This window comes from Pseudogemmobacter sonorensis, from assembly GCF_042762395.1.
Classification (GTDB): domain Bacteria; phylum Pseudomonadota; class Alphaproteobacteria; order Rhodobacterales; family Rhodobacteraceae; genus Pseudogemmobacter; species Pseudogemmobacter sonorensis.
This window is the reverse complement of record NZ_JBEFZE010000023.1, coordinates 1-57,545: the sequence shown is the minus strand read 5'-3', so window position 1 is coordinate 57,545 and position 57,545 is coordinate 1. Positions and strand designations below refer to the sequence as shown.

Here is a 57,545-nt window from a genome sequence, read left to right as displayed (position 1 = left end):
CCTGCATTTCGCCGTCGCGCAGCAGCGGGCCGAAGGCGGCGGTCACGATCGGATCCTCGAATTCGGTCAGATTGGCGAAGCTGAGGGTGCCGTCCTCGTTGGTGGTCTTGATCATCTCGGGGTTCGGGTGGGCGATCACATCGCCGTTCTTGTGGATCACCAGGGCCTTGCCGGTGTCGCCGATGTTCAGCCGGGCCAGGAAGTTCGAGATTTCGGAAATCTCGATATCCACCCCCACCACGCCGCGCACCTGGCCGCCCTCGCCCATCACCGGGGCGGCCAGGGTGATGCCGGGATGCTGGGACGAGAAGAAGATATAGGGGTCGGTCCAGATCGTGGTCTGTTCCGACTTGGCGCGGGTATACCAGAGCCGGTCGCGCGCCTCGTAGGGATCGTCGGGGTCGGCCTGATGGGCGAGGCGGGTGAAATCCTTGGCGCGCCAGATCAGGTCGACCTGGCGCCGCCCCTCGGCATCAAAGGTGATGAGCTTCGAGCGGAACGGCCCCGGCCCCTGGGAATAGCGCATGACGAAGACGAAGGTCCCGTCCTCGGCGCCGTAGTAGACGCCCGAGACCTGGGGCGCGATCTGCAATTGCTGGAACAGAAGCTGTTCCAGAAGCTGCGGATTGTCCGAGGCCACGACCCGGTTCTGCGCCAGCCGCGCCGCCAGTTCCGCCGCGCCCTCGGCCGGGTTCAGGAAGCCGCGCGAATGTTCGATCGTATTGGTGCCGACATCGCGCAAAAGCTCGTGCGCATGCTGGATCAGCGCGCGCTCCGAGGTGAGGTAGGAGGAAAAGACCACGGCCAGAACCGCCAGGAACTGCAATCCCGCCAGTCCGATCGCCAGAAGCGCGCCAAGGGATTTCGTCATCGCAGCACCTTCGTTCCACCGCCCTGCGCGCGGATGGAAGGCAAGCGGATGCCGTCCTGTCCGTCGCGCTTCGTCCCGTCCCCTGCGCCTGGGGGCCCCGCCGCCGCCGCTCTATCAGGGGAAGGCCCTGCTGCGACAGCGAAATCATGGCGTAAACGGCGTAAAAACCGTCCGAAATCAAGGGCGACGGCGCCTGAATCCCGGCCGGATAGGCAAAATTGCCTAGGCAACCACACGAATTTACAGATCGCGTGCCGATGTGGAAGACAGATTCAGTCGCGTATTCGGTTAAGCCACCGTCGGTTCGGGCGATTTCGGTCCCGGTTCGGGGTGGCGGTTTGTTCGTAACGAGTGTCGGGCGTCGTCGCCCGGTCGGATGGCGCGGACTCGGTGGGGCTTCATCGCCGCTTCGGGTCCGCGTTGTCGGACGGGCTGGCGCTGGTAACCCGGGCTGCCCGGGGTTGGACAGTTTCCAAGGAGGATGAGGGGGACACCCCGAATCGGCCCTTGGCAGGCGGTCGACCCCAGATCCGTCGCTTTCCGAGGGTAACCTCAGTCTTTCTCCGGGCAGTTTCCCCGCCGCCCGGTCAGGGCTTTGTCGGGCGCTTTCGCCATCTTCCGCCTCGCTGCCCGCCTGAGCGGGATCCGCCCCATGCGTTCGGGATCTGGCGGGCCCTCGAAACCCGGGGAAGGGTGAAGGCGGGGGGTTGAAGGCGGGGGGGCGCCCTCTGCTATGCTGGCCCGGCCCGGCCCGGCGTTTCCCCTCGGGTCCCGGCCCGAAAGGGACCCGCCATGACCGATGACACCGATCCGCCGCCGCCCGCCGCCTTCCCCGCCGCGCCCCATGGCCTGCGGCTGCAGGGCCTGGCGGCAAAGGCGCGCGGCTATGCCGAGGCGGCAAGTTCGCCCAACACCCGCCGCGCCTATGGATCGGACTGGCGCCATTTCACCGCCTGGTGCCGGCGCGAGGGGCTGGAGCCCCTGCCCCCCGCGCCCCAGGTGGTCGGGCTTTATATCACCGCCTGCGCTTCGGGCGCCCCTTCGGCGGGCGGGCGCAAGGCCTCGGTCGCGACGATCGAGCGGCGGCTTTCCGCGCTGGTGTGGAATTACACCCAGCGGGGCCAGACGCTCGACCGCCGCGACGCCCATGTCGCGACCGTGCTGGCGGGGATCCGCAACAGCCATGCCGCGCCGCCGCGCCAGAAAGAGGCGATCCTGCCCGAGGATCTGCTCGCCATGCTGTCCACGCTGGACCCGGCCGGGCTGCGCGGGCTGCGCGACCGGGCGATGCTGCTTCTGGGCTTCGCGGGCGGGCTGCGGCGCTCGGAGATCACCGGGCTGGACCTGGGGCACGACCAGACCGAGGACGGGCGCGGCTGGATCGAGATCCTGGACGCGGGCCTGTTGATCCGGCTGCGCGGCAAGACCGGCTGGCGCGAGGTCGAGGTCGGGCGCGGCTCGGCGCCCGCCACCTGCCCGGTCGCCGCGCTGGAGACCTGGCTGCGCCTGTCGCGGATCAAGGCGGGTCCGCTTTTCCGCCGCGTCACCGAAAGCGGGTGCGCGGTGGGGCCGATGCGGCTCAACGACCGCGAGGTGGCGCGGCTGGTCAAGCGCGCCGCGCTGGAGGCCGGGCTGCGCGCCGATCTGACCCAGGCCGCGCGGGCCGCGCTTTTCGCGGGCCATTCCCTGCGCGCGGGCCTCGCCTCCTCGGCCGAGGTCGAGGAGCGCCATGTCCAGAAGCAGCTCGGCCATGCCTCGGCCGAGATGACGCGCCGCTACCAGCGCCGCCGCGACCGCTTCCGCGTCAATCTGACCAAGGCCGCGGGGCTTTGACGCAGCGGGTGATTCTCTCCGCTCGTCGGCCCCTTCGGCCCGGTTCTCGGCCCGTTCCGGGGCCGAATTGTGCCTTTTCGGCCCTCTGCCACCAGATCTTGAAGATTTTTCTTGCCCGAATCCCTTTTGGCCCGCAGATATATACGCCAAGAACAGAATAAGACGGCTTTCAGCGTAACAACGCCTTGGGCCGCGAGGGCAGAGACATGACAAGAGAACGGATCGACCGGCTGGTGGGCGATCACGCCGCCCGGCTGTCCGAGCGGTTGCAGAGCCATCGCGAGCAGCTTTTCCCGCCCGATGCCCGGCGTCAACTGCGCCGCTTCACCAGTGGCGAGGTGGCCGATCTTCTGGGCGTCAAGGATGCCTATCTGCGCAAGCTGAGCCTTGAGGGCCGCGGCCCCCAGCCCGAGACCCGGGCCGGCGGTCGGCGCTATTACTCGCCCGAGGACATCCAGGCCCTGCGCCAGATGCTGGAAAAGGGCGCGAAATCCCCGGGCACCTATCTGCCGGGGCGCCGCGGGGGCGATCACCTTCAGGTCATCACCGTGATCAATTTCAAGGGCGGTTCGGGCAAGACCACCACCTCGGCGCATCTGGCGCAGAAGCTCGCGCTCGACGGCTATCGGGTGCTGGGGGTGGATCTGGATCCGCAGGCCAGTTTCTCGGCCCTGCACGGCTTCCAGCCCGAATTCGACCTGCTCGACGGCGGCACGCTCTATGACGCGATCCGCTACGAGGACCCCCTGCCCCTGCGCCAGGTGATCCAGAAAAGCTATTTCACCAATCTCGACATCATTCCCGGCAATCTCGACCTGATGGAATTCGAACATGACACGCCCCGCGTTCTCAGCGCGCGCACGGGTGAGATGTTCTTTACCAGAATATCGGAGAAACTGGCCGAGATCGAAGCCGATTACGACGTGGTGGTGATCGACTGCCCGCCGCAACTGGGCTTTTTGACCATGGCGGCGCTGAGTGCGGCGACCGCCGTTCTGGTGACGGTGCATCCGCAGATGCTCGACGTCATGTCGATGTGCCAGTTTCTTCTGATGACGTCGAACCTTCTCGGCGTCGTGGCCGATGCGGGGGGCGATATGAGTTACGACTGGATGCGCTATCTGGTGACGCGATACGAACCCGGCGACGGGCCGCAGAACCAGATGGTCAGCTTCATGCGCTCGATGTTCGGCGATCATGTGCTGAACCATACCGCGTTGAAATCGACCGCGATTTCGGATGCCGGTATCACCAAGCAGACGCTTTACGAGGTGGAGCGTTCGGCCTTCAACCGCCAGACCTATGAGCGGGCGCTGGAAAGCCTGAACGCGGTGAATGCGGAAATCGAGGATCTGATCCAGGCCGCCTGGGGCCGGACGGCAAGGGGCGAGGGGCGCTGAGATGGCTCGCAAGGATCTGCTCAAGGGGCTTTTGAATCCCACTGAGGTGCCCGCCTCGCCCTCCCCCGCCGCGCCGCGCATGACCAAGGGCGCGATCGGTGCCGTGGGCCAGTCGATCGCCGATCTGAAAAGCCGCTCGGTGATCGAGGTCGACCCGGCGCTGATCGACGAGGGCGGGCTTGAGGACCGGCTGGACGAGGATGCGGCGGGGATCGCCGAGCTGGCGGCCTCGATCCACGCCTATGGCCAGCAGGTGCCGGTGCTCTTGCGCCATGCCCCGGCGGCCGAGGGTCGGTTCCAGGTGGTCTATGGCCGCCGCCGCGTCGCCGCGCTTCGGCTGCTTGGCCAGCCGGTCCGCGCCATGCTGCGCGACCTGTCCGACCGCGACCTGATGATCGCCCAGGGCCAGGAGAACGCGCAGCGCAAGGATCTGAGCTTCATCGAAAAGGCCAATTTCGCCCGGCAGATGCGCGATCTGGGCTTTGAGCGCGCGGTGATCTGCGATGCGCTGGCGGTGGACAAGACCGTGGTCAGCCGGATGCTGACCGTGGCCGATGCGATTCCGCTGCCGGTGCTGCACGCCATCGGCGCCGCGCCCTCGGTCGGGCGCAACCGCTGGCTGGAACTGGCCGAACGGATCCGCGAGCGCGACCCCGAGGCGGTGGCCGCCGCCGTGACCGGGGCTGATTCGGACCAACGGTTCGAGATGATCTTCCGCCGCCTGGCCCCCGCGAGACCCCGCCTGCCCGCACCGCCTTGCCTGACCGGCGCGGGCGAGATCGCGCTCGGCCGGGTGGAGCGGCGGGCGGACGAGACCATTCTGGCGCTGTCGCACAGCGCGGCGCCCGGCTTCGACGACTGGCTTCTGGCCCGGATCGAGAGGCTGCATCGCGAATTCCTCGCCCGTGGAGAGGAGTGATTCGAACCGGCAACGACAACAGGAGGCACGAAACAGGACGCGAAACGAAAAAGCCCCCCGAAATGATGAACATTCCGAAGGGCCGTTGGTCGATCTAGCACCTCGAATCTAACGGCATCCGTTGACACCTGTCAACTCGTCGATTCGGCGGGATGTGTTTTTGCATCCTCGTGAAACATCATGCAGCACATTTCATCGACGCCCTTCGGGCGGCGGCCGGTCGATGCCGGTCTTCTCGCAGCGCAGGCGCTGGCCGGCGCGGGAAAGGATTGCCCGGCGGCGGACAAATGGGCGGTCCTGCGCGACCTGGGCCTGGCGCGGGCGGCGTTCCGGGTCAGCGACCGCGATCTGGCGGTGCTGGCCGCGCTGGTGTCGTTTCACCGCGCGGCCGAAATCGCGGGCGATGCGCCGGTGATCGTCTTCCCGTCGAATGCGGCGCTGGCCGGGCGGGCGCATGGCATGGCCGAGAGCACGCTGCGGCGCCACCTGGCGGCGCTGGTCGCGGCCGGGCTGATCCTGCGCCACGACAGCCCCAACGGCAAGCGCTATGCCGTGCGCGGCTATGGCGCGCTGGACCGGGCCTTCGGTTTCGACCTTTCGCCGCTGGCGCGCCGCGCCGAGGAGATCGCTGCGGCGGCCGAGGCGGCACGGATCGCGGCCGAGCGGCTGCGCTGCCTGCGCGAAACGGTGGTGTTGCGCCTGCGTGATTGCGCCAAGCTGGTGGCCTATGCCGCTGAAAGCCTGCCCGGAAACTGGGACGCCCTATCCGATGCCGTGGCGCTGTCGAAGCGTGCGCTGCGCCGCAAGCTCGATCCAGCGCAGCTTGACGCGCTGGATGCCGAGGTTTCGGCGCTGCTCGTGCGGATAGATCGGGGGATGAAGGTGCATGAAACGGAAAATATGGACGGCAATGTCGTGCAATCCGGGCGGCACATTCATGATTCAACCAAAATGCTTATTGAATCTGAACCTTGCAATGAAACTGCAAGGGCGGAACCCGATCCGGCGATGAACGATGCTCCCGCTGCCGAACCCTTGCTGCCCCTGTATCTGGTGCTGCGGGCTTGTCCCGAGATCCGGCTTTATGCCAGTGCCGAGATCCGCAACTGGCGTGGCCTGATCGCGGCCGCACATTTCGTGCGGGGCATGATCGGCATCAGCTCTGAAGCCTGGGAGGAAGCGCAAAGGCTGATGACACCTGCCATTGCCGCAATCACCCTGGCCTGCATCCTGCAAAGCCATGAGCGGATCGCCAAGCCCGGCGGCTATCTGCGCGCGCTGGCCCGCAAGGCGGGTCAGGGGGCATTCTCACCCGGGCCGATGGTAATGGCGCTGTTGCGGGCCGAGAATGCCCATCCGGCCTGAGCCTATTTGTTGCAGTCGATCCAGCGCGACAGCAACTGCCGGTCGCGGAAGCATTCGTCGGGCACCGCCCGGCGCTTGATCCGGGCAAGCCGCTCGGCAAAGGCCACCTGTTTCGAACTGGGGCGGCCATCGTCGACCGGCGCGAGCCTGGCCTGGGTGTCGATCCAGTGGGACAGGCTGCGGCGATCCTGCTGCACCTCCCACGGCAGAAGGACACGATTCTTCAGCGCCAGTGCGCGGGCATAGGAAAGTTGACGCTCGGTCACGGGCAGGGCGAAGCTGGTCTGTTCCATCGGGCGATTCCCTTTGCAGTCCTTGCTCGAAGATATAGAACATAAAGAGAACATTTTCAAGTGGCCCCCGCGATGCCGCTGCACGCCCTTGACCTTGCCCCCGCCTGGCGCGATGCGGGGGCCAGCGGGTGCCGGATCGGAGACAGGATGCTGCGTCAGTTCTTTTCCTATTATCGCCCCTGGAAAATGCTCTTCTGGGTGGATTTCGGCTGCGCGGTGCTGTCGGGCCTTCTGGAGCTGGCCTTTCCGCTGGCGGTGCGGGGCTTCATCGACTTCCTGTTGCCCGCCGGGAACTGGAGCCTGACCCTGCTGGCCGCCGCGGCCCTGATGGTCATCTATCTGGTGAACACCGGGCTGATGGCGATCGTCACCTATTGGGGGCATATGCTGGGCATCAATATCGAGACCGAGATGCGCCGCCGCGCCTTCGACCATGTACAGAAACTGTCCTGGAGCTTCTTCGACCGTGAGCGCACCGGCCGCCTGGTCAGCCGGGTGACCCGCGACCTGGAAGAGATCGGCGAGGTCGCCCATCACGGCCCCGAGGATCTGTTCATCGCGGTGATGACCTTCATCGGCGCCTTCGCCCTGATGCTCTGGCTGCATCAGCCGATGGCGGTGATGACGGCGATCATCGTGCCGATGGCGGTGCTGATCGTCTCGGTCTACGGCGGGCGGATGACGGCCACCTGGCGGGCGATCTATTCCCGCGTCGCGAATTTCAACGTCCGGCTGGAAGAGAATGTCGGCGGCATCCGCGTCGTCCAGAGCTTCGGCAACGAGGCGCATGAGCGCGCCCGCTTCGCCACCGACAACGCCGCCTATCGCCAGACCAAGCTTGACGCCTATCGGATCATGGCGGCGAGCCAGGCGCTGAACTACATCGGCATGCGCGGGGTCCAGGTGCTGATCATGGTGGTGGGCGCGGGCTATGTGCTGGCGGGCGATCTGACTGCCGGGGGCTTCGTGGGCTTCCTGCTGCTGTCGGGCGTGTTCTTCCGCCCGCTGGAAAAGATCGCCGCCGTGCTTGAGACCTATCCCAAGGGCATCGCCGGCTTCCGCCGCTATCAGGAGCTTCTGGAGACCGAGCCCGATATCGCGGATGCGCCGGGGGCCGTGGTGGCGCCCCGCTTCTCGGGTGCGATCCGCTTCGATCATGTCGGCTTCGGCTATGATCCGGCGCGCCCGGTGTTGACAGATGTCAACTTCGAGACCCGCCCGGGCGAGACGCTGGCCTTCGTCGGCCCTTCGGGCGCGGGCAAGACCACGTTGCTGGCGCTGTTGCCGCGGTTCTATCAGCCGCTTTCGGGACGGATCACCATCGACGGCATGGATGTGCGGGGCTTCACGCTGGAAAGCCTGCGCCGCCAGATCGGCATCGTCAGCCAGGATGTCTATCTCTTCGGCGGCACTTTGCGCGAGAACATCGCCTATGGTCGGCTGGACGCGACCGAGGCCGAGATCCTTGCCGCCGCCGAGGCCGCGCAGCTTGGCGCGATGATCGCGCGCATGCCCGATGGGCTGGATACCGTTGTCGGCGAACGCGGCGTCATGCTGTCGGGCGGGCAGAAGCAGCGCGTCGCCATCGCGCGGGTGTTCCTGAAGAATCCGCCGATCCTGATCCTGGACGAGGCGACATCGGCGCTCGACACCGAAACCGAGCGCGAGATCCAGGCCGCGCTGGAGCGTCTCGCCTCGGGGCGCACCACGCTGGTCATCGCCCACCGGCTGGCCACAATCCGCGATGCTGACCGCATCGTGGTCATGGAAAACGGCCGTATCACCGAAACCGGCACCCATGCGGAACTCGCGGCCTCGGGCGGGCGCTATGCCAGGCTTTCGGCCGCCTGACGCCAAAAAACGTATTGCAGAAACATATTACGCCCTACCTGCGCGACGCTCCGGCAAAAAAACTGAACTGATGAGTTGATTTTTGCCGGAAAGCCGGGCAGGCAGGGCGGAACAAAGCGCGCCCGAAACCCATCGGGCGGACAACAACTGCGACCCGCACCTTCGGAGTAAACGATGTTCAAGCGGCTTTTCATCGCCATCATCCTTCTTGGCCTCGTGGTGGGGGGAATCGTCTGGTTCAAGTATTTCCGCGACGAGATGATCGCGCAGATCCTGGGCGGCATGACCCCCGCGCCGGTTCCGGTCAACACCGAGACCGTGGACCCGATCACCTGGGAGCCGGGGATCGACGCCATCGGCACCTCGCTTTCGGCGCGCGGCGTCGATCTCGCCATCGAATCCGGCGGGCTGGTGCGCGACATCCTCTTCGCCGCCAATGACGAGGTGACCCAGGGCCAGCATCTGGTCCAGATCGACGACGACAGCGAAAAAGCCTCGCTCGCCGCCGCCGAGGCCGCGCTCAGCGTGGCCCAGGCCGAGGCGCGCCGCGCGACCACGCTGACCGAACGCGGGGTAGGGGCGGCGACCACGCTGGAAACCGCCGAGGCCCAGGTCGAAAGCGCCCGTGCCCAGGTGGCCCAGGTGCAGACCGCGCTGGATGCCAAGGAGCTGGTGGCGCCCTTCGAAGGCGTGATCGGTATCCCGCAGATCGAGGTCGGCCAGTGGGTCTCCCCCGGGACGATCTATGCCACGCTGCAGGACCTGAGCACGATGCGCGTCGATTTCGCCGTGCCCGAACAGCAGATGGCCAGCCTGGTCCTGGGCGGTGTCGTCACCGTCGCCTCGGAAGTGGACGATTTCTCGGCCAGCGGCCGGATCATCGCCATCGAGCCGCGCGTCGATGCCAATTCGCGCATGGTCTCGGTCCGGGCCGTGGTCGAGAACCCCTCGGGCCGCCTGCTGCCCGGCCAGTTCCTGCGCGTGCGCATCGCGCTGCCGGTGGAAGAGAATGTGATCGCGGTGCCGCAAACCGCCGTCACCTCCTCGCTTTACGGCGATACGATCTATGTCCTGCGCGGCGAGGACGATGCGCTGACGGTCGAGCAGGTCTTCGTCACCCTCGGCCGGCGCTCGGGCGGGCGGATCGAGGTGGTCGAGGGCATCGAGGGCGGCGACCGGATCGTCACCTCGGGCCAGAACCGCCTGACCTCGGGCGCCAGGGTGGTCATCGACAATTCGGTGGCGCTTGACGCCGCCCTTGGCGAATAAGGGTTCCCTGCGATGAACTTCTCGGAAATCTTCATCCGCCGCCCGGTGCTGTCCACGGTCACCGCCGCGCTGATCCTGTTCCTGGGGCTTGCCGCGCTTTTGAACCTGCCGGTGCGGCAATACCCGGAAGTCGACGAAACCGTGGTGACCATCACCACGGTCTATCCCGGCGCCGCGCCGGATCTGATCCAGGGCTTCATCACCTCTCCCATCGCGGCGGCGGTCTCGACCACCGAGGATGTGGATTACGTCACCACGCAGTCGCGGCCCTCGGCCTCGGTGGTGACGGTGCAGATGAAGCTGGGCGCCGATCCCGACATCGCGCTGACCGAGGTCATGTCCAAGGTCCAGCAGGTGCGCGGCCAATTGCCCAGCGATGCCGAGGATCCGGTCATCGTCAAGGGCACCGGGATGACCTTCGCGCTGATGTATCTGGCGGTGCAGAACCCCAACATGACGCCCGAGCAGCTTACCGAATATCTGGAGCGCGTGGTCAAGCCCCGCGTCACCAATATCGACGGCGTGGCGAATATGGAGATCATGGGCGCCGCGGAATATGCGATGCGGATCTGGCTGGATCCGCTGCAGATGTCCGCGCGCGGCGTGACCGCGACCGAGGTTCTGGCCGCGATCCGGTCCTCGAACTTCCTTTCCGCGCCGGGCAAGACCGAAAACGACTATTTCGTCTATTCGCTGACGCTGGAATCCACCGTGCAATCGGCCGAGGCCTTCGGCGCGCTGCCGCTGGTGCAGGGCACGAACGGCACGGTGCGGCTGCGCGACGTGGCGCGGATCGAGCTTGCCTCCGGCTCGACCGATGCGATCGTGACCTTCGCGGGCCAGCCCGGCACCTTCATCGGCATCGTGCCCGCCCCGGGCGAGAACCAGCTCGACGTCGCCTCCAACGTGCTGGAGGCTCTGCCGGGCCTGGGTGAGACGCTGCCGCGCGGCATGACGATCACCCTGGTCTACGATTCGACCGAGACGATCTCGGCCTCGATCTCGGAGGTGTTCAAGACCATCGCCGAGGCCGTGGCCATCGTGGTCGTGGTCATCCTGCTGTTCCTCGGCTCGTTCCGCTCGGTGCTGATGCCCATCGTCACCATTCCGCTGTCGCTGATCGGCGTCTGCACGGTCATGCTGGCGCTTGGCTATTCGATCAACCTTCTGACGCTTCTGGCCATGGTGCTGGCCATCGGGCTGGTGGTGGACGACGCCATCGTCGTGGTGGAAAACATCCACCGCCATATCGACGAGGGTCTGTCGCCTGCCCGCGCCGCCATCGTCGGCATGAAGGAAATCACCGGGCCGGTGATCGCGATGACCATCACCCTGGCCGCCGTTCTGGCGCCGCTGGCCTTCACCGGCGGGTTGACCGGGGCGCTGTTCGCCGAATTCGCGCTGACGCTGGCGGGATCGGTGATCATCTCGGGGATCGTGGCGCTGACCATCACCCCCACCATGTCGGCGGGGCTGCTGAGCCATGACGCGCCGGGCCGGTTCCAGCGCATCGTCGACAAGGTGCTGAACGGGGTCTCCAACTGGTATGAGCGGCGGGTGTCCTCCTCGCTCGACTACCGGCCGGTCACCATGCTCATGGTGGTGTCGCTGCTTGGCGCGACCGGATTCATGTTCATGAATACCTCGTCCGAGCTTGCCCCGGATGAGGATCAGGGCGCGCTTTTCGCCATCCTGAACGCGCCGCGTTACGCCAGCCTGGACTATACCGACGCCTTCACCGCCGAGATCGGCCGCCGCACCGCCCATCTCGATGAGGTCGAGACCTCGTTCTCGGTCGCCGGCATGGGCGGGGCCAGCAGCACCGGCTTCTATATCTGGGCGCTGAAGGACTGGGGCGATCGTACCCGCAGCCAGGCCGAGATCCAGGCCGAGATCCAGTCCACGCTGGACAATTCGCCCGGCCTTCAGGGCTATGTCTTCGCGCCGCCCTCGCTGCCCGGCGCGGGCGGGGGGCTGCCGATCTCGATGGTGCTGCAATCTATCCACACCCCAGACCGGGTGTTCGAGATCGCCGAAGAGATTCGGATGAAGGCGCTGCAATCGGGCATGTTCATCGTGGTCCAGAACAGCCTGGCCTTCGACGCGCCGCAGGTCCGCATCACCATCGACCGCGACCGCGCGGCCGAGCTTGGCGTGGCGGTTTCGGATATCGGCTCGACGCTGGGGATCCTGGTCGGCGGCGGCGCGGTGGCACAGTTCGACCGCGATTCGAACAGCTACGACGTGATCACCCAGGTCCCCGACGAATGGCGCAACAACCCCGAGCGGCTGGGGGAGTTCTTCGTCCGCGCCGCCTCGGGCCAGATGGTGCCGCTGTCTTCGGTGGTCACGCTGAACCCCGAGGTCACCGCCGCCTCGATCGAGCAGTTCAACCAGCTCAACGCCGCCACGCTGTCGGCGATGCCGATGCCCGGGCTTTCGACCGGCGTCGCGCTGGCCGAGCTGGAGCGTATCGCGGCCGAGATCCTGCCCGACGGCTTCTTCGTCGATTTCTCGGGCCAGTCGCGGCTTGAGAAATCCGAGGGCAATACGATCCTTCTGGCCTTTGGCGCCGCGCTGGTGGTGATCTATCTGGTGCTGGCGGCGCAGTTCGAAAGCTTCCGCGATCCGTTCATCATCATGATGTCGGTGCCGCTTTCGATCTTCGGCGCGATGCTGCCGCTGTATCTGGGGGCCAGCACGCTGAACATCTACACCCAGGTGGGCCTGATCACGCTGATCGGGCTGATCACCAAACACGGCATCCTGATGGTGGAGTTCGCCAACCAGCAGCGCGAGGAACACAATCTGTCGCGCCGCAATGCCATCGTGGCGGCGGCCAAGGTGCGGCTGCGGCCGATCCTGATGACCACCGCCGCCATGGCGCTGGCGGTGGTGCCGCTGATCATCGCGCAGGGCGCGGGGGCGGCGGCGCGGCAGGCCATGGGGCTGGTGATCTTCATGGGGCTGATCATCGGCACGATGTTCACCTTGTTCGTGGTGCCGATGTTCTACACGCTGATCTCGCGCTCGGACGCCTCCTACATCCTGCACAAGCGCGAGGTGGAGAAGAAGTTCGGCCCGGCGAGTTCCTCGCATGTCTAGGGCGCAAGCCGCCTGAGGCCTCTTGCGAGAGGTTGCGATCGAATGGGGCGGTCCGGGTTCCGGGCCGCCCTTTCTCAACCGGAGGGGGGGGCGGCGGCGAGTCCGGGCGGGATCTCGACCAGGACCCGGTTCCGGCCCTCGGCCTTGGCGCGGTAGAGCATGGCGTCGGCGCGGGCCAGCAGTTCCGCGGCCTCAAGCCCCGGCACCGCCACAAGCGCCGCGCCGCCGCCGCTGAGCGTGACCCGCCCCGAGGTGGGCGAGGCGGCATGGGGCAGGTCCGCCGCCTCGACCGCGCGGCGCGCCTCTTCCATCACCGGGGCCAGATCGCGCCAATCCTCGGTCAGCAGGACGAATTCCTCGCCGCCGTAGCGCGCCACCAGATCGCCCGCGCGCCGGGCATGGCCGCCCAGGATCGCCGCCACCCGGCGCAGCGTCTGGTCGCCCGCGCCGTGGCCGTAATGATCGTTGAACAGCTTGAAATGGTCGATGTCGAACAGCCCGACCGCCAGCGCCTCGGACCGCCGGGTCGCGCGGCGCAGCGCGCGGTCCAGCGCGGTGTCGAAGGTGCGGCGGTTGGCCAGCCCGGTCAGCCCGTCATTGGCCGCCAGATCCGCCAGCAGTCGGCGCTGCATCTCAAGCCGCAGATGGGCGAAGACCCGGGCGCGGACGATGGCGGGATGGATCGGCTTTTGCACATAATCGGCGGCGCCGAGCGCGAGCCCCCGTTCTTCGTCGACCTCTTCCGACAGGCTGGTGATGAAGATCACCGGCGTATAGGCCAGCCTTTCGATCATCTTCATGCGCGAGAGCACTTCATAGCCGCTCATCCCCGCCATCGAGACGTCGAGCAGGACCAGGTGGATGTCCTCGCGCTCCATCAGTTGCAGGGCCGAGGGACCGTCGCGCGCCATCAGGATCCGGCAATCCAGCCCGAGGAGATCGGCAAGAAGGCCGCGGGTCAGCCTGTCGTCGTCGACGATCAGGATCGTCGGCGTGGCGGTGGCGGCGGTGCTCATGCCCGGGGACCCTTGTCGTCGGTTTCCGGCGTGTCCGGCTCTGGCGCGACGAGGCTCAGCAGCAGTTCCCGGACCGCCTCGGTGTCGAGATCGTCGAACCTGTCGATGGCGTCCCGGGCCAGGCCCTGGCAGGCGCCGTCCAACCCCTCGGCCAACCGCTGCAACAATGCGCGCGCCGCCAGGTCGCCATTGGCGATCAGCGGAAGCGCGCGCCGGACCAGATCTTCCACCGCCTCGGGGGGCAGGGCGGTCGCGCCCGCCGTCCCGGCTAGCGGCGTGTCGAGCGCGAGGGCGAGGGCGAGCGTGTGGGCCCGGGCAAGGCAGCTCTCCATCTGCGCGGGCAGGTCGGCGCCCGCCTCGATGGCTCCGGCCAGATCGCCCGCGCGGGCGCGGGTCTCGACCTCGGCGGTGCGGGCCAGCAGCGCGGCCTCGTCCAGATAGCCGACCACGCCCCGGATGCGATGGACGAAATCGGCCAGCCCGGCGGCATCGTCCGCCGCGACCTGCGCCTGCCAACCCGCGACCATATCGGCGTGATCGGCCAGAAAGCCGGTCACGAAGCGGCCCAGCCGGTCCCTGGAGCCGCCGAAGCGGCGCAAGAGCCCGGCCGGGATCGCCGGGTCTTCCTCAGGCGCGGTGCCTTCCTCGGCGCCAGGCGCCGGGGCGGTGCCGCCAAGGAAGGCGGCCAGCATGCGATACATCGCCTGTTCGTCGATCGGCTTGGTCAGATGGCCCGACATGCCCGCCGCGCGGCTGGCCGCCTCATCCTCGACCCGGGCCTGGGCGGTCAGGGCGATCACCGGCAGATCCCGCCATTGCGGCTGGCGGCGGATTTCCCGGATCGCCTCAAGCCCGCTCATCTGCGGCATGTGGACATCCATCAGCACGGCGTCGAACGGCTCTTCCCGCAACCGGGCGATGGCGTCGCGCCCGTTCACGGCCGTCGCCACCCGGATGCCGACGATGTCGAGGAAATCGCGTGCGACCTCGCGGTTGAGGGCATTGTCGTCGACCACCAGCACCCGCCGCCCGGCAAGCACGTGGGCGAAATCGGCCTCGCCGCCCGAGGGGGCCGGGCTGGCGCGCCCTGCCTCGGGCGCGGGCGGGGCCAGGGACAAGGTGTCGAGGATGGTGTTGAAGATTACCGATTGGGTGACCGGCTTGAGCAGCACGCCCTGAAGGTTCATCCCCTCGGCCTCGGACAGGACGAGCTGGTGGCCATGCGCCGTCACCATGAGCACCGCGGGCATGTGTTTCAGCCGGTGGTCGGCGCGGATATGGCGGGCGAGTTCCAGCCCGTCCATCCCCGGCATCCGCCAGTCGAGGAAGACGATGTCATAGGGGCTGCCCGCGCTTTCGCATTGTCGCAGCAGTTCCAGCGCCTCGTCGCCGCTTGCCGCCGTACCGGCCTTGAGGCCAAAGCCCCCGACCATGTCGCGCAGGGCCGTCCGGGCGGTGGCATTGTCGTCCACGATCAGCGCCCGCGCGGATTTCAGCCCCGAGGCCAGGGCGGCATGGGCCGGGCAGGGGGCGGCGCCCCCCTGGTCCGCCCCCGCGTCCCCGAGCCGGGTGCCGAAGACGGCGGTGAAGGTGAAGGTGCTGCCCGCGCCGGGGGCGCTTTCCACCCCGATCGTGCCGCCCATCCGTTCCACCAGGCGGCGCGAGATCGCCAGCCCCAGCCCGGTGCCGCCATAGAGCCGCGCGGTTTCGGCATCGGCCTGGGCGAAGGGCTGGAACAGGCCCGCGATCTGTCCCGCGCTCATCCCGATGCCGCTGTCGCGGACCGAGAATTGTAGCCGGATCCGGTCGCGCTTCGGCCCGGACCCCGGCGCCGGACGGATCGAGACCAGGATGTCTCCCCGCGCGGTGAACTTGATCGCATTGCCGACCAGGTTGGTCAGCACCTGACCCAGCCGCAGCGAATCGCCCATCACGGTCCGGGGCAGGCCGGGGGCCATGTCGAAGGCCAGCTCAAGCCCCTTTTCCTCGGCCCGCAGCGCGGTGACGGCGGCCACGGTTTCCAGCACCTGCTCCAGCCGGAAGGGGGCCTGTTCCAGCTCCAGCCCGCCGGCCTCGATCTTGGAGAAATCGAGGATGTCGTTGATGATCCCCAGAAGGACATTCGCGGAATCGTTGATCTTTTCCAGATAGTTGCGTTGGCGCGGATCCAGTTCGGTCTTCAGCGCCAGCCGCGACATGCCGATGACGGAATTCATCGGCGTGCGGATCTCATGGCTCATGGTGGCCAGGAAATCGCCCTTGGCGCGTTCGGCGGTCTCGGCGGCGCGCTTGGCTGCGCGCAGGGCCTCGGCCGCCTCATAGGCGGGGGTCACGTCGAGGAAGATCCCGTCCCAGCCCCGGCCCCTTTCGGTCGCGCGCGGCGCCGAGCGGATCTGAAGCCAGATGATCCTTCCATCGGGCTTGATCAGCCGGAAATCACATTCGAAATTGGTATTCGTATCGCTGGAGCGGCGCGAGGTTTCGAAATAATGGTCGAGATCGTCGGGGTGGATGGCGTTGATCATCAGCGCGGGCTCGGCCATCAGCGCCTCGGCGGAAATGCCGATCAACTCCTCGATTCCGCCGCTGATATAGGAAAAGCGCATGGTGTCGCGGGTGATTTCGCCACCGTCGCGGCCCAGATCGGCGGTCAGATATTCCAGCCGGTAGAGGACGCCGTTGGGCAGGCTGTCGGCGATGGCCTCCATACGGGCGCGGGCATCCTCGCGTTCGGTGGTGTCCTGCATCAGCCCGGCGACGCCGGTGATGGCGCCGGTGGCATCGCGGATCGCCTCGCCGCGCAGCCAGATCGGGAAGTTGCGGCCGTCCCGTCCATGGAAGCGGCCGGAGAAGGCATGGGACTGGCCGGTCGCGAGGCAATCCTGCAAGGCCTCGATCGCGCGGCGGAAGGTTTCCGCGTCGAGGAGTTCGGCCAGTTCGGCCGGGCTGGGCGAGGGGTCGTCCTCTCTCAGCCCGGCAAGCTCGCGCATGGTGCGCGAAAGGGTGAAGGTGCGGCTCTGCGGCTCGAACACCCAACTGCCGATCCGGGCCAGCCGCTCGGCCTGTTCCAGCCGGGTCAGGCTTTCGCGGGTCATCCGCTCGGCCTGGCGGCTGTCGGCGATGCGGCAACGCATGGCCTGTTCGGCGACGTCGAGGCTGCGGCGCAGGGTTTCGAATTCGGTGATCGCGGATCGGGGCAGGTCGGCCTGCCTGCGCCCGCCTGCGCAGGTTTCCGTTGTATTGCCACGGGTTGCGGCATCGGCGGGGCGATCTTCGGCAATTGAGGGCGCCTCGCCTTCCGCGATGCGTCCGGCCCGGGCCACCAGGCCCCGGATCGGGCGCAAGACCTGGCGCGCGATCAGAAGCGACAGGCCGAGGCCGAAGAGAACGGTCGCCGCAGAGGCGAGGATCATCACCCGCAGCGGCTGTTGCCAGCCCGCGTCGAAGATCGCGACCGGCTCGCCGACAACGACGGTCCAGCCCGGGGTGTCGGGGATTTGCTGAAAGGCCGTGACCATGCGCTCGCCCTCCAGCGTGGCGGCGAGGAAGCTGCCGCCGGGCTGGCCGATCCCCTGCAGCCGGTCCCAGTCGGCCACCCTTTGCCCGATCCGGTTCGCGCCGTCGCGCGAGCGGGCCAGAAGCCGCCCGTTGCCATCGGTGATCGCCAGCAGCATCTCGCTTCGGTCCGGCCCGCGCCGGTCGAAGGCGCGCACCAGTTCCGAGGCCGGGATACGCAGCACCACCACCGATTCATCCACTGGGCCCCCGTTGGCCTTGGCGCTTCTGGCGGCAATGGCGATCCTGTCGCCCGGGCCCGCATCGGCCCCGTCGCCTTCGGCGAGAAGGTTCGAGATCTGCGGGGATTCGCCCCGGGCCACCCGGCGGATCAGGGCGGCGAGTTCCGGCCCGAGCCGCTGGTCGAGCCCGGGATCCTGCGGATCATGGCTGGAGATGTCGAGCGTGCTCGCCCCGCCCGAGGCCGTCAAACCGGCCAGGTGGCGTTCCGTCGCCGCCAGTTCGCTGGCGGTGGATTGCGCCAGAACCATCGCGGTTTCGCGCAGGGCCTGCGTCGCCATCTCGCGGTAGGATTGCCCGGCATGGATCAGCGTGATTGCGGTCACCCCCAGCGTCGGCAGGATGACCAGCAGCAGCGCGACGGTCAGCGCCGTCCGCAGCGAATAGCTGCCCGAGAGCATTCCGGGTTTGGGCGACATCTAGCCTGACCGCATCAAGGGCGCGCGGGCGCCGGTTCGATGGCCTTGCTAGCAGGACAGTCTTTCGGACAGGTGAATAGCCAAAATTTTCAGGAAAAGCCGACTATTATCTCGCCATCGCCGCCAGGGCAAGCAGCGCCGGAAGGAGGTGTGTCCTTGCGGGCGCCAGGGCGGAAAGGCCTTCGGAAAACCACGAGGCGGCCTTGCTTGAGCGGAAAAAGATCATACTGGCGAAGTCCCTGGCTTCGGCGGGTGCTGCGGATCCGGTTGTCCGAGGGGCCCGTCCGGCTGTTCACATCCGGGTTACCTTTATCGAAGCGCCCCAAGAGGGCAAGAGCCCGCGCGGGCCTTGCCGCGCCGCTCCCGGGGAAGTTACCGCAGCGCAGTTGTTGACGGGCCAGCAACCAGGCCCCCGCAACCAGGCCCCCGCTTCCGGGGTGATCTGCGTCCCGAGGTGGCGCCGCCGCCCGTGGTTTGGGTCCATTGTGCTTCCGATGGTTGTCGGAGGCCGATCGCGGGATGCTGATCGTGGAGATCGAGCCGCTGAAGGCGCCATTGGTTCGAGCCCGACGGCGAGGCGCAAAGATCAGGCGGCTACATTTACCGAGGGCGGGGGGATCAAGACGATCTGCCGCGGCCAGAAGCGGTCGCAGCTCGACGCGCATTGCGCCACTGGTTCGAGCGATGCGCCGAAGGGTGCGGAAGGTGATCCGCGCCGGGATTACCGCGTTCACCTATACCCGGCCCGTGCAGCCGCGCCCGAAGCTGGGTGCCTGGGCGGGGGAGCTGAACCGGCTGCTTGAGGTCAACGCCGCGCGGGCCAGCCGGGAGCGGCAGTCCTTGGCACAGATCGACGAGGAACCGAGCGGGCTCGGCTATGGGGGCGGATATGACGCGGTGCGCCGCAATGCCTCGAACCGGGCGCGCAATCAGGGGCCCGGCGCTTCTGCCGCCTTCGCGCCCCTGCGCTTTGCGCGCGGCGAAGCCTGCCAGTTCGACTGGAGCCACGAGGTTGTCGTGATCGATGGGGCGCGCACCATCAAGGCGGCCCATGTTCGCCTGTGCCGCAGCCGGACGTTCTTCGTCCGGGCCGATCCTCGTGCGACGCAGGAGCCTCGGCCATCGGGCTCGGAGCGATGGCGCCGCGCGGGCTTCGATGTTCGACGCCCACGACAGGGCCTTCGCCTTCTTCAAGGGCACCCATCACGGCCCTTGGCCATCGGGCTCGAACCGATGGCGCCGCGATGGCTCGACGTCGAGACCGGAAACGACAGCCGGCGTATCGAAACACGAGCCTGAACGCGCTGCGAAACGCAGGCCCCCGTCGGCTGCGCCAGTTGCAAAGCTACGCCGCCACCGGCCTGCTCACCCGGGCGCCAGAGGCCGAACTTTGGGCCCCCGATCAGGGGGCGCCATTCAATGACGATTGACACCTTACCTGCCTGAGTAGGCCGCAGGATCAGGCGGGTGGCACAGAGCCCCCCCTCGGGCAGGGACCGCAGGCCGAGCGCGGTCCTGAGCGAGGTGAGCGCGAGCGCGACCTGCTGCGCCACCGGACAATGCGGCTGCGCCAGCAGGATGAAGGCGGGGAAGGGCGCGCCCGTCCCCCGCGCGGGGGCGGCGGCGGGGGGACCGGCGCTTGGGCGGGCTGGTGTCCTGTCACGCCTTTTCCCCGGCTGGCATCCGCACGCGGCCCGCGCGTCGCGGGGCTGGCCCCAAGGCTGGTACGGCCGGGCATGAAAAACGATAGGGCAGGACGTGTTTTTTGCCCGCCGCCCGGAGAAGCCTTTCGCGCCCAGGGGCCCCCGGGGGAAGGAAATCACCGCCGGGGCGATTCGGGGCCCCCGGCGAAGCAAAGGGCCGGAGGCGATGCCCCCGGCCCTTCGGTCCCGGTCCTGGCCGCGCCTATTCGACCAAGGGCAGGATCTGTTCGATGCTCTTCTTGGCATCGCCATAGAACATGCGGGTGTTTTCCTTGTAGAACAGCGGGTTCTCGATCCCGGAATAGCCGGTGCCCTGGCCGCGCTTCGACACGAACACCTGCTTGGCCTTCCAGACCTCCAGCACCGGCATGCCGGCGATGGGGGAATTGGGATCCTCTTGCGCCGCCGGGTTCACGATGTCGTTCGAGCCGATGACGATCACCACGTCGGTTTCGGGGAAATCGCCGTTGATCTCGTCCATCTCCAGCACGATGTCGTAAGGCACCCGCGCCTCGGCCAGCAGCACGTTCATATGGCCGGGCAGGCGGCCCGCGACCGGGTGGATGGCGAAGCGCACCTCCTTGCCCCTGGCGCGCAGGCGCCGGGTCAGCTCGCTGACCGATTGCTGGGCCTGGGCCACGGCCATGCCGTAGCCGGGCACGATGACGATGCTGTCGGCCTCGTTCAGGGCCGCGGCCACGCCTTCGGCGTCGATGGCCACCTGCTCGCCGGTGATCTCCATCGCCGGGCCGCCGGTGGCGCCGAAGCCGCCGAAGATGACCGAGACGAAGGAGCGGTTCATCGCCTTGCACATGATATAGCTGAGGATCGCGCCGGACGAGCCGACCAGCGCCCCCACCACGATCAGGAGGTCATTGCCCAGGCTGAAGCCGATCGCCGCCGCCGCCCAGCCGGAATAGCTGTTCAGCATCGACACCACGACCGGCATGTCGGCACCGCCGATGCCCATGATCAGGTGATAGCCGATGAACAGCGCCAGCAGGGTCATCGCCAGCAGCGCCAGCGTCGAGCCGGAATTCAGGTAGACGATCAGCAACAGCACCGACAGGCCCGCCGCCCCCGCGTTCAGCAGATGGCCGCCGGGCAGCTTTTTCGCCTTGCCGTCGACCTTGCCCGCGAGTTTGCCGAAGGCGATCACCGAGCCGGTGAAGGTCACCGCGCCGATGAAGACGCCCAGGAAGGTCTCGACCCGCAGGATCGAGATCTCGACCGGGGTCTTGTGCGCGACCAGCGCGGCAAAGCCGGTCAGCGCCGCGCGCGCGGGCGCGTCCATCCCGGCGATGCGGGTGATCTCGACATGGGTGCCAAGGCCGATGAACACCGCCGCAAGCCCGACAAGGCTGTGCATCGCGGCGACAAGCTGCGGCATCTCGGTCATCTGGACGCGCTGCGCGACGAACAGGCCGCCCGCGCCGCCGATGGCGATCAGGATCGCCGACAACAGCCACAGGCCCGAGCCGGGCCCGGCCAGCGTCGCCGCCACCGCAAGCGCCATGCCCACGATGCCATACCAGACCGCGCGCTTGGCGCTTTCCTGGCCCGAAAGCCCCCCCAGCGAGAGGATGAAGAGGACAGCCGCCACCACATAGGCGGCAATGGTGAAACCGTATTCCATTCGCCCCGTCCCTTCTTACGACTTGCGGAACATGGCCAGCATGCGCCGGGTGACCATGAAACCGCCGAAGATGTTGATCCCGGCCATGAAGACCGAAAGTGCCGCCAGGAGGATCACCAGCCACGAGCCCGAGCCGATCTGCATCAGCGCGCCCAGGATGATGATCGAGGAAATCGCATTGGTGATCGCCATCAGCGGCGTGTGCAGCGAATGCGACACGTTCCAGATCACCTGGAAGCCGACGAAGCACGACAGCACGAAGACGATGAAATGCGACATGAACGAGGGCGGCGCCACCAGCCCGACCAGAAGCACCAGCGCCCCCGCGCCCCCCAGAAGCGCGACCTGGTTGACGGTCTGCTTGCGGAATGCGGCGGCCTCGGCCGCGCGGCGCTCTTCGGGGGTGGGCTCCTTGACCTTCTCCTTCGGCTTCGCGGCGGCGATGGCCTGGACCTTGGGCGGCGGCGGCGGATAGGTGATCTCGCCCGCCCTGGTCACGGTCGCGCCCCGGATCACGTCGTCCTCCATGTCGTGAAGGATCACGCCGTCCTTGGCGGGGGTCAGATCGGCCAGCATGTGGCGGATGTTGCTGGCGTAGAGGTTCGAGGCCTGGGTCGCCATGCGCGAGGGGAAGTCGGTATAGCCGACGATGGTCACGCCATTGTCGGTGACGATCCTTTGGTCCGGCACGGTCAGGTCGCAATTGCCGCCGCGCTCGGCCGCGAGGTCGACGATGACCGAGCCGCGCTTCATCGCCGCGACCATGTCCTCGGTCCACAGCTTGGGGGCCGGGCGGCCGGGGATCAGCGCGGTGGTGATGACGATATCCACCTCGGGCGCGAGTTCGCGGAACTTCTTGAGCTGCGCCTCGCGGAATTCCGGGCTGGAGGGGGCGGCATAGCCCCCCGTCGCGGCGCCGTCGGTCTGGGTCTCGTTGAAGTCGAGATAGACGAATTCGGCGCCCATGCTCTCGATCTGCTCGGCCACTTCGGGGCGCACGTCGAAGGCATAGGTGATCGCGCCCAGGGACACGCTGGCGCCGATGGCGGCCAGGCCCGCCACGCCCGCGCCGACGACAAGCACCTTGGCCGGGGGCACCTTGCCCGCCGCCGTGACCTGCCCGGTCAGGAAGCGGGGGAAGTTGTTCGCCGCCTCGATCACCGCGCGGTAGCCCGCAAGGTTCGCCATCGACGACAGCGCATCCATCTTCTGCGCGCGCGAGATGCGGGGCACCATGTCCATGGCGATCACGTCGATGCCGCGCGCGCGGGCCTGTTCCAGCAGATCGGCATTCTGGGCCGGCCAGAAGAACGAAACCAGCGTCTGGCCCGGGCGCATCGCCTCGATCTCGGCGGGTTCGGGCGGGCGGACCTTGACGATGACATCCGAGGCCGCGACCACCGCCGCCGCATCGGCCAGCACCTCGACCCCGGCGGCGGCATAGGCGGCGTCGGTAAAGCCCGCCGCCGCGCCCGCGCCCGCGGCGATCACGCTGCCATGCCCCAGTTTCGCCAGTTGCAGGGCGGAGTCCGGCGTCAGGCCGACGCGCGCCTCTCCTGCATGGGTTTCCGCATATGAACCGATCTTCATCCCGTCCCTCCGCTTCAAGTCAGGGGGTTGCCGTTGCCGTTGCCTGCCGTTTCAGCGAAAGCGCAGGTTGTTCCTGTTCAGATCCGCAACCGAAGTCGCGCCCATAAGGCGCATGTCACGAATGATCTCGGCCTTCAACTGGCCAAGCGCGCGTTCGATGCCCGCCTGTCCGGCCGCGGCCAGCGCAAACAGGTAGAACCGTCCCAGCCCGACCGCCTTGGCGCCCAGCGACAGCGCCTTGAGCACATGGGTCCCGCGCTGCACGCCCCCGTCCATCAGCACGTCGAGCCGGTCGCCGACAGCCTGCACCACCTCGTCGAGCTGGTCGAAGCCGGTGCGAGAGCCGTCGAGCTGGCGCCCGCCATGGTTCGACAGCACGATGCCCGAGCAGCCGATCTCGGCGGCGCGGCGGGCGTCCTCGGTGCTCATCACGCCCTTGAGGCAGAATTCCCCGCCCCAGTCCTGCGCCATCCGGGCCACATCGTCCCAGTTCATCGACGGGTCGAGCATTTCGGTGAAATAGCGCCCGATGGTCAGGCTGTCGCCCTTCATGTCGATATGGGCGTCAAGCTGCGGCAGGCTGAATTTCTCATGGGTGACGTAGTTGATCCCCCACATCGGCTTCATGGCGAATTGCGCGATCCCGCCGGGGGTCAGCCGGAAGGGGATGGAAAAGCCGGTGCGCAGGTCGCGCTCGCGGTTGCCGCCGGTGATGCTGTCAACGGTCAGCATCATCACCTTGATCCCGGCCTCGCGCGCGGTTTCCATCATGGCGCGGTTCAGGCCGCGATCCTTGTGGAAATAGAACTGATAGACCTGGGGCGTGGCATGTTTGCGCGCCAGCTCGGCCATCGAGACGGTGCCCAGGGACGAGCAGCCGAACATCGTGCCATAGGCCTCGGCGGCGGCGGCGGTGGCGCGCTCGCCCTGGTGGTGGAACAGCCGCTGCAGGGCCGTGGGCGAGAGATAGACCGGCAGCGCCAGCTTCTGCCCCATCACGGTGACCGAAAGATCCACCTCCGAGACGCCGCGCAGCACGTTGGGCACCAGATCGACCGTCTCGAAGGCGGCGGTGTTGCGCCTGAGCGTCACCTCGTCGTCGGCGGCGCCGTCGATATAGTTGAAGATCGGCCCCGGCAGGCGGCGCCGGGCCAGCCTGCGAAAATCGTGGAAGTTGTGGCAGTCCGTCAGTCGCATGGCCGGTCCTCCTCCTGTCATGCGGGAGGGCGCGGGTCCCCCGCCGCGCCGTATCCCGAAGCTTTCGCGTCGTCGCGCGTGCTTTTGCGTTTCTCTTCCACGCGCGCCGCCTCAGGTCAACAAGGCAACTGCGGGGAGAGGGCGATGACCGCGGCACGCCATGAAAAAGGGCGCCCGGGGGGCGCCCTTTCGTGGTCGCAGGTCCGGTCCGGCTCAGAACCGGGTGGTCAGGCCCAGCCAGGCGCGGCGGCCCTCGATGGTGTTGTTGTAGTCGGTCGCCACCTCGGTCGTCTTGTCGAGCAGGTTGTAGATCGCGACATTCATCGAGACCTTGTCGCTGATCGCATAGTTCGCGCCGACGTCCACGGTGGTATAGGCACCGTATTTGCGCCCGCGGACCACTCCGGCCGCGTCATAGACCGGCGTCCCGTTGGTGCCCGTGCGCAGCCCGGCGTTGATCTCGGTGCCGTGGTAGTTCACCGCCAGCCACGAGGACAGCTCCTCGACCGGGGTGTCCCAGTCGAAGCGCAGGCTGGCCATGTGCTGGGGCGTGCGCGCCAGCGGCAGGCCCGCGTAATCGCCGCTCTTCTGCTCGGAATCGGTATAGGTGTAGTTCGCCGCCAGTTGCAGACTGTCGCTCAACTGCCAGTCGAGCGTCAGCTCCAGCCCCGAGATCGTCGCGCGCGAGACGTTGCGGTTATACCAGATGTAGTAGGGGAAGGTCGATCCCGCATTCGGGCCCGCGCCGGGATATTCCGGGCCGGTCCAGAATTCGTTGGTGCGGTAGTTCTCGATCTTGTCCTTGAACTTGGTGTGGAACAGCGTCGCGCCGAACTGCATCGTGCCGGTGTCGTAAAGCGCGGCAAGCTCGAAGCTGGTCGAGGTTTCGGGCTTCAGGTCCGGGTCGGCGATGATCACGCCGCAGGACGGAGGCGAGTTCGACGAGCAGGCGCTGCCGCCGGTGGTATAGGCATAGCCCGGGGTGATGGCGCGGATGTCGGGCGCGCGGAAGCCGGTCGAGACGCCGCCCTTGATGGTCAGCGAATCCGTCGCGTCCCAGACCCCGTAAAGCCGCGGGGTGAAGTGGCCGTCGTATTCCTCGTGATCGTTGTAGCGCAGGCCCAGGGTCAGCGCGAAATCGTCGCGCAGACGCCATTCGTCCTCGACGAACAGCGCCCATTGGTCGTTCGAGAATTCGTAATCCACCTCGTCGCGCAGGCCAGGGTTCTGGTCGACCAGCTTGGTGCGGTGGAACTGGCCGCCGAAGGTCACGTTGTGCTGGCTGTCGGCGCCGTATTGGGTGTTCAGCTTGAAGTCCAGGACGGTGTTGGTGACCTCGGGGCGACGGGTGTTGGCGGCGTAATCGCCTGCCACCGCGCGGAAGGTGGTGCGCTGGCCCACTTCCTCGGAGAGCGAGATCTCGGTGTCGCCGAAGCTCCAGCGGCCGACATGGGTCAGCGACCAGTGGTCGCGGTCATTGTCCGAGGACGGGCTGGTGTTGGCATTCTCGCGGTCGATCCGGGTGGTGCCGAATTCCAGCATCACGTCCTGGGCATCGGTGGGCGTCCAGGTGAAGCGGGCGGTCAGGTCGCGCTCGGACGCGGCCAGCGGCCCGCCCGTCGCGGTCGAGGCGTCGCGCTCCATCGCGCGGCCCCAGATCTGGAAGCCCAGGCGGTCCGAGACCACCGGACCGGCCAGGTAGAACGAAAGTTGCTGCTTGTCGCCAAAACCGCTGTCGGAATTGACCGTGGTGTCGATCGTCACCTCGCCGCCCCAGGTGTCGGGCACGCGCTTGGTGATGATGTTGATCACGCCGCCCATGGCGTCCGAGCCGTAAAGCGACGACATCGGGCCGCGCACCACCTCGATCCGGTCGATCGCCGCGACCGGCGGGATGAAGCTTTGCTCGAAGCCCGAGTTGCCGTTGGTTCGCGCATCGCGGGTGGACTGGCGCTTGCCGTCGACCAGGATCAGCGTATAGGCGCCCGACAGGCCGCGGATGAAGATGTCGGATTCATTCGCGGTGCCGGTGACCGCCACGCCCTGCACGCTTTTCAGCGCATCGTTGAGCGAGGTGAAATCGCCCTTGGCCAGTTCCTCGCCGCTGATGACGCTGACGCTGGCGGGGGCATCCTTCAGAAGCTGTTCGAAACCGGCGGCGGTGATGACGATCTGGCCGAGGTAAACGCCATCGGCCTGCTGCGCGGCGGCCGGGGCCGCAAGGCCCAGCGACAGGGCCAGCGCCGAGACCGTTCCGGCGATCCTGACAGAGCCTGTCCGCGACGGGTGAACCGTTCCCTGACGGGTCCGGGCGATGTTTCTGGGCGACATCTGCCTCTCCTTTTACAATCTGGGTGCCCCGGGGCGGGGCGTTGTAAACGGGGGCTGGCGGAGGGGCTGGCTGCGTCTGCTTGTCGAAATGACTCGCGCTGAGTGGCGGATTTCCGATTTGGGAACCGAGGTCAACATTTTCGTCGGTGAAATCGGCCGCGATCCGAAGATTTCCGGCCACCTGTGGCATCGCTGCTTCCATGTCACATGGTGATGCAACCTCGCCGCCGACCTATCCTTCCGGCCGATCCTGCCTTCCGGGGTGGCCGGGCCGCGCTTGGCCCGCCGGTCTTTCGCATGCTAGGAAAAGGCCTCAGGTGCCGGGAGAATTTGTGTGAGCAGCGGATATGCGCAGGCCGAGCTGATCGCCGTCATGGCGGCGGTGACCGGCGCCGAGCCAAGGGTGATGACCGTCGCGGCGGGCCGGGCGCTGCCCTCGGGGCCGTTCACCTCGTCGCATCGCTCGCTCCAGCAGGGGCTTCGCGCCTGGATCGAGACCCAGACCGGCCATCCGGTCGGCTTTCTGGAGCAGCTTTACACCTTTGCCGACCGCGACCGCGATCCGGCGGGCGGCGGCGGCACCGAGGACCTGCGCCGCATCTCGATCAGCTATCTGGGACTGGTGCACGAACAGGCCGCCCCCGGCGCGGAACAGCCGGAATGGCATGGCTGGTATGAATATTTCCCCTGGGAGGACCGGCGGGAAGACCGGCGCGAGGACGGCGCGGCGCTGGAGCCCCTGGTCGCCGCCCTGCGGGACTGGGCCGGGCGCGATCCGGCGCGGCGGTCGCGGCTGGATCACGCTTTCGGCCTTGGGGGCGACTGGCAGGAGGACCTGGTCCTGCAACGCTATGAGCTGATGTATGAGGCGGGCCTGGTGGCAGAGGCGCGGCGCGACGGCTCGGGCGCGGGCTTCGGCCGTGCGATGCGCGGGGATCACCGCCGGATCCTGGCCACCGGCATCGCGCGGCTGCGCGCCAAGATCAGATACCGCCCCGTGGCTTTTGAGCTGATGCCGGAAAGCTTCACGCTTCTGCATCTGCAGCGCACCGTCGAGGCGCTGGCCGGCCTCAACCTGCACAAGTCGAATTTCCGCCGCCAGATCGACCAGCAGGAGCTGATCGAGGACACCGGCGCGATGACCGCCGAGACGCGCGGCCGCCCGGCCAAGCTGTTCCGCTACCGTCCCGCCCTGCGCGAGGCGAGGGCGCTTGCGGGCACGCGGCTGCCGTTCAGCAGGAATTGACATAGTCTCAGAATGAGCATAAATGGCGTCAATATACTCGGATCGAGTATATTAGCGGGCCGCTTCCGGCCCTCATGCGCCCCGATCCCGGCAGGGCCCGGCGGGCGGTGACCACGAAAAGGGGGGTCGGACGACAATGCAGCAGATGACGATCGACGCGGCGCTGGAACAGGGCGGGACCGGCCGTTTCCAGCGGCGGCTTCTGGGGATCTTCGGTCTGGTCTGGACGGCGGATGCGATGCAGGTGCTGGCGGTGGGGTTCACCGTGGCTTCGATCGCGGCCACCTTCGGGCTGACGGTGCCGCAGGCGCTTCAGACCGGGACGCTGTTCTTCCTGGGCATGCTGGTGGGGGCGGCGGTGTTCGGGCGGCTGGCCGACCGCTACGGGCGGCGCAACATCTTGCTGGCCACGGTGGCGATGGATGCGGTCTTCGGCCTTGCCTCGGCCTTCGCGCCCGATTTCACCACGCTTCTGGTGCTGCGCTTCCTGACCGGGCTGGCGGTCGGCGGCACGCTGCCGGTGGATTACGCCATGATGGCGGAATTCCTGCCGCCCAAGCGCCGCGGCCGCTGGCTTGTGATGCTTGAGGGCTTCTGGGCCGTGGGCACCGTGCTGGTGGCGCTGACCGCCTGGATCGCCACCGCGAACGGCGTGACCGAGGTCTGGCGCGTGATCTTCTTCGTCACCGCGCTGCCCGCGATCATCGGCATCTTCCTGCGGCTGTGGATCCCGGAAAGCCCGATGCACCTGCTTCGCCAGGGCCGCGAGGCCGAGGCCCGCGCCGTGGTCGAGAAGGTGCTGCGGACCAACGGCCGCCCCGGCCTTGGCACCGCCACCCTTGCCCTGCCCGCGCAGGCCGAGGCGGGGGGCATCTTCTCGGGCCCGCTCTTGCGCCGGACGGTCCTGATGCTGGCGGTCTGGTTCCTGGTCTCGATGGTCTATTACGGCATCTTCACCTGGATGCCCGCCCGTCTGGCGACCGAGGGCTTCGGCTTCGTGCGCGGCTACGGCTTTCTCGTGCTGCTCGCCTTCGCGCAGATCCCCGGCTATGCCCTTGCCGCCTGGGGGGTCGAGGCCTGGGGACGGCGCGCGACGCTGGTGGCTTTCCTCGTGCTGTCGGCGGCGGCCTGCATGCTGTTTGTCCTGGCCGGATCGCCCGCGATGATCGCCACCGCGCTTCTGACCATGAGCTTCGCGCTGCTTGGCACCTGGGGCGCGCTTTACGCCTTCACGCCCGAGCTTTACCCGACCGCGCTGCGCGGCACCGGCATGGGCACGGCGGGGGCCCTGGCGCGGCTTGGCGGGCTGCTGGCGCCCTCGGTCCTGGTCTATCTCTTCATCCAGAGCACGACCGCCGCCATCGCGCTTTTCGCCGGGCTCTTGCTGGTCGCGGCGGTGCTGGCCTGGCTGATCGACGTGGAAACCCGTTCGGCGGCCCTGAGCTGAGAGGGCCCCGCCAGAACGGAAACGGCCGAACCGAAGCGGCCCCCGGGGATCCATCCCGGGGGCCGTTTCCGTTCATTCGCCCGCCTTCAGCGGGGCCTTAGCCGGGCCGCTTTCTGACGTTCCCGGCATGGCCGCCACCGCCGAACCTGCCTTTCCCCGAATGAGGCGCGCAGCGGCGCCACCACCGTATCGATCCCGAGCGCCTGATATTCCCACAGCCGGGCCGCCACCGTCGCGGGCGAGCCGACCAGCGCCGCGCGGACCCGGGTGATCTTTTCGGTGATCGGCGCGGGTGGCTCGCCCCAGGTCAGGTGTTTCCCGACATGTTCGCCCGCGAAGTCGATCGCGGCATGCGAAGATCCGCCGAAGTAAAGCGGCGGGCGCGGGCTTTGCGCCGGGAGCAGCACCTGCGCCATAGGCCTTGATATGGCGCCCGTCCAGATCGGCGGCGCCGGTTTCCAGCAGCCCGTTGAAGACCTGGAAGAATTCCTCGGCATGGTCGTAGCGTTCGTCATGCGCCAGGAAAATGCCGTCCCCGGCCAGTTCCTGCGCGCTGCCGCCCGCGCGACACCCGGTCCAGCGTGGCGGCCAGCCGGGCGCAATAGGCGGGCGAGGCCGTGCCGGGCCGCACCGCGACCAGGAATTTCAGCCGCTCGGTATAGGCGGCCAGGTTGGCGGCCAGGATGAAGCTTTCCTCGCAGGCCGCGCCGGTGGGGATCAGCACGCCGCTATAGCCAAGCTGGTCGGCGGCGCGGGCGATCTGGCGGAAGTAATCCGGCTCCGCCGGGCGGCTGAGCAGATCGGTGCCCAGACAGGCCCCGTCCCCGGACGAGGGGATGAACCAGAGGAAATCCAGCGGTTTGTCTGTGGTGGTCACGACCTGGCTTTCAAGCTCGGGCGCGCGCTGCCCATAGACGACTTGTCCGGGCGTGACTGTAGCGAAGCCTGCGGTGCGGCGACTCCAGAACCCGGGGCGAATGGGGAATAAAATTCCTCCGCGCGGCCGTCCCGGGGAAGGATCATCCCTGGGACTGGCCGCCCTGATCGGCGCCGGATCGGGAAGACCCGACCCTCGCGCCCGAAACGCTGGACAGGGGGCGCCCGTGCGACTTAGCCTTCACCCATGTCCGCCTCCGCCCCTCACCGCCCGGTTTCCGCGCTGCTCTTCAGCCTTGCGCTGGCGGCGCTGGCCGCTGGCGCGGCCCCCGCGCGGCAGGAGCCGGGCCTGAGCAATGCCGCATATGAGGGCGCGCAATGGATCATGTTCACCTCGGCGGCGCGGGCGGTGGCCGGGATGGGTGCGCGGCTTGTCGCGGGCGAGGATGAGTTGGGGGCGCTGATCCGTGCCCATCAGGAGCTTGACCTGAGGATCGAGGCCGAGGCGGCGGCCTTCCGCGCGGCGCTGGCACGGGGGGAAGACGGCGCGGCCGAGGGCGCGACCCTGCGCCTGAGCCGTGCCGATTTCGCGGCGCTTGAGGCGGAACTGACCGCCCGTTTTCCCGATTACGCCGAATTTTCCTTCCCGCGCCCGATGTCTCTGGCCGAGACCCAGGCCCATCTTGCCCCGCATGAGGCGCTGGTGCTGATCCTGCCCGGCCCGTCGGGCAGTTACGTCTGGGCGGTGACGCCCGATGGCCATGACTGGATCCGCGCGCCCGTGACGCGCGAGGAGCTGGCGGCGGATGTGCGGGCGCTGCGGGCCGATCTGGATCCCTCTGGCGGCGCGCGCGGCGCCGTGGCGCTGGAGGCCGAGGTCGATGGCGAGGCCGGCTGGCAACCCCGCCGCCCCGGGTTCGACCGCGCCCGGGCGCATCGGCTTTACGAGGCGCTGCTGGCGCCGCTCGCCCCCCGGCTTGAAGGGGCCGAGGTCGTCCATCTGGTGACCGAGGGGCCGCTGGCCTCGCTGCCGCTGTCGCTTCTGGTGACGGCGCCGCCCTTGGGCGAGGACAGCGATCCGGCGGCGCTTCAGGCCACCGAATGGCTGCTGCGGCGGCACGCTCTGGTCACGCTGCCCGCCGTCACCAGCCTGCGGGCGCTGCGCGCGGCCCGGCCGGTGCAGAGCGGGGCGAAGACCGGGGCGGGGGTCGGTTTCGTCGGCATCGGCGACCCGGTCCTGCTGGGCCCCGGCGCCCGGCAGGACCGCGTGGCGGATGAAGCCGCGATGGCGGGCGGATATTACGCCCACCCCGACGCGATCCGCGCGCTGGCGCCCTTGCCCGGCACCGCGCGCGAATTGCGCGCCATCGCGGCGGCCTTCCCCGAGGGCGAGGCGCGGCTTTTCCTGCGCGAGGCCGCCCGCGAATCCGCTCTGCGCGACGCCGGGCTGGAAGAGGCGCGGGTGATTTCCTTCGCGACCCACGGGCTTTTGTCGGACGAGCTTGCGGGCCTGGCCGAGCCCGCGCTGGTCCTGACGCCCCCGGGCGCGGCGTCAGAGGGGGACGACGGGCTCCTGACCGCCTCCGAGGCGGCGATGCTGCGGCTTTCGGCCGATTGGGTGATTCTTTCGGCCTGCAATACCGCGGGCGGCGACAGCCTGGGGGCGGAAAGCCTGTCGGGCCTGGCGCGGGCGTTCTTCTTCGCGGGGGCGCGCAGCCTCCTGGTCTCGCACTGGCCGGTGCGAGACGATGCGGCGGCGGCGCTGGTGTCGCAGACCGTCACCGCGCAGGTGGGCGGCATGGACCGCGCCGGGGCGCTGCGCCTGGCCATGCTGGAGCTGATGGCGCGGCCGGACGGGCGCTTCGCCCATCCCTCGGCCTGGGCGCCCTTCGTGCTGGTGGGCGAGGGCGGCGCCCAGTGAGCGGGGCCCAGTAAGCTGCGCCCAGCAAGCTGCGCTCAGTAATCCGAGACCACCAGCATCGCCTCGGGCGCGCGGCCCTGCGCGGTGGCCCAGGCGATGTCGACGAACAGCAGATAGCGCCAGTTGTCGCGGCGCATCAGTTGCAGGGATCCGCCCGCCTCGCCGGTCGGATCGGCGAAGGACAGCCGGACCGCCAGGCCCGAGGCCAGCGACATCACCCGGAAGGCCGCCTCGGGTTCTCCGCCAAGGGCCAGGGTGAAGGCCACCTGCCACAGCCATTGCGCATCCGAATACCGGCCGCGCGCCGCCAGGGCGGGCACATAGGCCAGGCCCTGCGCCATGGCCCAGGCGGCGCCTTCGTGATTGCCTTCGTCACGCAGGCCGATCGGGTTCCACAATTCGGGCGGCAGCACACCGCCTTCGGGCAGCGGAAGGCCGGGGTCGGGCAGGCTGTAATCCGGCGCGGCAAGCCCGGCCAGAAGCGCGTCCGCCGCCGCCGTGGCGCCGCCCGCGCGCAGATAGACCGCCTGCTGCACGGTCAGGGGGGCGCGCTTCCAGTCCGGCAGGGACTCGTCGGCCAGCGCCTCGGCCAGCAGGGCGGCGGCCTCCAGCGCCGCGCCCCGGCGATAGAGGATCCGCGCCAGCAGCGTCCGGTCGGCGTGCCAGCCGTTCTGCGCAAGGCGGGCGCGCGCCAGCCGCTCGGCCGCCGCCAGATTGTCGGTGTCCATCACATGGCGCATGATCAGGCCGGCCACGACATGATGGGTGCCGGTGTTGTAGTTCGGCGGATTGTAGGGCAGGGCCAGTGCCCGTTCGACCAGTTCGGTGTAATCCGCGCCCGCCGCCGGATCGCCGCCGCGCAGCCGCGCGCGGGTCGACCAGGCATGCAGGGTCAGCCGCTGCATCTGGCTCGGCCCGCCGCCGGGCGCGGCGGAATCGAGCCAGGCCTCGGCCTCGGCCGCAAGCTCGATGGCGCGGGCGAAGCGATTGGCCTTGACCGCAAGCTCCACCGCCCTTGTGGCGTGATCGGCCAGCCGCCCGGTCAGCCAGGCCCGCTCCATATATTCGGCGGCCTCGATGGGATGGCTGTTTTCCAGCCGAAGCGCCCGCCCGCCCAGATAGCTGGCCAGCGCGGGTGCGGGCCGGGCCAGATGGCGTTCCAGAAAGCCCTCGACCGCCAGATCCACCTCGGCCCGGCGGGGCAGGGCCAGGTCCCCGGCCAGAACCCAGGGCAGGGGTTGGCGCATCAGGTCCCCGGGGCAGAGCGTCGGGGCGCAGACCAGGGCGCGGGCCAGCAGATCCCCGGCCCGGGCGGTGTCGCCCGCGTCAAGCTCCAGCCGGGCAAGCTCCAGGAGCGGGCTGGTCAGAAGCGCGTCGGCGATCCCCTCGGCGCCCGCCAGATCCAGCGCCGAGAGATAGGCCGCGCGGGCCTCGGCGGTCAGGCCGTGGCTCCACAGCAGCCGCGCGGTCAGGGTCCGCGCCATGACCGCGCCCTCGGCGCCCCGCCCGGCCAGCAGGTCGATCAGCGGCACATGCAGATCCTGGCGCAACAGGATCTGGCGCGCCCCCTCGCCGTGATGGCGCATCCGCGCCGCCGCGAGATCCTCAAGCGTCATGCCCGGCGCGATCTCGTCGGCCAGCGAGAATTCCGCCATCTCGGCCCATTCCTCTTCAAGCGCGGATTGCGACAGCGCCGCCCCCGCCGCCATCAGCGCGCAAAGCGCGGCCAGCGGGGGCAGAAGACGGCGGAACGGGCGCAGGGGGCTGGACATGGCCGCAGGATAGGGGCCGCGCCGCCGCCCGATCAAATGAAAAGGACCGTCACGCGCGCCCATCCGTTCGGGCGCGCGATGCCGTGGATGCGAAGAAGACTGCCCCCGGCGCGCAAAATCGGTCATGATCGCCACAGGGCGCCTCCCTTCGGGCGGAGAACGGCCCGCGAGACGGCAGGAGCGAGGAAACAGATGCGAAGCCCGGCGACCCAGAGGATCAGCTTCTATGCCCTTGTCATCCTGGTGACGGTGGCTTTCGCCTGGCTGATCCTGCCGTTCTACGGCGCGCTCCTGTGGGCGGCGATCCTCGCCATCCTGTTCAACCCGTTGCAGGTCTGGCTTAGGCGGCGCCTTGGCGGGCGGGGCAATCTGGCCGCCGCGCTCAGCGTGCTGAGCTGCATCTGCATCGTGGTCATTCCCGGCTCGCTGATCCTGGCGGCGCTGGCGCGGCAGGCGACCATGCTTTACCAGCGCCTCTCGTCGCGCGAGTTCGACCCGGTGGCGCTGCTGGCGCAGGTCGAGGCGCGGCTTCCCGATTTCATCGCCCAATGGCTGCCCGACCTGGATTCGGCCTTCCTGGGCGAGGTGACCGGCCGCCTGACCTCGTTCGTCGGCCAGGCGGCGCAGGTGGTGGCGAGCAGCGCGCTCAGCATCGGCCAGGGCACGGCGCAACTGTTCATCAGCCTTGGCGTCATGCTTTACGTGCTGTTCTTCCTGTTCCGCGACGGCGCGGGCCTTGCCGCCAGCATCCGCCGCGCCAGCCCCTTCAGCGCCGCCCAGACCAGCCATATCTTCGGCAAGTTCTCGGATGTGGTGAAGGCGACGGTGAAGGGCAATGTCATCATCGCGCTGATCCAGGGCACCATCGGCGGCGTGACCTTCGGGCTCTTGGGGATCGAGGCGGCGCTGCTGTCGGGCGTGGTGATGGCGGTGCTGTCGCTGCTGCCCGCGGTGGGGGCGTTCCTGGTGTGGATGCCGGTTTCGGTCTGGCTGCTGGCCTCGGGCCAGTATCTCAAGGCGGTGGTGCTGATCCTGATCGGGACCTTCGTCATCAGCCTGATCGACAACCTGCTGCGCCCGCCCTTGGTGGGCAAGGGCACGCGGCTGCCCGATTACGTCGTCCTGGTCTCGACCCTGGGCGGGATCGCGCTGATCGGCATCAACGGCTTCGTCATCGGCCCGCTGATCGCGGCGCTGTTCGTCGCGGTCTGGACGCTGTTCGCCGACAGCCGGACCGGGGACTGAGGCATCCATTGAGGCATCCATTGAGGCATCCGGCCATCTTGCCCCCGCCGGTCGGCGGGGCCATGATCCGCCCCGGTTTCAGCCAGGATCAGAAAGGCCGTCAATGTCTGCCGCAGACCCCCAGCCTGCCCCCCGCGCGCGCCCCGAGGTCACCGCCTTCCACGAGGCTCGCACCGGCTCGGTGCAATATGTCGTCGCCGACCCCGAGGCGAAGAAATGCGCCATCATCGACCCGGTTCTGGACTATGACGAGAAATCCGGCGCGACCGCCACGATCGAGGCCGACCGGATCCTGAACTTCGTCACGGACAAGGGCTATGCGGTCGAATGGATCCTCGACACCCATCCGCATGCCGACCATTTCTCGGCCGCCGACTATCTCAAGCGCAAGACGGGCGCGCTCACGGCCATCGGCGCGAAGGTCGTCGAGGTGCAGAAGCTGTGGAAGGATTTCTACAACTGGCCCGACTTTCCCGCCGATGGCTCGCAATGGGACCGGCTGTTCGATGAGGGCGACAGTTTCCTGATCGGCGCGCTGCCGGCGCGGGTGATGTTCTCGCCCGGCCATACGCTGGCCTCGATCACCTATGTTATCGGCGATGCGGCCTTCGTGCATGACACGCTGTTCATGCCCGACAGCGGCACGGCGCGGGCCGATTTTCCCGGCGGCAGCGCGGTGGCGTTGTGGCATTCGATCCAGGCCATCCTCGCCCTGCCGGACGAGACCCGGCTGTTCACCGGCCACGATTATTGCCCGGACGGGCGCGCGCCGATGTGGGAAGCGAGTGTGGCCGAGCAGCGCGCGACCAATTCCCACATCTCGAAACACCGGACCGAGGAGGCGTTCGTCGCCGCGCGCGAGGCCCGCGATAGGACCCTGCCGATGCCGAAGCTGATCCTGCACGCGCTTCAGGTCAATACCAATGGCGGGCGCCTGCCCGCGCCCGAATCCAACGGCCGACGCTATCTGAAAATTCCGCTCGACCTTCTGAAGGCGCCCTGGGGCTAGGCCTCGCCCCGGCTTGTCCGCCCCCCGGCCCCGGTCTATTCAGGCCGCGATCCGCAACCAATGGTGTCCGCCATGCAATCCAGCGCCCGCTTTCCGACCAGCCACGGCTCGAAATATATCCAGCAATTGTGCAAGCATTTCGCCCATAAGGTCGAGGTGAGTTTCGACGAGCACCGCGGCCGCGCCGCCCTGCCGATGGGCCCGGCGGAACTGGTCGCCGATGCCGAGGGGCTTTAGGTCACCGTCACCGGCGAGACGGTCAAGGACATCATCCATGCGCGTTTCGTGATCGACAGCCATCTGGTGAACTTCGCCTTTCGCGAGGATTTCCAGGGGCTTTCATGGTCGAAACCCGCCTGAATCCCGGGATCTGATCCGGGGCCTCAGCCCGAGAATCCGCCCTTGCGCAGGAAATCGGCCTCTTCGGGCGTGGTCTCGCGCCCCAGGATCGGGTTGCGATGGGGAAAGCGGCCGAAGCGGCGGATGATGTCGCGATGGCCCTGGGCATGGACAAGCCAGGGCTGGCCCAGCCGGCGGTTCAGCGCGACCGACAGATCCTGGTCGGCGATCTCTTCGGAATGGGCGAAGGGCAGGGCGAAGAACAGCCGCAGCTCGGGCGCGACCGCGGCCATGTCGCCGCGGGCTTCGGCGGCGCGGGCGTGACGGCGGGCGGCGGGATCGGTGGCATACATATGCGGCGTGCCCCGGAAGGCGTTGCGCGGAAACTGGTCGAGCAGCACGAGCAGCGCCAGCGCGCCCTCGGGCCGGGCGGCCCAGCCCTCGCAGGCGCCGCGCGCGGCGGCCAGGTGCAGCTCCAGAAAGCCCGCGCGAAAATCGCGGTCGAAACCGGGATCCTTCGAGAACCAGGCGCCGCGCTTTCCCGCCGCGCGCCAGAAGTCCAGCAGCCGCGTGGCCTCGGCCCAGGGGGGCTGTGCGCTCAATGCCCGTCCCCCTGCGACGCCCCCGCGTTCCCCAGCATCAGGTCGCGTCCGGCATAGATCCCACCCGCGGTTTCCAGCGCGAAACGGTCGGCGTCGCGGCCGCGGATCCGCGCCATGGTCTCGTCTGCGGCCTCGGGGCTGTCGCCCAGCCGGACCAGCGCCTCGCGGCCCATGGAAAGCGCGCTCTCGAAGGTTTCGCGGATCTGGTAATCGGCGCCGAGCGCCACCAGCTCCAGCGCATGTTCGCGGTCGAAGGCGCGGGCCAGCACCGGGACCAGCGGGAATTCGTGGCGGACGATCTCGACGATCCTGGTCACCGCCGCGCGCGCGCCGGGGGCGGCGATGATCAGGCTGGCCCCGCCCGCGCCCGCCGCATGCAGGATGTCCAGCCGCGACCCGTCGCCATACCAGACCTTGAAGCCGAAATCCGCGCCGTCGCGGATCGCCTGCGGATCGCTTTCGATGATCGACAGGCTGTGGCCGCGCTCCAGCAGCGGCTGGCTGACGATCTGGCCCATGCGGCCGAAGCCGATCAGCAGCACCCGGCCCGAAAGCGCCCCCACCGGCTCCACCCCGTCCATCGAGGGTTGCGGCCGGGGCGCCAGCCGGTCGTGCAGCAGGATCATCAGCGGCGTCAGCACCATCGAGATGATGATGATCGCGGTCAGGTTGGCGTTCCATTCCGGCGTCAGGATGCCGAATTGCGTCGCGGCGGCGTAAAGCACGAAGGCGAATTCGCCGCCCTGGGCCATCAGGACCGTGCGCTCCAGCGCCTCGGCCCGGTCGGTCTTCAGGAACCGGGCGACGCCATAGATCACCGCCATCTTCAGAAGCATGAAGGCCGGGACCGAGATCGCGATCACCACCCAGTTCTGCGCGATGATCGCGAGATCCAGCGCCATGCCGACACCCAGGAAGAACAGCCCCAGCAGAAGGCCGCGGAAGGGCTCGATCTCGGTTTCCAACTGATGGCGGAACGAGGATTCCGACAGCAGGACGCCCGCCAGGAACGCCCCCATCGCCATCGACAGCCCGCCCGCATCCATCAGCACCGCCGCGCCAAGGACGACCAGCAGCGCCGCCGCCGTCATCACCTCGCGCGCGCCGAAACGCGCCAGCAGCCGGAACATCGGATCCAGAAGCCAGCGCCCGGCCGCGACCAGCGCCAGGATCGCCCCCAGCCCGACCGTGACCGAGGTCAGCCGGTCGGCCAGCGTGGCCTCTTCGCCTCCCGGCGCCAGAAAGGCCACCAGCGCCAGCAGCGGCACGATGGCCAGATCCTCGAACAGCAGGACGGCGATGATGCGGCGGCCCTTGGGCTGCGACATCTGCCCGCGTTCGTCCAGCATCTGCATGACGATGGCGGTCGAAGTCAGCACAAAGCCGGTGCCGGCGACGAAGCTTGCCTCGATGGGATAGCCAAGCGCGATCCCCACCCAGATCAGCGCGAAGATCGCGAGACCCACCTGCAGCGCGCCCAGGCCGAAGATCTCGCCCCGCATGGCCCAGAGGCGCGAGGGCTGCATCTCAAGCCCGATGATGAACAGGAACAGCACCACGCCCAGTTCGGCGAAATGGATGATTGCCTGGCCGTCGTGGAAGAAGCCAAGCCCCCAGGGCCCGATGGCCAGCCCCGCCGCCAGATAGCCCAGGACCGAGCCCAGCCCGATCCGCCGGAACAGCGGCACGGCCACGACCGCCGCCGCCAGAAGCACGACCACAAGGTCCAGATCCACCCCGCCGCCGTGATGCGCCGCCGCCTCTGCCATTTCGGTCGCCATTGTCTCAGCCCCTTCCCGCTTGCCAGATCACCAGCGCCGCCACCGCCACCGGCACCGCGAAGACCGGGATCAGGACCGGCAGCTCCTGCGCGATGGTGTAACCCGCCTTCGTCACGCCGATCCACAGGTTGGCCAGCGCCAGCCCGGCCCAGACCTGCACGAACCAGTGCACCGCGCGGGCGATGTCGGGGCCGCCATGGCCCCACAGATGGCCGAACATCGCAAAGACCGCCAAAAGCAGCAGCCCCGTCGCGATCACCAGCATGACATGCATGAAATCCGCCCCGTCCTTGCCGCGCGCGGCGATTCCCCGGCCGCGATGCGCCGGGAACAGGCCCCGGGCCTCTGGGGGGACCGCGGGGCCGTCACTCGCACCGGCCGATACCAGAAACAGGCAGGACCGCGGGGCTTTCGCCTTGCGGTGCTGCAAGCCCTGTTTACTCTTCGATCAGGCGGGATAAATCAGCAAATCACGCATTCACCTGTCAGAAGAGGCGAACAATGGACCGGCTGGACCTGTATCGGATCTTTGCGCGGGTGGTCGAGGCGCGCAGCTTTTCGCGCGCCGCCGACAGGTTGCAGATGCCGCGCTCCAGCGTCTCGGCCGCCATCGCCGAGCTGGAGGCGCGGATCGGCGCCCGGCTGGTCCACCGCACCACCCGTCGCGTCGCCCCTACCGCCGAGGGGGACGAGTTCTACGACCGCTGCCTGGCCGTCCTGGCCGACAGCGAAGAGCTGGAGACCATGTTCCGCCAGGCCGCTCGGCGGATCGGCGGGCGGATCCGGGTCGATGTGCCGGGCCGGATCGGGCGGCTGGTGCTGGCGCCCGCGCTGCCGGGCTTTCTGGACCGCTATCCCGGCATCTTCGTCGAGATCGGCATGACCGACCGCCCGGTCGACCTGATCGGCGAGGGGGTGGATTGCGCGCTGCGGGTGGGGGAACTGGTCGAATCCGGCCTGCGTGCCCGGCGGATCTGCGACATCGCGCAAATCAACGTCGCCAGCCCGGCCTATCTGGCGCGCTACGGCACGCCTTCGGTCCCGGCCGATCTGGCGGCGCATCTGCAGGTGGCCTATGCCTCGCCCCGCTCGGGCCGGATCATGGAATGGGAATGGCACGAGGGCGGGCGCGACCATGGCCTGCGCGTGCCTTGGCAGGTCAGCGCCAACAGCGCCGAGGGCTATATCGCCTGTGCGCTGGCGGGCCTTGGGCTGATCCAGATCCCGGCCTATGACGTGGCCGGGCATCTGCGCGCGGGCGAACTGGTCGAGGTGCTGCCGGAGGCGCGGCCCGCGCCGATGCCGGTGCATCTGCTGTTTCCCGGCCCCTCGCGCATGACGCGCAGGCTGGCGGTCTTCGCGGACTGGCTGGCGGATCTGGTGGCCGGGGCGCTGGCCCCGCCCGCCGGGGGCTAGGCCCCCGGGCCGCCCTCAGCCGCCGAAATGCGAGAAATGCTGCGGCGCCACGCCGTATTTGCGCCGGAACCCCTTGGAAAAGCTGGATCTGTTGTCGTAGCCGCAGGCCAGGGCCACCTCAAGCACCGGCATGTTGGTCTCGGTCAGCAGCATCCGGCCGTGGCGCAGCCTCAGGTCGTTCATGTATTGCTGCGGCGTCATGCCCAGATGGCGGCGGAACAGCCGCTGCAACTGCCGCGTCGTCACGCCGGCATGGTCGCAATAGGATTGCAGCTCGAACCCCTGGTCGATCCGCGCCTCCATCAGCGCGATGGTGGCGAGGACCTTGGTGTTGCGGGTCTTGAGCCGCGCGGCATGCGAGGCGGTCTGGCCGTCCTCGGCCTGGCGGCGGTGGACCAGCAGGCACATGTCCATCACCTCCTGCCCCAGAAGCGGGCCGAAATTGTCCGAGATGATCTTGAGGCTGAGATCCGCCCCCGCCGCGCCGCCCGCGCAGGTGACGATCCGGTCGTCGAAGCAATAGATCTGGCGCGCGGGCTCCAGATCGGGCCAGGCCTCGCGGAAGGCGTCGATGTTTTCCCAATGCAGGGTGAACTTGCGCCCGCGCAGGATGCCGGCCTGGGCCAGCGCATAGGCGCCGGTGCAAAGCCCGCCCACCGTGCAGCCCCTTCGCCAGGCGAAGCGCAGCCAGTTGGCCAGGGCGGGGGTCACGTTGCGCTCGGGCCGGACGCCGCCGCAGGCCAGGACATAGCCGGGGGCGGGCTCGACCGGAAGCGGCCCGTCGGTCTGGACCGGAACGCCGGTGGAGCTGGTGACGGCGCCGCCCGCCTCGGCATGGACATGCCAGCGGAACAGCTCTTGCCCGGCAAGCTGGTTCGCGACCCGGAACGGCTCCAGCGCGGCGGTGAAGGCGAGAAGGGTGAACTGCGGCATCAGGACGAAGGTGACGGTGACCGGCGCGGCCCCCGCCTCCATCGCGACGTGATGCACCCCGGGCGCGACATAGCTGCGCGGGGCCGGTGCCTCTTTCGCCTCTGCCGGGCGTTCTTCCATGCCGCTCTCCTGTCGACGGTCGCGCGGGGATCACAGCGCAACTCCCGCGCTTGGGCAACAGAAATGCGAAGCGGCCACGGAGTTTCCTCCGTGGCCGCTTTCCGTTCGGCTCGGGCCCGCGTCCCGCTACATCCCCATCAGCCTTGGCAGCCACAGGGTCAGTTCGGGTATGTAGGTGATCATCATCAGGAAGACGAGCGCGGTCAGCAGCCAGGGAATGACCGCCTTCGACACCTCGGTCAGCCCCAGCCGTGAGATTGCCGAGCCGACGTAGAGGTTCAGCCCCACCGGCGGCGTCGCCAGCCCGATCTCCATGTTCACGATCAGCATGATGCCGAAATGCACCGGATCGACGCCCAGCTTGACCGCGATCGGGTAAAGGATCGGCGCCATGATCAGGATGATCGCCGAAGGCTCCATCACCATGCCGATGACCAGCAGCATGATGTTGACCATCAGCAGGAAGCCGATCTTGCCGAAGCCCAGGCTGACGATCCAGTCCGACAACTGCTGCGGGATCTGTTCCGAGGTCAGGATGAAGGCGAACATCACGGCATTGGTGATGATGTAGAGCAGCATCGCCGACATCGCGGCCGAGGTCAGCAGGATGCGCGGCACGTCCTTCAGCCGGATGTCCTTGTAGACGAAGACGGCGATGATGAAGGCATAGACGGCCGAGACGGCGGCGGCCTCGGTCGGCGTGAAGATGCCGCCGTAGATCCCGCCCATGATGATGACGATCAGCATCAGCCCCCAGACCGACTTGCGGAAGGCGGCGAACCGCTCCATCCAGGTCGCGCGCTTCAGCCGGGGATAGCCGTTGCGCCAGGCGCGCCAGACCGTGGTCACCGCATACATCGCCGCCAGGATCAGCCCCGGCACCACGCCCGCGATGAAGATCTGCCCGATCGAGGGCGAGAGCACCGCCTCGCCTTCCGGGCCGGTCACCACCATGCCCGAGGTGGCGACCGCATACATCACCATGACGATCGAGGGCGGGATCAGGATCCCGAGCCCCCCGGCGGCCGCGACCGGCCCCACGGCGAATTGCGGCGGATAGCCCATCTTGACCATGGCCGGGATCATGATCGAGCCGACCGCCATCACCGTCGCGGGCGACGAGCCCGAGATGGCGGCGAACAGCGCGCAGGCCACGACGGCGGCCAGGCCCATGCCGCCATGCCAGTGCCCCACCAGCGAGGTCGCGAAGGCGATCATGCGCTTGGCCACGCCGCCATGGGTCAGGAAATTCCCCGCCAGGATGAAGAACGGGATCGCCATGATCTCGAACTTCTCGATGCCGGTGAACAGTTTCAGCGCGATGGAATCCATCGGGATGTTGGTGAAGGCGAACAGGAAGCTGAACACCGTCAGGCCAAGCGCGATCGAAACCGGCATGCTGGTGGCCAGAAGGACCGCAAGGATCGCGAAGATGATAAGGGCGGTCATTTACTTCTGGCCTCCGGTCTGGGGGGCGGTCTGCGCGGCGGCTTCTTCCTCGACGCCATCGACATGGCCGTGGTCGTGATGGACGATCACGCCGGTCGTGACATAGGTCCAAAGCGCCTGGATGAAGCGGAAGCACATCAGCGCCGAGCCCAGCGGAACGGCCAGATAGACCAGCCACATCGGGATTTCGAGATCGGCCGAGATCTGGCCGCCGACGCCGACGTGATAGACGAAGGTCGATCCGATCCACACCAGGATCGCGGTGAACAGGATGCCGCCCGACATGGCGATGATGGTGACGATGCGGCGCCATTTCGGATCCAGCCGGATCACCAGCATGTCGACGCCGACGTGGATGCCGACGCGCACGCCATAGGCGGCGCCGAATTTCGCCATCCAGACGAAGAGGTAGATGCACGCCTCCTGCGCCCAGGTCAGCTTGATCGAATTGATCGAACGGAACGCCGACCTTGCCCAGGCCTGAAGCTCGGGCATGTCATTGGCGCGGGCGTAAGAGACGATATCGGCGGCAAAGCCGATCGAAAAGCGGTGGACGACCGTGAAGAAGATCAGGATCACCGCCGCTGCCATCAGCACCGAGATCAGGATCTCTTCGAACCGGTCGAGGATGCGCATGAACATGGCGGGCCTCGTCGGAATGGGAAGGGGGGCGCGGGGTTGCGCCCCCCTCTGGGTGGTCTGTCGGTGAAGGAAGGCGGGATTATTCGATCCCCAGGACCTCATGCGCCTTGGCGACAAGGTCGGCGCCGATGCGCGACGCCATCTCGTCATGGACCGGGCGCAGGACTTCGAGCCATTCGGCGCGTTCGTCCTCGGTCAGTTCGTGGAACTGGGTGTAGCCATGCTTGCGCATCTCGTCCATGGCCCAGTCGTTCTCTTCCTTGGCGATGGAATTGGCATAGACGGTGGATTCGTCCATGGCGCGGTCGAGCTGCTCGCGCAGCGCCGGGTCCAGCCCGTCCCAGAACGCCTTGTTCACGATCACCGCATAGCCCAGATAGCCGTGGTTCGAGAGGGTGGCGTGCTTCTGCACCTCGTGCATCTTCTGGGTGAACATGTTCGAGGGCGGGTTTTCCGTGCCGTCGACGACGCCGGTCTGAAGCGCCTGGTAGACCTCGGAAAAGGCCAGGACCTGCGGCACCGCCATCAGCGCCTGCATCTGCGCCTCGAGGATCTTCGAGGACTGGATGCGCATCTTCAGGCCCAGGAAATCGTCCGGCACCTGGATGGGGGTGTTGGCCGACATGATCTTGAAGCCGTTGTCCCAATAGGCCAGGCCCTTGATCCCCTTGTCGTCCAGCAGGCCCAGAAGGCTTTGCCCGACCTCGCCGTCGGTGATCTTGCGCAGGTCGTCGTAGTCGGCCATCAGATAGGGCAGGTCGAAGATCTCGAACTGCTGGACGCCCAGCGGGCCGAATTTCGCAAGCGAGGGCGCCAGCATCTGCACGGCGCCCAGTTGCAGCGCCTCAAGCTCTTCCTTGTCCTTGTAGAGCTGGCTGTTGGGATAGACTTCGACGACGACCTTGCCCTCGGTATATTGCTCGGCCAGTTCCTTGAACTTCAGCGCGGCCTTGCCCTTGGGCGTGTCGGGCGCGACGACATGGCTGAACTTGATCACCACCGGCTGCGCCAGAGCGGGCAGCGCGCCAGAGAGTGCAAGGACGGCGGCACCCGCAAGGGCGGCCAGCGAACGACGGTTAAACATTCGGGATCCTCCGTTTGCCCCGCCCTCCGCAGCGGGTCGATGCTTCCTTGTCACCATGTTCACAATTCCGCTATTGTGGATTCCCGCAATTGGGGCGCTAACAGCCCTTTTCCGCAATGCGCAGGACATCGCGAAAGGCAGCGAAACCCCGTGACCGCCGAGACCGCATCGCCGGGGGGCCGGGCCCCGCAAGAGGCCCGCCCGGCCGAGGCGACCCGCCCGGACGCGCTGTCGCAGGCCGACCCCTGGGCTTTCGAGACCGGGCGCGCGGCGCGGCGCATCGACCTTCTGTCGCTGGTGCCGCTCTTGGCGATCATCGCGCTGGTGGCGCTGGTCTGGGCCCTGGTCTGGGCGGTGGCACGGGGCGATCAGGAAAGCGCGCGGATCAAGGTCGCGACCGATGCGCTCTGGGTCGAGCAGACCCTGCGCTTCCAGCTTGGCGTCGACGAGGACATGCTGGTGCGCCTTGCGCTGGATGCGGCGGGGGGCGTGCCGCGCGCCACGCTGGACGCCCGGGCGCGCAGCCATATCGCCGGGAATGCCGAGGTGCTGTCGATCGTCTGGCATGGCCCGGACGGCCAGGTGACGCGGGCCTTGCCGGGGGCGGGCGCGCCGACCAGCGCCGCGCTGGTCGAGATGCTGATGCGCAGCGGCACCGGCACCGCGCGCCCGGTCTATGGCGCGCTGGACGGCCAGGGGCGGCTGACCATGGGCCTTGCGCTGTCGCCCGAGGCGGGGGGCGGGGTGCTGACCACGACCGTCTCGCTGCCCCTGGTGCTGGAGCGTCACCTGCCCTGGTGGATCGCCGAGCAATACGGGGTGCGGCTCGTGGATGCCTCGGGGGCGGAACTGGCCACCCGCCAGCGGCTTCAGCCCGATCCGCGCAACCCCTCGCATGCGATCAGCTTCGATCCGCCGCTGGCGGGCACCTGGCTGCATATCAGCGCCTACGACCGGCCGCAGGGCTTCCGCTCCACCGCGCTTTTCGGCGCCATCGCGGGGCTGGCGGCCTTCGCCATCCTGGCCATGGCGGTGCTCTACCATTCCGCGCAGCGCCGCCGCGCCGTCGAGATGCGGCTGCGCGGCGAGACGGCCTTCCGCCGCTCGATGGAGGAAAGCCTGACCGTGGGCCTGCGCGCCAAGGACCATCAGGGCCGCATCCTTTTCGTCAATCCGGCCTTCTGCAACCTGGTCGGCTGGACCGAGGCCGAACTGATCGGCCGCCCCTCGCCCATGCCCTATTGGGATCCCTCGATCATCGCCGAGACCGAGGCCCGCCACCGCCAGCTTGCCGCCGGGGGCGCGGTCAGCCAGCGGTTCGAGACCCGTTTCCTGGCCCGCGACGGGCGCGAGATCGAGGTCGAGGTGCATGAGGCCCCGCTGATCGACGCGCGCGGCGTGCATCGCGGCTGGATGGGTTCGGTGATCGACATCACCGAGGCCCGCCGCGCCGCCCGCCGCACCCGCGCGCAGGACGAGACGCTGGCCCGCACCGGACGGCTGGTGACGCTTGGCGAGATGGCCTCGACCCTGGCGCATGAGTTGAACCAGCCGCTTTCGGCCATCGCCTCCTACGCGGCGGGCATGCTCAACCTGATGGAGCGGGGCGGCGCCGATCCCGTGCTTTTGCAGACCGCGACGCGCAAGATGGCGCAGCAGGCCGACCGCGCCGGCCTGATCATCCGCCGCATTCAGGACCTGGTGAAGAAGCGCGAGCCGAAATTCACCGAATTGCAACTGGCCGGGGTGATCGCCGAGACGCTGGGCTTCCTGGCCGCCGATGCGCGCGAGCATCGCGTGCGGCTGGTGGCCGAGGGGCCGGGCGCCGCGCCGGTGGCCGCCGACCGCATCCTGCTGGAACAGGTGCTGATCAACCTGATCCGCAACGGCATGGAGGCGATGGCCGAGACCCGCCACGGCGACACCGTCACCATCCGCCTTTCCGAACGCGAGGACGAGGCGGTGATCGAGATTTCCGACACCGGCCCCGGCATCGCCAGCGATGTCGAAGGCAAGCTGTTCGACGCCTTCGCCACCACCAAGGCCCAGGGCATGGGCATGGGGCTGAAGATCTGCCGCTCGATCGTGGAACTGCATCGCGGCCATCTGACCCATGCCGCCCTGCCCGGCGGCGGCACGGTCTTTCGCGTCACCCTGCCCCTTGCCGGGGCCGAGGGTTTCGTCGCCGACGAGCCCGACCCGCCCGCCCGACCCGCCACCCGGCAGCCCCCAGACGACAAGGAGGAAACCGCATGACCGGCCTGATCGACATCGTCGACGACGAAGAGGCGATCCGCGACGCGCTGGCCTTCCTCATGGCCTCGCGCGGGCTGCGCACCCGGGTCTGGGCCTCGGGCGAGGATTTTCTGGCGGCCCAGCCCCTTGAGGACATGAATTGCATCATCATGGATGTGCGGATGGGCGGCATGTCCGGCCCCGAGGTCTATGAGCGGCTGCGCATCATGGGCTCGGTCGTGCCGGTGATCTTCCTGACCGGGCATGCCGATGTGCCGGTGGCGGTGCGCACGCTGAAGGCCGGGGCCTTCGATTTCGTCGAAAAGCCCTTCAACGACAACCAGATCGTGGATCTGGCGCTGAACGCGATCGCGGCGGGCGAGGCCGCCGAGGCCGAGGCCGCCAGCCAGCGCGACATCGAAAAGCGCCGCGCCACGCTTTCGGCGCGCGAGGCCGAGGTGATGGACCTGATGCTTACCGGCGCCATGAACAAGCAGATCGCCGAGGCGCTCGGCATCGCCATGCGCACGGTCGAGGTGCATCGCGGCAGGGTCCTGGCCAAGATGGGGGTGCGCAACGCACTCGAACTCGCCGCGCTGATCGGGCCGCGCGGCTGACCCCCTGCCAGGCCCTGCCCTGTCCTGCCCGACATCGGTTCTGACGCAACGTCCCGGTCCTCCGGGCGGGCGGCACGGTTGATCCCGCCTGCCGCCCGGGCGCAGGATGGGCGCAAGCTCCGCAAGAGGGGGGCCGGGCGGGGAGGCCAGGGGAGGAGGTCGCGACGGCGAAAGGGGCGCGGCCCCTGCGGCCGGTCTGGCCCTGCGCGCGCCGTTCCCGCTGTCCCGTCCGCCCTGGCCCTTATGCCGTTCCGATCCAGCAGGTTTGCCATGCCAGATACCGTCCTTGCGCCCTATCCGCATCTGCTCGCCCCGCTCGACCTCGGCTTCACCACGCTGCGCAACCGGGTGCTGATGGGCTCGATGCACACGGGGCTTGAGGACAGCGGCAAGACCCTGCCCCGGCTGGCCGCCTATTTCGCCGAACGCGCGCGCGGCGGCGTCGGGCTGATCGTGACCGGGGGATTTTCGCCCAATGTCGCGGGCTGGACCAAGCCGATGGCGGGGATGCTCTCGACCCATGCGGCGGCGCGCAGGCACCGGCAGCTCACCGATGCCGTCCATGCCGAGGGCGGCAAGATCGCGGCGCAGATCCTGCATGCCGGGCGCTACGGCTATCACCCATTCGTGGTGGCGCCTTCGCGGCTGAAGGCGCCGATCTCGCCCTTCACGCCCTTCGCGCTGACCGCCCGGGGGGTCGAGCGGCAGATCCGCGCCTTTGTCCGCAGCGCCCGGATGGCGCGCGAGGCGGGCTATGACGGCGTCGAGATCATGGGCAGCGAGGGCTATTTCATCAACCAGTTCATCGCCGCTCATACCAACCACCGCGAGGATGGCTGGGGCGGCGATTACGCCGGGCGGATGCGGCTTCCGGTCGAGATCGTCGCCCGCGTGCGCGAGGCGGTGGGCCCCGATTTCATCCTGATCTACCGGCTTTCCATGCTGGACCTGGTCCCCGAGGGCAGCGACTGGGACGAGATCACCCGCCTGGCCCGCGCGGTCGAGGCCGCCGGGGCCACCATCCTCAACACCGGGATCGGCTGGCACGAGGCGCGGGTGCCGACCATCGCCACCTCGGTCCCGCGCGGCGCCTTCGCCTGGATCACCCGCAAGATGCGGGGCGAGGTTTCGATCCCCCTGGTCGCCACCAACCGCATCAACACCCCCGAGGTGGCCGAAGGGATCCTGGCGGCGGGGGATGCCGACATGGTCTCGATGGCGCGGCCGCTGCTGGCGGATCCCGATTTCGTGGCCAAGGCGGCCTCGGGCCGGGCCGATCGGATCAACACCTGCATCGCCTGCAACCAGGCCTGCCTGGACCATGTGTTCAAGGGCAAGACCGCCTCCTGTCTGGTCAATCCGCGCGCCTGCCACGAGACCGAGCTGATCCTGGCCCCGGCCCCGGCTCCCCGGCGCATCGCGGTGGTGGGGGCGGGGCCCGCGGGCCTGGCCTGCGCCACCACCCTGGCCGAGCGCGGCCATGCGGTCGATCTTTTCGAGGCCTCGGCCCGGATCGGCGGCCAGTTCAACATGGCCCGCATCATCCCCGGCAAGGCGGAATTTTCCGAGACCCTGCGCTATTTCTCCCGCCGGATCGAGGATCTGGCGGCGACCGGCCGCCTGCGCCTGCACCCCGGCCGCAGGGTGGCGGCCGAGGATCTGGCGGGCCATGACGAGGTGGTTCTGGCGACCGGCGTCACCCCCCGCGATCCCGCCATCCCCGGGCAGGAGGCGGGCCGGGCCGAGGGCCGGGTGCTGTCCTATGTCGAGGTTCTGGCCCATGGCGCGCCGGTGGGCGCGCGGGTGGCGATCCTGGGCGCGGGCGGCATCGGTTTCGACATGGCCGAGTTCCTGCTGCATGAGGACGCTGCTTCGGCGCCCGATCCGGCGCTTTGGGCGGCGGAATGGGGGGTGGGCGATCCGGCGCAGGCCCGTGGCGGCCTGGTCGCGCCCCGTCCCGCCCCGCCCGCGCGCCAGGTCACGCTGCTGCAGCGCAAGCCCGGTTCGCCGGGCAAGGGCCTGGGCAAGACCACCGGCTGGATTCACCGCGCCACGCTGAAACGCGCCGGGGTGCGGATGCAGGGCGGGGTGAACTACGAACGGATCGAGCCGCGCGGGCTGTGGATCAGCCACGGCGCCGCGCGCGAGGCGCCGGAGCTGATCGAGGTCGACACCATCGTCCTTTGCACCGGGCAGGAGCCCTTGCGCGACCTGTTGCCCGCGCTGGAGGCGGCGGGCCGTCCCGTGCATCTGATCGGCGGCGCCGACCGGGCCTCGGAGCTGGATGCGAAACGCGCCATCGACCAGGGCACGAGGCTGGCCGCCCGGCTTTGAAAGCCACCCCGAAAAGCGCACCGAAAAACAAGGGCCGCATCGCTGCGGCCCTTGCCTTTCTGGTGCCTGATGCCCGGGGCGGGATCAGAACTTGGTCGTCAGGCCGATCTTGAACAGCCGACCGTCTTCCCGATAGACCACTTCGTCCACGGGCTGTTCGTCGAACAGGTTCGAGATCCCGACATTCAGGCGGGTGCTGTCGGTCAGGTCATAGGAGGCGGCCACGTCGACAAGGAAATAGGCCTTGCTGTTCTGCCCCGCCGCGACGGCGCGGTCGGCACCGGCCTCGGCGCTGACGCTGGCCGAGGTCACGAGATTGGCCTGCTTGCCGACATAGGTCACCGTGCCGCTGAGGTTCAGCTTGTCACTGGCCTGCCAGGCAAGGCTGCTGGTGATGTTCCATTCCGGCGTGGTGGCCATCGGGAACGAGGTTTCGAGGAAGTCGTATTTGAATTCCGACTTGGCGATATAGGTGAAGGAGTTGGTCCAGGTCAGGTCGTTGTTCACGTCCCAGCTCAGCCCGCCTTCGATCCCCGCGGTCTTGCCCTCGTCGATGTTGTCGCTCTGGAACAGCACGAAGCCCGTCGCCGGGTCGATGGTGCCGGTGTTGCGCGCGCCGATCATGTTGGTGACGTCGTTGTAGAAGGCCGTCAGTTCCCAGCTCAGCGTATCGCCCTGATAGTTCAGGCCGATTTCGTAGTTGTCCGAGGTTTCGGGATCCAGGTCGGGATTGCCGACGATCCGGCACGGGCCCGGATAGGGCCGACAGCCGTTGCCGCGCGACGAGATGATGTAATCGGGGTTCAGGCTGCGCAGGCTGGGCGCGACATAGGCCTGGGCATAGCCCGCCTTCAGCATCAGCCCGTCGCCCAGATCGTAGTTGGCATAGATCCGCGGAGTGACATGCTCGCCGAACTTGTCGTGATGGTCGAGGCGCAGGCCGCCGGTCAGCGACAGGCGGTCGGTGACGTCGAGACGGCCCTCGGTATAAAGCGCCCAGGTGTCGACCTCGCTGACCGGCGAGGCGGCGACATTGGTCGCATCGACCAGCTTGTCGTGCGCGATCAGCCCGCCGAAGGTATATTCAAGCTGCATCGCGCCGAAGGTCGTGAAATCGGTATAGCGCGTCTCGAAGGTGGTGGTCTCGTATTCGATCGGGTCGCGCCAGCTCAGGGTGGTTCCGTTCCAGGCCTCGTTGCTGCTCTTTTCAAAGCGCAGATAGCTGGAAAGCGTGCCGGTTCCCAATTGCCATTCGTTCATCAGCGCGATGCTGTCCTTGCCCAGCAGGTTGCTGTCATGCGCGCCGTCGGCCTCGTGATATTTCTCCTCGGTGGTGCTGGCCTCGAAGCTCCATTCGGTATTGTCGGTGGGGTTCCAGGTCAGTCGCCCGCCGATGGTCTTCACCGCCGCGCCGCCGCCGCCCGGAACGCTGGTCACGGTGCCCGCATCGTTGGTATAGGTGAAGGCTGTCGGGGTTTCGCGGTCGCTCACGCTGCCCCAGGCCGAGAACGAGACATTCTCGCCCACCGGGCCCGAGACGAAGGCCGAGATCTTGCGGTTGTCGCCGGTCGTCGCCCTTTCGGCAAAGCCGAAATCGGTCGTCACCGAGCCGGACCAGTAATCGGTGTTCTTCTTGGTGATGATATTGATCACCCCGCCCATGGCGTCCGAGCCGTAAAGCGTGGACATCGGGCCGCGCACCACTTCGATCCGCTCGATCGAATCCAGCGGCACCATGGAAAGATCGCCCTGATAGTCACGCAGCATCGCCCCGCCAGAGCTGATGCGCTTGCCGTCGACCAGCACCAGTGTGCGGCTTGCCGACAGGCCGCGGATCGAAACGGTGCCGGATTCGCCGCCGTTGGTCCGCGACAGGTTCAGGCCCGGGATGGTGCGCAGCACGTCGCGCAGGTCGCGGCTGCCGGTTTCCTGGATGGTGGTCGAGTCGATCACGGTGATCGACGCCGGGGCGTCCTGGACGGTGGTCGCGATGGACGAGGCGGTGATCACGATGGTGCCGAGAAGCTGCGCGTCTTCCTCGGTGTCCAGCGTCTGCGCCCGGGCCGCACCGCCCATGGCGATGCCCAGGGTCATGAGCAGCGAAAGCGCCGAGCCCGAACGGCAGCGCGTGCGGTAGGATTTCATGGAAAGCCCCTTCTGGATCTGGAGAATTGGCTCGCGGAATCGCTGGCTGGATTGCCTGTCTTGAAGAGCCTTCTGCCCCGGGCCACAACACGCGCAGGGTGGGATTTTTGTCGCAATATGTCCGAGGGAGCACAGTTTTGTGCCACGCTCGGGGCCTATGACGATAAAGTGATCTCGCCGCTTACGGATTGGTCAGGGCAAGGCTGGCGGGGATCCGTATCGCATTGATCCTTCCTGGCGAAGGTGGCAGGCGGGCACCTTGGGACTGTGGGGACGCAGGCCATGCGGCACCGCCCCGCCCGACCGCCTGCCGCCCGTCAGGTGATGCTCTCGACCACGCCGCCATCGACGCGCAGCGCGGCGCCGGTGGTGGCGCTGGCCTGGGGCGATGCGACATAGACCGAAAGGCTTGCCACCTCTTCGGGGGTCGCGAAGCGGCGGATGATGGTCGAGGGCCGGTTCTCGGCCAGGAAGCGGCCTTCGATCTCCTCGACGGGAATGCCGCGCTCGGCGGCAAGGCCCGCGAGGAAGCTTTCGGCATTGGCGGTCCTGGTCGGGCCGGGCAGGATCGCGTTCACGGTGACGCCGCTGCCCGCCAGAGCCTTGGCCCAGCCCCTCGACAGCGCCTGGACGGCGGCCTTGCTCACGCCGTAATGCACCATCTCGACCGGGATGTTCTGGGCGGATTCGCTTGAGACGAACTGGATCCTGCCCCAGCCGCGCGCCTTCATGCCCGCCGCGTAATGCCGTGTCAGCCGCGCGCCGCTGGTCACATTGACCGAGAAGACCCGCTCCCAATCGGCATCTTCCAGATCGAAAAGCGGCTTCGCCTCGTAGATGCCAAGGTTGTTGACCAGGATATCCGCCTCCGGCCGGGCTTCGATCAGCGCCCGCGCGCCTTCGGGCGTGGCAAGATCCGCCCCGACGCCATGGGCAAGCGGTGCGGGCAGATCGGCGTTGATCACATCCGCCGTCTTATCGGCCGCCGCCGCCGTGCGGCCGGTCACGATCACCAGGGCCCCCGCCCCGGCCAGCCCTTTCGCGATGGCAAAGCCGATGCCCGCGGTCGATCCGGTGACGATGGCGGTCTTGCCGGTAAGGTCGATCTTCATGCTTTTCTTCCCTTGTGTCGGCGGTCAGGCGCGGCTGGCCTGATCCAGCGCGGCGATATCCTCCGCGCCCAGTTGCAAGGTGGTGGCGCGGATCAGGCTGTCGAGTTGCTCGGTCGAGGTGGCGCTGGCGATCGGCGCGGTCACATCGGGGCGCGCGATCAGCCAGGCCAGCGCGACCTCGGCCGGTTTGGCGCCATGGGCGCCCGCCACCGCCTCCAGCGCGTCCAGGATCCGCAGCCCGCGCGGGGTGAGATAGGCCTTGATCCCGGCGCCGCGCGGGCTCTGTCCCAGATCGGCCGCGCTGCGGTATTTGCCGGTCAGGAACCCGCTGGCCAGGCTGTAATAGGTGATGGTGCTGATCCCCTCGGCCCGGGCCAGATCCGAAAGCGCGCCCTCGTAGCCCGCGCGGTTGTGCAGGTTGAATTCGGGTTGCAGCACCTCGTATCGCGGCAGGCCGGTCGCCGACGAGACGTCCAGCGCGGCGCGAAGCTGCTCGGCGCTGTGGTTCGAGGCGCCGATGGCGCGCACCTTGCCCGCCCGGATCAGCCGGTCGTAGGCCGAGAGCGTCTCTTCGTAAGGCACGCTTTCGTCGTGCAGATGCGAGAGATAAAGGTCGATCCGGTCGGTCTTCAGACGGCGGAGCGAGGCTTCGGCCGCCCGCTCGATCCAGGTGGCGGAGAGGCCCTTTTCCTCTGGCCCCATCTCCATCCCGACCTTGGTGACGATGGTCACCGCGTCGCGGTTGCCGCGCGCGGCCATCCAGTCGCCGATGATCGTCTCGGATTCGCCCCCGGCATTGCCGGGCACCCAGGCCGAATAGACATCGGCGGTGTCGACGGTCTCGAACCCGGCGCCGAGGAAACGGTCGAGCAGGTCGAAGGACCGTGCCCGGTCCGCCGTCCAGCCGAAGACATTGCCGCCGAAGACAAGGGGTGAAATCGCGATGCCGCTGCGGCCAAGCTGCCGTTGGTGCATGATGCTCTCCTTCTGGGGTCGAGGCTTTAGATAATTGCGGTTCATTCCGCGTTAAATATCGGTATGGTGCGAAGACTGCGAACCATTGGTTTCGAATGGCATGGATCGGCTGACCAGCATGGCGGTTTTCGTCAAGGTGGTGGAGACGGGCTCCTTCACCGCTGCGGCGCAGGCCTTCGGCCTGTCGGCGGCCATGGTGGGCAAGCATGTCCGCGCGCTGGAGGAGCGGTTGCAGATCCCGCTCTTGAACCGCACCACGCGCCGACAGAGCCTGACCGATGTCGGCGCGCAGTTCCTGGAGCATTGCCGCATCGTTCTGGCCGAGGTCGCGGCCGCGGAAAGCCTTGCCGCGGAAAGCCAGTCGCGCCCGCGCGGGTTGTTGCGGGTGAATGCGCCGATCTCCTTCGGCTCTTCGAGCCTGGCCGAGGCCCTGCCCGACTATCTGCGCCGCTGCCCCGAGGTGCGGGTGGAGCTGTCGATCACCGACCGGATGGTCGATCTGGTCGACGAGGGTTTCGACGTGGTGATCCGCATCGGCCCGCTGGCCGATACCTCGCTGCGGGCGCGTGCGCTGGCGCCCTACCGGCTGGTGGCCTGCGCCGCGCCCGCCTATCTGGCCGAGCGCGGCACGCCCCGCCATCCCCGGGACCTGGCCGGGCATGCCTGCCTTGGCCTGGCGCACTGGGTGCCGCGGGACCTGTGGAGCTTCGACGGACCGGAAGGCCGGGTGGCGGTCGAGGTCTCCGGCCCGTTCGTCGCCAATATGGGGCCCGCGCTGCGCGTGGCGGCCTTGCAAGGGCTGGGCATCATCTTGCAGCCCGAGGTGCTGCTGGCCACCGATCTCGCCGCCGGGCGGCTTGTGGCGCTGCTGCCGGACTACCGCCCGCCCGCGCGCCCCATGCATCTGCTGACCCCACCGGGGCGGCGGCGGACGCAGAAGCTCGACAGTTTCGTGGCCTTCATCGCCGAACGCTTCGGGCCGGATCGGGCCTGAACCGCACGAATGGGGCGGGGAGGCTTGAGATGGAGGCGCTTTTATGGGATTACATGTCCCAAAACCGCCGTGCCTGTCGGCTGCATATAACATCCGATAATGTTGAATTATCGGATGTTGTGAAAGAACGGCGGATGCCTTGGCGCCACAGCCTGGATCCGCCGCAAATCGTCGGTTGCCCACCAGGACGGGACCGGGCCGAATGATCGCCCTCATCAGTGGGGGCCCCCTTTGCGCGGTTGCGACGCCTCAGTCGCAGCTCTTGGCTCCCAGGGCGATCGCGTCATGCCCCGAGATCAGATAATAGTCCCGGGTGATCATCCGCGCCTCGGACATGAACCAACGGCGCATCGCGGTCGGATAATAGCTGGCCATGGTATGGCCGGTCGCGGAGGAAAGACGTTCCAAGGTAAATCCCGAACCGGATTTCCATGCAGCCTCTGCCCTTGAAGGTGCCGGGGGGACCGGGTGCCCTCCGGCCGCTGTCTGCCCTTGCCCCAAGGGGGAACATCGGCTGGCCGGTTGCGGGAGGGCTTGCGGCGGCGACGAACAGGCTGCTGAAAGAGTATTTTGGGGCTGTCTTGAAGCGAAAATCTTCCCGACACGGTAGAAAATTGGACCGAAAACGGCCTGTTTTTGGCGCGCTGTCGGTCGAATTTCCTGTCTTTTGACGCAAGCTGCGGTTGCACATGATTTTTTCAGCAGCCTGCTAAGGCCGGGCCCGCAGCTATTCCTGAGGGCTACGGGCCAGCGCCTCCGCCTCGGCATGCGGTTCCAGCGCCGATCCGGCGCCGATACCGTCGAGATAGAGGTCCAGCGTCTCGGCGATCAGATCCGAGGCCGGCGCGAAGCCGGTGGTGGCGCCGGTCTTGATCGAAAGCGCCACCTGCCAGATCCCGGCCTCGTGGCACAGGATGTCGCGGCTGGTCGTCGTGCCGGTCTCGGTGGCAAGGATCCGGCACAGGCCGAGGTCGGTCTCATAGCTGCCAAGCACCCGCGTGGTCCCGCCGCCGGGCAGATCCGCCGTCCCGCCGGTGCCGAGCGCCAGCAGCGGATCCGGCGCCCCGGTCCCAAGGCTGCGGGGCGCGGTTTGAAAGCCAAGGCCGAAGGCCAGCGCCAGCAGCGCCGCCGCAAGCCCTGCCCCGAAGCCGTGGCGCAGGATGGGCCGCAGGCCGCCCCGCCGTTCCCCCGCGCGGCGCGGGCGGCGGGCGGGGGTCGGGGCGGAGGGGCGGCTGCCGCGATGGATCGGCGGAACGGTCCCCGCCTCCCCTCCCCTGCCCTGCGGATCCGGCGAGATCTGGTGGGCGGGCAAGGTTCGCGCCCCCTCCCCCGTCCGCCGGTGCGACGGCGCGCCCGGGTCCCCGGCCAGGCCCGCCACCACGCCCGCCGCTTCGGCCCCCCCTGCCCCGCCGCTTTCCAGCACGCTGCGCAGCAGGCGCTCGGGCACCGGGCCGGGGTCCATCGCGGCGCGCAGGGCCTCGGCGCTGCGGCGGAAGATCTCGAACCGCGCGGTCAGGCCCGGGTCGGTGGCCAGCCGGGCGCGCAGCGCCTGCGCGGTCGCAAGATCGAGTTCGCCATCGGCGAGGGCCATCAGCATTTCGTCGCTCACATCCATGTTTTCCCGTCCTTCCCGCCCGCGGCCCGCATCCCGCCGCCCGCCTCCAGCCGCTCCGCCAGCGCCAGGCGCGCCCGCGATAGCCTGCTCATCACCGTGCCCTCGGGCAGGTCGAGTGCCTGCGCCACCTCGCGGTAGCGCATCCCCTCGACGCAGACGAGCATCAGCACCACGCGCTGCTCCTCGGGCAGGCTGTCCATCGCGCGTTCGACCGCGCGCAATTGCAGCCGCGCCATCACGGTCTCGCGCCCGTCCTCGCCCCGAAGGGCGGTCTCGGGCTGGTCCTCGATGGTCTCGAACCGGCGCGCGGCGCGCAGATCGTCGATCCAGCCGTTGCGCATGATGCGAAACAGCCAGGAATCCAGCCGCGTCCCCGGCGTATAGGCGCCCAGGTTGCGCAGGGCCTTTTCGCAGGTCTGCTGCACCAGGTCATCCGCCGCATGCTGCGACCGGGCAAGACTGCGCGCGAAGGCCCGCAGGCGCGGCAGAAGGCCGATCATCCGGGCCCTGATCTCGTCTTCTGTTTCGGTCGCGCGTGCGGCGTTGCCCGCTGGCGGGCGCTCGGGGGCGGTCATCGCATTTCCTCGTTCTCCACCCGCGAAGAACGGGGGCCGGGCGATTTTATTCCCGGCCGGGGCGCAAAAACATGCCGCTCGGCGGCAAAAACCGGGTGGGGACGTGACTTTTTTCGCCCCGGCGTGTCTTTTGGGGCAAGGCCCGGGGAAAAATCGCGGAGACCGGGGGAATAAGAGGGCCCGCCGCGCCGTTTAAAGGGGGCCACCCTTGGGGTCCTCCTGCGGGTGCCGCCTGAAAACCTCGCCGAACCCCCCGGATCAGGAGACAAGCGCGATGACGAAATCCAACGCCCCGACCCGCCGCCAGTTGCTGGCCCGGCTTGGGCTGGCCTCGGGGCTGGCCTATGTCATGCCCTCGCTTTCCGGGATCGGGGTGGCGCGGGCCTCGGGCTCGGGCGGCGGATCGGGGGCCTCGGCGGGCTCGGCGCCGTCGCGCGGCGGGCGGGGCGGCCGGTCGCGGCCCTCGGC

At 68.2% G+C, this 57,545-nt stretch carries 44 protein-coding genes and 1 pseudogene (1 of these 45 running past the window's edge); 21 read left to right on the top strand and 24 right to left on the bottom strand.

Annotated features, from left to right (window positions below; translation table 11 throughout):
* Positions 1-871: the 5' end (the start) of a sensor histidine kinase gene (locus ABNX41_RS15320; RefSeq protein WP_438670601.1), read on the bottom strand. Its footprint begins 1,508 nt before the window's first position; the window shows 871 of its 2,379 coding nt (coding positions 1-871); the start codon lies at positions 869-871; the stop codon falls past the left edge of the window.
* Positions 872-1,663: 792 nt separating this feature from the next.
* Between ABNX41_RS15320 and ABNX41_RS15315 the strand changes: the two genes are divergently transcribed.
* The 4 genes from ABNX41_RS15315 (at position 1,664) to repC (ending at position 6,388) form a co-directional block, all read left to right on the top strand.
* Positions 1,664-2,704, top strand: coding sequence for a tyrosine-type recombinase/integrase (locus ABNX41_RS15315; protein ID WP_438670600.1), 1,041 nt, complete (start codon positions 1,664-1,666; stop codon positions 2,702-2,704).
* A 206-nt stretch (positions 2,705-2,910) separates the two neighbouring features.
* Positions 2,911-4,104, top strand: a complete 1,194-nt coding sequence (gene repA / locus ABNX41_RS15310; RefSeq protein WP_438670599.1) for a plasmid partitioning protein RepA — start codon at positions 2,911-2,913, stop codon at positions 4,102-4,104.
* A gap of 1 nt (position 4,105) precedes the next feature.
* The gene (repB, locus tag ABNX41_RS15305; protein WP_438670598.1) at positions 4,106-5,023 is read left to right on the top strand and encodes a plasmid partitioning protein RepB; all 918 of its coding nucleotides are present in this window, start codon (positions 4,106-4,108) and stop codon (positions 5,021-5,023) included.
* Between the two features lie 180 nt (positions 5,024-5,203).
* The gene (repC, locus tag ABNX41_RS15300; protein ID WP_438670597.1) at positions 5,204-6,388 is read left to right on the top strand and encodes a plasmid replication protein RepC; all 1,185 of its coding nucleotides are present in this window, start codon (positions 5,204-5,206) and stop codon (positions 6,386-6,388) included.
* 2 nt (positions 6,389-6,390) lie between these two features.
* Here the strand turns inward: repC and ABNX41_RS15295 are convergent, their stop codons facing one another.
* Positions 6,391-6,681, bottom strand: coding sequence for a hypothetical protein (locus ABNX41_RS15295; protein WP_438670596.1), 291 nt, complete (start codon positions 6,679-6,681; stop codon positions 6,391-6,393).
* Positions 6,682-6,828: 147 nt separating this feature from the next.
* Between ABNX41_RS15295 and ABNX41_RS15290 the strand changes: the two genes are divergently transcribed.
* The 3 genes from ABNX41_RS15290 to ABNX41_RS15280 all read left to right on the top strand — a co-directional run bounded on the left by ABNX41_RS15290 (position 6,829) and on the right by ABNX41_RS15280 (position 12,906).
* A complete protein-coding gene (locus ABNX41_RS15290; protein WP_438670595.1) occupies positions 6,829-8,532 on the top strand; it encodes an ABC transporter ATP-binding protein in 1,704 nt (567 codons plus the stop codon).
* Positions 8,533-8,706: 174 nt separating this feature from the next.
* Positions 8,707-9,801 carry an efflux RND transporter periplasmic adaptor subunit gene (locus tag ABNX41_RS15285; protein ID WP_438670594.1) on the top strand — a complete coding sequence of 365 codons (1,095 nt, stop codon included), beginning with the start codon at positions 8,707-8,709 and terminating at the stop codon, positions 9,799-9,801.
* 12 nt (positions 9,802-9,813) lie between these two features.
* Positions 9,814-12,906: an efflux RND transporter permease subunit gene (locus ABNX41_RS15280; RefSeq protein WP_438670593.1), complete on the top strand. Its 3,093-nt coding sequence runs from the start codon at positions 9,814-9,816 to the stop codon at positions 12,904-12,906.
* A 74-nt stretch (positions 12,907-12,980) separates the two neighbouring features.
* On the opposite strand, the gene ABNX41_RS15275 is transcribed toward ABNX41_RS15280, so the two are convergent.
* Both ABNX41_RS15275 and ABNX41_RS15270 read right to left on the bottom strand, forming a co-directional pair.
* Positions 12,981-13,922 (bottom strand): GGDEF domain-containing response regulator, encoded by a 942-nt coding sequence (locus tag ABNX41_RS15275; protein ID WP_438670592.1) that lies wholly within the window; start codon positions 13,920-13,922, stop codon positions 12,981-12,983.
* A complete protein-coding gene (locus tag ABNX41_RS15270; RefSeq protein ID WP_438670591.1) occupies positions 13,919-18,136 on the bottom strand; it encodes a response regulator in 4,218 nt (1,405 codons plus the stop codon). Before ABNX41_RS15270 ends, ABNX41_RS15275 begins: the two co-directional genes overlap by 4 nt.
* A gap of 705 nt (positions 18,137-18,841) precedes the next feature.
* Here ABNX41_RS15270 and ABNX41_RS15265 point away from each other — a divergent pair.
* Complete coding sequence (locus ABNX41_RS15265; RefSeq protein ID WP_438670590.1) at positions 18,842-19,435, top strand: hypothetical protein; 594 nt, start codon at positions 18,842-18,844, stop codon at positions 19,433-19,435.
* A 606-nt stretch (positions 19,436-20,041) separates the two neighbouring features.
* Here ABNX41_RS15265 and ABNX41_RS15260 read toward each other — a convergent pair.
* The 4 genes from ABNX41_RS15260 to ABNX41_RS15245 form a co-directional block, all read right to left on the bottom strand.
* Positions 20,042-21,475 (bottom strand): NAD(P)(+) transhydrogenase (Re/Si-specific) subunit beta, encoded by a 1,434-nt coding sequence (locus tag ABNX41_RS15260; RefSeq protein ID WP_438670589.1) that lies wholly within the window; start codon positions 21,473-21,475, stop codon positions 20,042-20,044.
* Between the two features lie 15 nt (positions 21,476-21,490).
* A complete protein-coding gene (locus tag ABNX41_RS15255) occupies positions 21,491-23,065 on the bottom strand; it encodes a Re/Si-specific NAD(P)(+) transhydrogenase subunit alpha (RefSeq protein ID WP_438670588.1) in 1,575 nt (524 codons plus the stop codon).
* Positions 23,066-23,116: 51 nt separating this feature from the next.
* The gene (locus tag ABNX41_RS15250; protein ID WP_438670587.1) at positions 23,117-24,262 is read right to left on the bottom strand and encodes an alpha-hydroxy acid oxidase; all 1,146 of its coding nucleotides are present in this window, start codon (positions 24,260-24,262) and stop codon (positions 23,117-23,119) included.
* A gap of 213 nt (positions 24,263-24,475) precedes the next feature.
* Positions 24,476-26,593: a TonB-dependent receptor domain-containing protein gene (locus tag ABNX41_RS15245; RefSeq protein WP_438670586.1), complete on the bottom strand. Its 2,118-nt coding sequence runs from the start codon at positions 26,591-26,593 to the stop codon at positions 24,476-24,478.
* Here ABNX41_RS15245 and ABNX41_RS15240 point away from each other — a divergent pair.
* From ABNX41_RS15240 to ABNX41_RS15230, 3 genes are all read left to right on the top strand, one after another.
* Entirely contained in the window at positions 26,577-26,807 is a 231-nt protein-coding gene (locus ABNX41_RS15240) for a hypothetical protein (protein ID WP_438670585.1), read from the top strand. The genes ABNX41_RS15245 and ABNX41_RS15240 overlap by 17 nt on opposite strands.
* Before the next feature lie 120 nt (positions 26,808-26,927).
* A complete protein-coding gene (locus ABNX41_RS15235; RefSeq protein WP_438670584.1) occupies positions 26,928-27,839 on the top strand; it encodes an NUDIX hydrolase in 912 nt (303 codons plus the stop codon).
* Positions 27,840-27,975: 136 nt separating this feature from the next.
* On the top strand, positions 27,976-29,286 hold the full coding sequence (locus tag ABNX41_RS15230) for an MFS transporter (protein WP_438670583.1): 1,311 nt from the start codon (positions 27,976-27,978) through the stop codon (positions 29,284-29,286).
* Between the two features lie 86 nt (positions 29,287-29,372).
* Here the strand turns inward: ABNX41_RS15230 and ABNX41_RS15225 are convergent, their stop codons facing one another.
* Together ABNX41_RS15225 and ABNX41_RS15220 are read right to left on the bottom strand one after the other, a co-directional pair.
* On the bottom strand, positions 29,373-29,693 hold the full coding sequence (locus ABNX41_RS15225; RefSeq protein WP_438670582.1) for an LLM class oxidoreductase: 321 nt from the start codon (positions 29,691-29,693) through the stop codon (positions 29,373-29,375).
* Positions 29,694-29,797: 104 nt separating this feature from the next.
* Positions 29,798-30,163 (bottom strand): LLM class flavin-dependent oxidoreductase, encoded by a 366-nt coding sequence (locus ABNX41_RS15220; RefSeq protein ID WP_438670581.1) that lies wholly within the window; start codon positions 30,161-30,163, stop codon positions 29,798-29,800.
* 246 nt (positions 30,164-30,409) lie between these two features.
* Between ABNX41_RS15220 and ABNX41_RS15215 the strand changes: the two genes are divergently transcribed.
* Entirely contained in the window at positions 30,410-32,083 is a 1,674-nt protein-coding gene (locus ABNX41_RS15215) for a CHAT domain-containing protein (protein ID WP_438670580.1), read from the top strand.
* 35 nt (positions 32,084-32,118) lie between these two features.
* On the opposite strand, the gene ABNX41_RS15210 is transcribed toward ABNX41_RS15215, so the two are convergent.
* Positions 32,119-33,855 (bottom strand): hypothetical protein, encoded by a 1,737-nt coding sequence (locus ABNX41_RS15210; RefSeq protein ID WP_438670579.1) that lies wholly within the window; start codon positions 33,853-33,855, stop codon positions 32,119-32,121.
* A 192-nt stretch (positions 33,856-34,047) separates the two neighbouring features.
* Here ABNX41_RS15210 and ABNX41_RS15205 point away from each other — a divergent pair, with 192 nt between their 5' ends.
* The 3 genes from ABNX41_RS15205 to ABNX41_RS15195 all read left to right on the top strand — a co-directional run bounded on the left by ABNX41_RS15205 (position 34,048) and on the right by ABNX41_RS15195 (position 36,346).
* A complete protein-coding gene (locus ABNX41_RS15205; RefSeq protein WP_438670578.1) occupies positions 34,048-35,100 on the top strand; it encodes an AI-2E family transporter in 1,053 nt (350 codons plus the stop codon).
* Between the two features lie 103 nt (positions 35,101-35,203).
* Complete coding sequence (locus ABNX41_RS15200; protein WP_438670577.1) at positions 35,204-36,109, top strand: MBL fold metallo-hydrolase; 906 nt, start codon at positions 35,204-35,206, stop codon at positions 36,107-36,109.
* 72 nt (positions 36,110-36,181) lie between these two features.
* Positions 36,182-36,346 carry a DUF2218 domain-containing protein gene (locus tag ABNX41_RS15195; protein WP_438670576.1) on the top strand — a complete coding sequence of 55 codons (165 nt, stop codon included), beginning with the start codon at positions 36,182-36,184 and terminating at the stop codon, positions 36,344-36,346.
* A gap of 146 nt (positions 36,347-36,492) precedes the next feature.
* Here the strand turns inward: ABNX41_RS15195 and ABNX41_RS15190 are convergent, their stop codons facing one another.
* The 3 genes from ABNX41_RS15190 to ABNX41_RS15180 are packed head-to-tail and all read right to left on the bottom strand — an operon-like array spanning position 36,493 to position 39,105.
* Positions 36,493-37,050: a DUF924 family protein gene (locus tag ABNX41_RS15190; protein WP_438670575.1), complete on the bottom strand. Its 558-nt coding sequence runs from the start codon at positions 37,048-37,050 to the stop codon at positions 36,493-36,495.
* A complete protein-coding gene (locus ABNX41_RS15185; protein ID WP_438670574.1) occupies positions 37,047-38,831 on the bottom strand; it encodes a monovalent cation:proton antiporter-2 (CPA2) family protein in 1,785 nt (594 codons plus the stop codon). Before ABNX41_RS15185 ends, ABNX41_RS15190 begins: the two co-directional genes overlap by 4 nt.
* Before the next feature lie 4 nt (positions 38,832-38,835).
* Entirely contained in the window at positions 38,836-39,105 is a 270-nt protein-coding gene (locus ABNX41_RS15180) for a hypothetical protein (RefSeq protein WP_438670573.1), read from the bottom strand.
* A gap of 227 nt (positions 39,106-39,332) precedes the next feature.
* Here ABNX41_RS15180 and ABNX41_RS15175 point away from each other — a divergent pair, with 227 nt between their 5' ends.
* Positions 39,333-40,247: a LysR family transcriptional regulator gene (locus ABNX41_RS15175; protein WP_438670572.1), complete on the top strand. Its 915-nt coding sequence runs from the start codon at positions 39,333-39,335 to the stop codon at positions 40,245-40,247.
* Positions 40,248-40,262: 15 nt separating this feature from the next.
* On the opposite strand, the gene ABNX41_RS15170 is transcribed toward ABNX41_RS15175, so the two are convergent.
* From ABNX41_RS15170 to ABNX41_RS15155, 4 genes are all read right to left on the bottom strand, one after another.
* Positions 40,263-41,300: a GlxA family transcriptional regulator gene (locus ABNX41_RS15170; protein ID WP_438670571.1), complete on the bottom strand. Its 1,038-nt coding sequence runs from the start codon at positions 41,298-41,300 to the stop codon at positions 40,263-40,265.
* Between the two features lie 126 nt (positions 41,301-41,426).
* The gene (locus ABNX41_RS15165; protein WP_438670570.1) at positions 41,427-42,749 is read right to left on the bottom strand and encodes a TRAP transporter large permease; all 1,323 of its coding nucleotides are present in this window, start codon (positions 42,747-42,749) and stop codon (positions 41,427-41,429) included.
* Positions 42,750-43,391, bottom strand: coding sequence for a TRAP transporter small permease (locus tag ABNX41_RS15160; protein ID WP_438670569.1), 642 nt, complete (start codon positions 43,389-43,391; stop codon positions 42,750-42,752). It lies immediately after the preceding gene.
* 79 nt (positions 43,392-43,470) lie between these two features.
* Positions 43,471-44,475: a TRAP transporter substrate-binding protein gene (locus ABNX41_RS15155; RefSeq protein WP_438670568.1), complete on the bottom strand. Its 1,005-nt coding sequence runs from the start codon at positions 44,473-44,475 to the stop codon at positions 43,471-43,473.
* Positions 44,476-44,625: 150 nt separating this feature from the next.
* Here ABNX41_RS15155 and ABNX41_RS15150 point away from each other — a divergent pair, with 150 nt between their 5' ends.
* From ABNX41_RS15150 to ABNX41_RS15140, 3 genes are all read left to right on the top strand, one after another.
* Complete coding sequence (locus ABNX41_RS15150) at positions 44,626-46,731, top strand: two-component system sensor histidine kinase NtrB (RefSeq protein ID WP_438670567.1); 2,106 nt, start codon at positions 44,626-44,628, stop codon at positions 46,729-46,731.
* Positions 46,728-47,327 carry a response regulator transcription factor gene (locus tag ABNX41_RS15145; protein WP_438670566.1) on the top strand — a complete coding sequence of 200 codons (600 nt, stop codon included), beginning with the start codon at positions 46,728-46,730 and terminating at the stop codon, positions 47,325-47,327. The genes ABNX41_RS15150 and ABNX41_RS15145 overlap by 4 nt, the downstream gene beginning before the upstream one ends.
* 270 nt (positions 47,328-47,597) lie before the next feature.
* A complete protein-coding gene (locus ABNX41_RS15140; protein WP_438670565.1) occupies positions 47,598-49,661 on the top strand; it encodes an oxidoreductase in 2,064 nt (687 codons plus the stop codon).
* Between the two features lie 84 nt (positions 49,662-49,745).
* Here the strand turns inward: ABNX41_RS15140 and ABNX41_RS15135 are convergent, their stop codons facing one another.
* The 3 genes from ABNX41_RS15135 to ABNX41_RS15125 form a co-directional block, all read right to left on the bottom strand.
* On the bottom strand, positions 49,746-51,806 hold the full coding sequence (locus ABNX41_RS15135) for a TonB-dependent receptor plug domain-containing protein (RefSeq protein ID WP_438670564.1): 2,061 nt from the start codon (positions 51,804-51,806) through the stop codon (positions 49,746-49,748).
* Positions 51,807-52,123: 317 nt separating this feature from the next.
* A complete protein-coding gene (locus ABNX41_RS15130) occupies positions 52,124-52,918 on the bottom strand; it encodes an SDR family NAD(P)-dependent oxidoreductase (RefSeq protein ID WP_438670563.1) in 795 nt (264 codons plus the stop codon).
* A gap of 24 nt (positions 52,919-52,942) precedes the next feature.
* Positions 52,943-53,893, bottom strand: a complete 951-nt coding sequence (locus ABNX41_RS15125; protein WP_438670562.1) for an aldo/keto reductase — start codon at positions 53,891-53,893, stop codon at positions 52,943-52,945.
* 100 nt (positions 53,894-53,993) lie between these two features.
* Here ABNX41_RS15125 and ABNX41_RS15120 point away from each other — a divergent pair, with 100 nt between their 5' ends.
* Entirely contained in the window at positions 53,994-54,887 is an 894-nt protein-coding gene (locus tag ABNX41_RS15120) for a LysR family transcriptional regulator (RefSeq protein WP_438670561.1), read from the top strand.
* Between the two features lie 249 nt (positions 54,888-55,136).
* On the opposite strand, the gene ABNX41_RS15115 is transcribed toward ABNX41_RS15120, so the two are convergent.
* From ABNX41_RS15115 to ABNX41_RS15105, 3 genes are all read right to left on the bottom strand, one after another.
* A complete protein-coding gene (locus tag ABNX41_RS15115) occupies positions 55,137-55,295 on the bottom strand; it encodes a hypothetical protein (protein WP_438670560.1) in 159 nt (52 codons plus the stop codon).
* A 319-nt stretch (positions 55,296-55,614) separates the two neighbouring features.
* Complete coding sequence (locus ABNX41_RS15110; protein WP_438670559.1) at positions 55,615-56,502, bottom strand: anti-sigma factor family protein; 888 nt, start codon at positions 56,500-56,502, stop codon at positions 55,615-55,617.
* Positions 56,493-57,077 carry an RNA polymerase sigma factor gene (locus tag ABNX41_RS15105; RefSeq protein ID WP_438670558.1) on the bottom strand — a complete coding sequence of 195 codons (585 nt, stop codon included), beginning with the start codon at positions 57,075-57,077 and terminating at the stop codon, positions 56,493-56,495. The genes ABNX41_RS15110 and ABNX41_RS15105 overlap by 10 nt, the downstream gene beginning before the upstream one ends.
* A gap of 274 nt (positions 57,078-57,351) precedes the next feature.
* Between ABNX41_RS15105 and ABNX41_RS15100 the strand changes: the two are divergent.
* A pseudogene (locus ABNX41_RS15100) lies at positions 57,352-57,545 on the top strand (hypothetical protein); the annotation flags it as partial.

Excerpts from the sequence above, each read along its gene's own strand:
- ABNX41_RS15170 (WP_438670571.1), bottom strand. The coding sequence starts at position 41,300 with ATGGAAGAACGCCCGGCAGAGGCGAAAGAGGCACCGGCCCCGCGCAGC.
- ABNX41_RS15175 (WP_438670572.1), top strand. The coding sequence starts at position 39,333 with ATGGACCGGCTGGACCTGTATCGGATCTTTGCGCGGGTGGTCGAGGCG.
- ABNX41_RS15140 (WP_438670565.1), top strand. The coding sequence starts at position 47,598 with ATGCCAGATACCGTCCTTGCGCCCTATCCGCATCTGCTCGCCCCGCTC.
- ABNX41_RS15260 (WP_438670589.1), bottom strand. The coding sequence starts at position 21,475 with ATGGAATACGGTTTCACCATTGCCGCCTATGTGGTGGCGGCTGTCCTC.
- ABNX41_RS15200 (WP_438670577.1), top strand. The coding sequence starts at position 35,204 with ATGTCTGCCGCAGACCCCCAGCCTGCCCCCCGCGCGCGCCCCGAGGTC.
- ABNX41_RS15210 (WP_438670579.1), bottom strand. The coding sequence starts at position 33,855 with ATGTCCAGCCCCCTGCGCCCGTTCCGCCGTCTTCTGCCCCCGCTGGCC.
- ABNX41_RS15195 (WP_438670576.1), top strand. The coding sequence starts at position 36,182 with ATGCAATCCAGCGCCCGCTTTCCGACCAGCCACGGCTCGAAATATATC.
- ABNX41_RS15255 (WP_438670588.1), bottom strand. The coding sequence starts at position 23,065 with ATGAAGATCGGTTCATATGCGGAAACCCATGCAGGAGAGGCGCGCGTC.
- ABNX41_RS15165 (WP_438670570.1), bottom strand. The coding sequence starts at position 42,749 with ATGACCGCCCTTATCATCTTCGCGATCCTTGCGGTCCTTCTGGCCACC.
- ABNX41_RS15270 (WP_438670591.1), bottom strand. The coding sequence starts at position 18,136 with ATGTCGCCCAAACCCGGAATGCTCTCGGGCAGCTATTCGCTGCGGACG.
- ABNX41_RS15125 (WP_438670562.1), bottom strand. The coding sequence starts at position 53,893 with ATGCACCAACGGCAGCTTGGCCGCAGCGGCATCGCGATTTCACCCCTT.
- ABNX41_RS15285 (WP_438670594.1), top strand. The coding sequence starts at position 8,707 with ATGTTCAAGCGGCTTTTCATCGCCATCATCCTTCTTGGCCTCGTGGTG.
- ABNX41_RS15160 (WP_438670569.1), bottom strand. The coding sequence starts at position 43,391 with ATGTTCATGCGCATCCTCGACCGGTTCGAAGAGATCCTGATCTCGGTG.
- repC (WP_438670597.1), top strand. The coding sequence starts at position 5,204 with ATGCAGCACATTTCATCGACGCCCTTCGGGCGGCGGCCGGTCGATGCC.
- ABNX41_RS15280 (WP_438670593.1), top strand. The coding sequence starts at position 9,814 with ATGAACTTCTCGGAAATCTTCATCCGCCGCCCGGTGCTGTCCACGGTC.
- ABNX41_RS15250 (WP_438670587.1), bottom strand. The coding sequence starts at position 24,262 with ATGCGACTGACGGACTGCCACAACTTCCACGATTTTCGCAGGCTGGCC.
- ABNX41_RS15155 (WP_438670568.1), bottom strand. The coding sequence starts at position 44,475 with ATGTTTAACCGTCGTTCGCTGGCCGCCCTTGCGGGTGCCGCCGTCCTT.
- ABNX41_RS15145 (WP_438670566.1), top strand. The coding sequence starts at position 46,728 with ATGACCGGCCTGATCGACATCGTCGACGACGAAGAGGCGATCCGCGAC.
- repA (WP_438670599.1), top strand. The coding sequence starts at position 2,911 with ATGACAAGAGAACGGATCGACCGGCTGGTGGGCGATCACGCCGCCCGG.
- repB (WP_438670598.1), top strand. The coding sequence starts at position 4,106 with ATGGCTCGCAAGGATCTGCTCAAGGGGCTTTTGAATCCCACTGAGGTG.
- ABNX41_RS15130 (WP_438670563.1), bottom strand. The coding sequence starts at position 52,918 with ATGAAGATCGACCTTACCGGCAAGACCGCCATCGTCACCGGATCGACC.
- ABNX41_RS15275 (WP_438670592.1), bottom strand. The coding sequence starts at position 13,922 with ATGAGCACCGCCGCCACCGCCACGCCGACGATCCTGATCGTCGACGAC.
- ABNX41_RS15185 (WP_438670574.1), bottom strand. The coding sequence starts at position 38,831 with ATGGCGACCGAAATGGCAGAGGCGGCGGCGCATCACGGCGGCGGGGTG.
- ABNX41_RS15315 (WP_438670600.1), top strand. The coding sequence starts at position 1,664 with ATGACCGATGACACCGATCCGCCGCCGCCCGCCGCCTTCCCCGCCGCG.
- ABNX41_RS15135 (WP_438670564.1), bottom strand. The coding sequence starts at position 51,806 with ATGAAATCCTACCGCACGCGCTGCCGTTCGGGCTCGGCGCTTTCGCTG.
- ABNX41_RS15245 (WP_438670586.1), bottom strand. The coding sequence starts at position 26,593 with ATGTCGCCCAGAAACATCGCCCGGACCCGTCAGGGAACGGTTCACCCG.
- ABNX41_RS15105 (WP_438670558.1), bottom strand. The coding sequence starts at position 57,077 with ATGACCGCCCCCGAGCGCCCGCCAGCGGGCAACGCCGCACGCGCGACC.
- ABNX41_RS15295 (WP_438670596.1), bottom strand. The coding sequence starts at position 6,681 with ATGGAACAGACCAGCTTCGCCCTGCCCGTGACCGAGCGTCAACTTTCC.
- ABNX41_RS15180 (WP_438670573.1), bottom strand. The coding sequence starts at position 39,105 with ATGCATGTCATGCTGGTGATCGCGACGGGGCTGCTGCTTTTGGCGGTC.
- ABNX41_RS15120 (WP_438670561.1), top strand. The coding sequence starts at position 53,994 with ATGGATCGGCTGACCAGCATGGCGGTTTTCGTCAAGGTGGTGGAGACG.
- ABNX41_RS15230 (WP_438670583.1), top strand. The coding sequence starts at position 27,976 with ATGCAGCAGATGACGATCGACGCGGCGCTGGAACAGGGCGGGACCGGC.
- ABNX41_RS15290 (WP_438670595.1), top strand. The coding sequence starts at position 6,829 with ATGCTGCGTCAGTTCTTTTCCTATTATCGCCCCTGGAAAATGCTCTTC.
- ABNX41_RS15240 (WP_438670585.1), top strand. The coding sequence starts at position 26,577 with ATGTTTCTGGGCGACATCTGCCTCTCCTTTTACAATCTGGGTGCCCCG.
- ABNX41_RS15205 (WP_438670578.1), top strand. The coding sequence starts at position 34,048 with ATGCGAAGCCCGGCGACCCAGAGGATCAGCTTCTATGCCCTTGTCATC.
- ABNX41_RS15110 (WP_438670559.1), bottom strand. The coding sequence starts at position 56,502 with ATGGATGTGAGCGACGAAATGCTGATGGCCCTCGCCGATGGCGAACTC.
- ABNX41_RS15215 (WP_438670580.1), top strand. The coding sequence starts at position 30,410 with ATGTCCGCCTCCGCCCCTCACCGCCCGGTTTCCGCGCTGCTCTTCAGC.